At 72.1% G+C, this 51697-nt stretch carries 41 protein-coding genes, 1 tRNA gene and 1 pseudogene (1 of these 43 running past the window's edge); 23 read left to right on the top strand and 20 right to left on the bottom strand.

Annotated features, from left to right (window positions below; genetic code table 11):
• On the top strand, window positions 1-846 hold an 846-nt coding region (locus ACFFRH_RS22805), incomplete at its 5' end, for a dolichyl-phosphate-mannose--protein mannosyltransferase (RefSeq protein ID WP_386159370.1).
• Here ACFFRH_RS22805 and ACFFRH_RS22800 read toward each other — a convergent pair.
• On the bottom strand, window positions 794-2470 hold the full coding sequence (locus ACFFRH_RS22800) for a hypothetical protein (RefSeq protein ID WP_344743812.1): 1677 nt from the start codon (window positions 2468-2470) through the stop codon (window positions 794-796). The genes ACFFRH_RS22805 and ACFFRH_RS22800 overlap by 53 nt on opposite strands.
• 101 nt (window positions 2471-2571) lie before the next feature.
• Here ACFFRH_RS22800 and ACFFRH_RS22795 point away from each other — a divergent pair, with 101 nt between their 5' ends.
• The 3 genes from ACFFRH_RS22795 to ACFFRH_RS22785 all read left to right on the top strand — a co-directional run bounded on the left by ACFFRH_RS22795 (window position 2572) and on the right by ACFFRH_RS22785 (window position 7054).
• Window positions 2572-3843, top strand: a complete 1272-nt coding sequence (locus tag ACFFRH_RS22795) for a glycosyltransferase (protein WP_386159367.1) — start codon at window positions 2572-2574, stop codon at window positions 3841-3843.
• Window positions 3844-4129: 286 nt separating this feature from the next.
• Complete coding sequence (gene metG, locus ACFFRH_RS22790) at window positions 4130-5911, top strand: methionine--tRNA ligase (RefSeq protein WP_386159364.1); 1782 nt, start codon at window positions 4130-4132, stop codon at window positions 5909-5911.
• Between the two features lie 282 nt (window positions 5912-6193).
• Entirely contained in the window at window positions 6194-7054 is an 861-nt protein-coding gene (locus ACFFRH_RS22785) for a TatD family hydrolase (protein ID WP_344743814.1), read from the top strand.
• A 219-nt stretch (window positions 7055-7273) separates the two neighbouring features.
• On the opposite strand, the gene ACFFRH_RS22780 is transcribed toward ACFFRH_RS22785, so the two are convergent.
• Window positions 7274-8728 (bottom strand): FG-GAP-like repeat-containing protein, encoded by a 1455-nt coding sequence (locus ACFFRH_RS22780; RefSeq protein WP_344743815.1) that lies wholly within the window; start codon window positions 8726-8728, stop codon window positions 7274-7276.
• Window positions 8725-10854, bottom strand: a complete 2130-nt coding sequence (locus tag ACFFRH_RS22775; RefSeq protein ID WP_386159360.1) for a serine/threonine-protein kinase — start codon at window positions 10852-10854, stop codon at window positions 8725-8727. Before ACFFRH_RS22775 ends, ACFFRH_RS22780 begins: the two co-directional genes overlap by 4 nt.
• Before the next feature lie 225 nt (window positions 10855-11079).
• Between ACFFRH_RS22775 and rsmA the strand changes: the two genes are divergently transcribed.
• The 3 genes from rsmA to ACFFRH_RS22760 all read left to right on the top strand — a co-directional run bounded on the left by rsmA (window position 11080) and on the right by ACFFRH_RS22760 (window position 14858).
• Window positions 11080-11952, top strand: coding sequence for a 16S rRNA (adenine(1518)-N(6)/adenine(1519)-N(6))-dimethyltransferase RsmA (gene rsmA / locus ACFFRH_RS22770; RefSeq protein WP_344743817.1), 873 nt, complete (start codon window positions 11080-11082; stop codon window positions 11950-11952).
• Window positions 11953-12042: 90 nt separating this feature from the next.
• On the top strand, window positions 12043-12945 hold the full coding sequence (locus tag ACFFRH_RS22765; RefSeq protein WP_344743818.1) for a 4-(cytidine 5'-diphospho)-2-C-methyl-D-erythritol kinase: 903 nt from the start codon (window positions 12043-12045) through the stop codon (window positions 12943-12945).
• Between the two features lie 101 nt (window positions 12946-13046).
• Window positions 13047-14858: an ABC-F family ATP-binding cassette domain-containing protein gene (locus tag ACFFRH_RS22760; RefSeq protein ID WP_344743820.1), complete on the top strand. Its 1812-nt coding sequence runs from the start codon at window positions 13047-13049 to the stop codon at window positions 14856-14858.
• A gap of 102 nt (window positions 14859-14960) precedes the next feature.
• Here ACFFRH_RS22760 and ACFFRH_RS22755 read toward each other — a convergent pair whose 3' ends face one another.
• The gene (locus ACFFRH_RS22755) at window positions 14961-15449 is read right to left on the bottom strand and encodes a MarR family winged helix-turn-helix transcriptional regulator (RefSeq protein ID WP_344743859.1); all 489 of its coding nucleotides are present in this window, start codon (window positions 15447-15449) and stop codon (window positions 14961-14963) included.
• 284 nt (window positions 15450-15733) lie between these two features.
• Between ACFFRH_RS22755 and ACFFRH_RS22750 the strand changes: the two genes are divergently transcribed.
• Window positions 15734-16498, top strand: a complete 765-nt coding sequence (locus ACFFRH_RS22750; protein WP_386159356.1) for a trans-aconitate 2-methyltransferase — start codon at window positions 15734-15736, stop codon at window positions 16496-16498.
• 51 nt (window positions 16499-16549) lie between these two features.
• Here the strand turns inward: ACFFRH_RS22750 and ACFFRH_RS22745 are convergent, their stop codons facing one another.
• The 3 genes from ACFFRH_RS22745 to ACFFRH_RS22735 all read right to left on the bottom strand — a co-directional run bounded on the left by ACFFRH_RS22745 (window position 16550) and on the right by ACFFRH_RS22735 (window position 18971).
• The gene (locus ACFFRH_RS22745) at window positions 16550-17245 is read right to left on the bottom strand and encodes an alpha/beta hydrolase (protein ID WP_344743822.1); all 696 of its coding nucleotides are present in this window, start codon (window positions 17243-17245) and stop codon (window positions 16550-16552) included.
• A gap of 52 nt (window positions 17246-17297) precedes the next feature.
• Window positions 17298-17819: a pyridoxamine 5'-phosphate oxidase family protein gene (locus ACFFRH_RS22740; protein WP_344743823.1), complete on the bottom strand. Its 522-nt coding sequence runs from the start codon at window positions 17817-17819 to the stop codon at window positions 17298-17300.
• A gap of 114 nt (window positions 17820-17933) precedes the next feature.
• Window positions 17934-18971, bottom strand: a complete 1038-nt coding sequence (locus ACFFRH_RS22735; protein WP_344743824.1) for a sigma-70 family RNA polymerase sigma factor — start codon at window positions 18969-18971, stop codon at window positions 17934-17936.
• Window positions 18972-19481: 510 nt separating this feature from the next.
• On the opposite strand from ACFFRH_RS22735, the gene ACFFRH_RS22730 reads away from it, so the two are divergent.
• Window positions 19482-20711 carry an MFS transporter gene (locus ACFFRH_RS22730; protein WP_344743825.1) on the top strand — a complete coding sequence of 410 codons (1230 nt, stop codon included), beginning with the start codon at window positions 19482-19484 and terminating at the stop codon, window positions 20709-20711.
• A 325-nt stretch (window positions 20712-21036) separates the two neighbouring features.
• The gene (locus ACFFRH_RS22725; RefSeq protein ID WP_344743826.1) at window positions 21037-22515 is read left to right on the top strand and encodes a CYTH and CHAD domain-containing protein; all 1479 of its coding nucleotides are present in this window, start codon (window positions 21037-21039) and stop codon (window positions 22513-22515) included.
• A gap of 117 nt (window positions 22516-22632) precedes the next feature.
• On the opposite strand, the gene ACFFRH_RS22720 is transcribed toward ACFFRH_RS22725, so the two are convergent.
• From ACFFRH_RS22720 to ACFFRH_RS22705, 4 genes and pseudogenes are all read right to left on the bottom strand, one after another.
• On the bottom strand, window positions 22633-23511 hold the full coding sequence (locus ACFFRH_RS22720; protein WP_344743828.1) for an NUDIX hydrolase: 879 nt from the start codon (window positions 23509-23511) through the stop codon (window positions 22633-22635).
• Window positions 23504-25567 (bottom strand): RNA degradosome polyphosphate kinase, encoded by a 2064-nt coding sequence (locus ACFFRH_RS22715; protein WP_344743829.1) that lies wholly within the window; start codon window positions 25565-25567, stop codon window positions 23504-23506. The genes ACFFRH_RS22720 and ACFFRH_RS22715 overlap by 8 nt, the downstream gene beginning before the upstream one ends.
• Before the next feature lie 647 nt (window positions 25568-26214).
• Window positions 26215-26841: pseudogene (locus ACFFRH_RS44765) on the bottom strand (TetR/AcrR family transcriptional regulator); the annotation flags it as partial.
• A 40-nt stretch (window positions 26842-26881) separates the two neighbouring features.
• The gene (locus ACFFRH_RS22705; protein ID WP_344743830.1) at window positions 26882-27823 is read right to left on the bottom strand and encodes an acyl-CoA desaturase; all 942 of its coding nucleotides are present in this window, start codon (window positions 27821-27823) and stop codon (window positions 26882-26884) included.
• A 336-nt stretch (window positions 27824-28159) separates the two neighbouring features.
• Between ACFFRH_RS22705 and ACFFRH_RS22700 the strand changes: the two genes are divergently transcribed.
• The 5 genes from ACFFRH_RS22700 to pth all read left to right on the top strand — a co-directional run bounded on the left by ACFFRH_RS22700 (window position 28160) and on the right by pth (window position 32522).
• A tRNA-Gln gene (locus tag ACFFRH_RS22700) sits at window positions 28160-28231 on the top strand.
• A 166-nt stretch (window positions 28232-28397) separates the two neighbouring features.
• Window positions 28398-29849: a bifunctional UDP-N-acetylglucosamine diphosphorylase/glucosamine-1-phosphate N-acetyltransferase GlmU gene (gene glmU, locus ACFFRH_RS22695; RefSeq protein WP_386159345.1), complete on the top strand. Its 1452-nt coding sequence runs from the start codon at window positions 28398-28400 to the stop codon at window positions 29847-29849.
• Window positions 29850-29925: 76 nt separating this feature from the next.
• On the top strand, window positions 29926-30903 hold the full coding sequence (locus tag ACFFRH_RS22690; RefSeq protein WP_344743831.1) for a ribose-phosphate diphosphokinase: 978 nt from the start codon (window positions 29926-29928) through the stop codon (window positions 30901-30903).
• A 338-nt stretch (window positions 30904-31241) separates the two neighbouring features.
• Complete coding sequence (locus ACFFRH_RS22685) at window positions 31242-31853, top strand: 50S ribosomal protein L25/general stress protein Ctc (protein WP_344743832.1); 612 nt, start codon at window positions 31242-31244, stop codon at window positions 31851-31853.
• A gap of 63 nt (window positions 31854-31916) precedes the next feature.
• On the top strand, window positions 31917-32522 hold the full coding sequence (gene pth, locus ACFFRH_RS22680) for an aminoacyl-tRNA hydrolase (RefSeq protein ID WP_344743833.1): 606 nt from the start codon (window positions 31917-31919) through the stop codon (window positions 32520-32522).
• 107 nt (window positions 32523-32629) lie between these two features.
• Here the strand turns inward: pth and ACFFRH_RS22675 are convergent, their stop codons facing one another.
• The gene (locus ACFFRH_RS22675) at window positions 32630-33145 is read right to left on the bottom strand and encodes a 3'-5' exonuclease family protein (RefSeq protein WP_344743834.1); all 516 of its coding nucleotides are present in this window, start codon (window positions 33143-33145) and stop codon (window positions 32630-32632) included.
• A 222-nt stretch (window positions 33146-33367) separates the two neighbouring features.
• Here ACFFRH_RS22675 and ACFFRH_RS22670 point away from each other — a divergent pair, with 222 nt between their 5' ends.
• From ACFFRH_RS22670 to ACFFRH_RS22640, 7 genes are all read left to right on the top strand, one after another.
• Window positions 33368-34753: a sugar transferase gene (locus tag ACFFRH_RS22670; RefSeq protein WP_344743860.1), complete on the top strand. Its 1386-nt coding sequence runs from the start codon at window positions 33368-33370 to the stop codon at window positions 34751-34753.
• Window positions 34753-35520 (top strand): 3'(2'),5'-bisphosphate nucleotidase CysQ, encoded by a 768-nt coding sequence (locus ACFFRH_RS22665; RefSeq protein ID WP_344743835.1) that lies wholly within the window; start codon window positions 34753-34755, stop codon window positions 35518-35520. The genes ACFFRH_RS22670 and ACFFRH_RS22665 overlap by 1 nt, the downstream gene beginning before the upstream one ends.
• A 19-nt stretch (window positions 35521-35539) precedes the next feature.
• On the top strand, window positions 35540-36454 hold the full coding sequence (gene cysD, locus ACFFRH_RS22660; RefSeq protein ID WP_344743837.1) for a sulfate adenylyltransferase subunit CysD: 915 nt from the start codon (window positions 35540-35542) through the stop codon (window positions 36452-36454).
• Window positions 36455-36557: 103 nt separating this feature from the next.
• The gene (gene cysN, locus ACFFRH_RS22655; RefSeq protein ID WP_344743838.1) at window positions 36558-37820 is read left to right on the top strand and encodes a sulfate adenylyltransferase subunit CysN; all 1263 of its coding nucleotides are present in this window, start codon (window positions 36558-36560) and stop codon (window positions 37818-37820) included.
• A gap of 248 nt (window positions 37821-38068) precedes the next feature.
• Window positions 38069-39001, top strand: a complete 933-nt coding sequence (locus tag ACFFRH_RS22650; protein WP_386159338.1) for a sulfotransferase — start codon at window positions 38069-38071, stop codon at window positions 38999-39001.
• Window positions 38998-39939: a glycosyltransferase family 2 protein gene (locus tag ACFFRH_RS22645; protein WP_344743841.1), complete on the top strand. Its 942-nt coding sequence runs from the start codon at window positions 38998-39000 to the stop codon at window positions 39937-39939. Before ACFFRH_RS22650 ends, ACFFRH_RS22645 begins: the two co-directional genes overlap by 4 nt.
• On the top strand, window positions 39939-41237 hold the full coding sequence (locus ACFFRH_RS22640) for a WecB/TagA/CpsF family glycosyltransferase (RefSeq protein WP_386159335.1): 1299 nt from the start codon (window positions 39939-39941) through the stop codon (window positions 41235-41237). The genes ACFFRH_RS22645 and ACFFRH_RS22640 overlap by 1 nt, the downstream gene beginning before the upstream one ends.
• 69 nt (window positions 41238-41306) lie before the next feature.
• Here ACFFRH_RS22640 and ACFFRH_RS22635 read toward each other — a convergent pair whose 3' ends face one another.
• From ACFFRH_RS22635 to ACFFRH_RS22610, 6 genes are all read right to left on the bottom strand, one after another.
• A complete protein-coding gene (locus ACFFRH_RS22635) occupies window positions 41307-42278 on the bottom strand; it encodes a sulfotransferase (protein ID WP_344743843.1) in 972 nt (323 codons plus the stop codon).
• Between the two features lie 187 nt (window positions 42279-42465).
• A complete protein-coding gene (locus tag ACFFRH_RS22630) occupies window positions 42466-43782 on the bottom strand; it encodes a lipopolysaccharide biosynthesis protein (RefSeq protein ID WP_344743844.1) in 1317 nt (438 codons plus the stop codon).
• Window positions 43770-44627: a sulfotransferase family protein gene (locus tag ACFFRH_RS22625; RefSeq protein ID WP_344743845.1), complete on the bottom strand. Its 858-nt coding sequence runs from the start codon at window positions 44625-44627 to the stop codon at window positions 43770-43772. The genes ACFFRH_RS22630 and ACFFRH_RS22625 overlap by 13 nt, the downstream gene beginning before the upstream one ends.
• Window positions 44624-45739 carry a hypothetical protein gene (locus ACFFRH_RS22620; protein WP_386159330.1) on the bottom strand — a complete coding sequence of 372 codons (1116 nt, stop codon included), beginning with the start codon at window positions 45737-45739 and terminating at the stop codon, window positions 44624-44626. Before ACFFRH_RS22620 ends, ACFFRH_RS22625 begins: the two co-directional genes overlap by 4 nt.
• Complete coding sequence (locus ACFFRH_RS22615) at window positions 45736-47028, bottom strand: hypothetical protein (protein WP_344743852.1); 1293 nt, start codon at window positions 47026-47028, stop codon at window positions 45736-45738. The genes ACFFRH_RS22620 and ACFFRH_RS22615 overlap by 4 nt, the downstream gene beginning before the upstream one ends.
• Complete coding sequence (locus ACFFRH_RS22610; protein ID WP_386159327.1) at window positions 47025-48590, bottom strand: hypothetical protein; 1566 nt, start codon at window positions 48588-48590, stop codon at window positions 47025-47027. The genes ACFFRH_RS22615 and ACFFRH_RS22610 overlap by 4 nt, the downstream gene beginning before the upstream one ends.
• Window positions 48591-48912: 322 nt before the next feature.
• Here ACFFRH_RS22610 and ACFFRH_RS22605 point away from each other — a divergent pair, with 322 nt between their 5' ends.
• Window positions 48913-50019, top strand: a complete 1107-nt coding sequence (locus tag ACFFRH_RS22605; protein WP_386159324.1) for a glycoside hydrolase family 26 protein — start codon at window positions 48913-48915, stop codon at window positions 50017-50019.
• 228 nt (window positions 50020-50247) lie between these two features.
• On the opposite strand, the gene cysC is transcribed toward ACFFRH_RS22605, so the two are convergent.
• Together cysC and ACFFRH_RS22595 are read right to left on the bottom strand one after the other, a co-directional pair.
• Entirely contained in the window at window positions 50248-51477 is a 1230-nt protein-coding gene (gene cysC, locus ACFFRH_RS22600; protein ID WP_386159321.1) for an adenylyl-sulfate kinase, read from the bottom strand.
• Window positions 51478-51595: 118 nt separating this feature from the next.
• Window positions 51596-51697, bottom strand: partial view of a class I SAM-dependent methyltransferase gene (locus tag ACFFRH_RS22595; protein WP_386159318.1) — the 3' portion only. It continues 627 nt past the right edge of the window; 102 of the gene's 729 nt are visible here — the last part of the coding sequence; the start codon falls outside the window, past its right edge — the gene reads right to left on this strand; it ends in the stop codon at window positions 51596-51598.

The raw sequence follows: 51697 nt of genomic DNA, 5'->3' as shown, positions 1-51697 counted from the left end.
AAGTGGTCGGGGGTGTTCTTCCTCGTCGCCTTCGCGGTGATGTCCCTGGTCTGGGACGCCGGCGCCCGCCGCGCGATCGGCCTGCGCAGGCCGTACGTGGGGGCGCTGAACAGGGACCTGACCGGTGCCGTGCTGGCGATGGGACTGCTGCCCGCGGTCACCTACGTCGTCTCCTGGGCCGGATGGTTCGCCTCGCCGCTGGGCTGGGGCCGCAACTGGGCGCAGGCGACCTCGCAGGGCCCGGGGTTCTTCGTCTTCGACTCGCTCCGGTCGTGGCTCAGCTACCAGGTGCAGGTGCTCGGCTTCCACACCGGGCTGAGCAGCGGGCACACCTACCAGTCGGCCCCCTGGACCTGGCCCCTCCTGTCCCGTCCGGTGGCGTTCCACTACCCGGCGAACAAGACCGGATGCGGCGCCGACAGCTGCGCCGAGGCGGTGCTCGGGGTCGGCACCCCGGTCATCTGGTACGGGGGCCTCGCGGCCCTCATCGCCATGGTCGCCTGGTACGTCGCCACCCGCGACTGGCGCGCCGGGACCGTGCTCGTCGGTTACGCCGCCGGCTGGCTCCCCTGGTTCTACTACGCCCTCGCCGACAACCGGACCATGTATCTCTTCTACGCGATCACGATGCTCCCCTTCATGATCCTCGCGCTCACCCTGGCCGCCGGGCTGATCATCGGGCGGGCGGACGCCGCGCCCAACCGCAGGGCGGTGGGGGCCGCGGTCGTCGGGGCCTTCACGCTCCTCGCGCTGATCAACCTCGGATGGCTCTATCCGGTGCTGGTCGCCGAGCTCATCCCGCACTCCGAGTGGTGGGCGCGGATGCTGTTCCGGAGCTGGGTGTAGCGGGGCCGGGTCCGGCGAGATCGGGTGCGTCGGGAGCGGGCGGCGCGACGGGGCCGATCATGATCGGGCCGGTCGTGGCGTCGACGGGTTCGACGGGTACGGCATCACCGGGGGTGACGGCGGCGGGCGTGGCCGTGGCGGGCCTGGAGAACCCGTGGCGCAGCGAGATCGCCGCCGCCAGGCACGCCAGCGGCACCGCGGGCAGCAGGTAGCGGTAGTCGAACTCGGCCGTCGCCGCCGGGGCCAGGATGAGCCCGAACGAGGCCAGCCACGGCAGCAGCACCGGCCCGCCCAGCTTGCGCCAGCGCGCCGCGACCCCGGCCAGCCCGATCAGCAGCAGCACGCCGAGCACGATGCCGGGCAGCCGGACGACCCGCTGGTAGCCCTGCATGAAGGCGGCCCACGGGTCGCTGACGTCGGTGCCGATCACGCGCATCTTGCCCTGGATCGGCGCGGTCCGCAGGCCGGGGTCGTACTTGAGCGCGTCGGTGTCGGTGCTCCCCCGGTACGACGACCAGGCGGGCAGGACCTTGGTCTCCGGCAGGAACTCGTACTGCCGGTAGGTGTTGAAGTCGGGGAAGCGCGGCCGGCCCCAGTGGAAGGCGCGGAAGAAGTCACCGGCCACGAGGCTGAGATAGTCGAGCGGCTGGGACAGGATGGCCCGCTGGGCGAACGCCCCCGCCGTCTTGTTCGTCTCGGGGGTGAACGTGCTGCCCACCCCGAAGGCGTGGAAGCGCTGGCCGTTCTGCGCCCACCAGAGGTATTTCTGCCCGGAGAAGCCGCGCTGGCCCGGCGGCGCGCTGATGCACAGCAGCGCCAGCTCCAGCTCCTCCCGGGGGTCGATGTCCATCTTCCGGCAGTCGGCGAACAGCGCCGTCCGCATGTAGAGGATCGCCCCGTCGCTGTTGGTCATCGCGAAGTTGCCGTGCGCGGACGCGAACCAGGCCATGTAGCCGGTCACCGGGAGCGCGCACGCGACCACCATGGCCGCGATCGTCTTCCAGGCCGTGCGCTTCACCATCAGGTAGATCACGACCAGCACGAGGATCGGCAGGCCGATCGACCGGGTGAGCGCGGTGAGGGCGAGCAGCAGCCCGATCACCGCGCCGAGCCGCCAGGACATCCGCCGGTGCCAGAGCACCAGCGTGATCACGCCCACGACCAGCAGCATGAACATCGCGTCGGACATGATCAGGTGTTCGAGCTGGATCTGGTACGCGTCGAACAGCACCGGCAGCGCGGCCAGGGTCGCCCCCCAGCCGGGCAGCCCGAACCTGACGCGCAGCAGGGAGTAGATCAGCACCGCGACGCCCAGGCCCAGCAGGTGCTGGACGAAGACCACCAGGCCGAAACTGTGCAGCGGCCTCAGCAAAAGGAGCAGAAAGGAATAACCATTCGGTCGCAGGGCACTGGGCCGGTCGGGGTTCACCGCCCCCGAGACGTACTCGTAGGAATCGTTGAACCACTGGGCCGGGCCGTACCCGAGCATGGTGACCACACGCAGCAGGAAGGCCAGCGCGAGGGCGGCCACGAAGAGGCGATGCCGGTAGAGGAACGCCCGCAGGCGAGTGGCCCGGTCGGGCAAAGGCGCGTCCAGGCGAGGGCGGTCGGCGGCGGTCACCATGCATTACAGGATGCCAGCCGTTTCGGGGAGTTGACCCGGACAGGGGACTGTAGAGGGCATCATGGTGAGATTGAGTTGTGCAGTGAGTGAAGGGTTGAGACGTGGAACTGACCGTGGTCATGCCTTGCTTGAACGAGGCGGAGACCGTGGAGACCTGCGTACGCAAGGCGCTCGCCTGCATGCGGGAGCACGGGATCGACGGAGAAGTCCTGATCGCCGACAACGGCAGCACGGACGGCTCGCAGCAACTCGCGCGTGAGGCCGGAGCCCGGGTCGTGCACGTCGACGCCAAGGGATACGGCAACGCCCTGATGGGCGGCATCCGCGCGGCGCGCGGCCGCTACGTCATCATGGGCGACGCGGACGACTCCTACGACTTCACGGCGCTGCTGCCGTTCGTCGAGCAGCTCCGTGACGGCGCCGACCTGGTGATGGGCAACCGGTTCAAGGGCGGCATCGCGCCGGGCGCCATGCCCCCGCTCCACCGCTACCTGGGCAACCCGGTGCTCTCCTTCATCGGCCGCCTGTTCTTCCCCAGCGCGATCGGCGACTTCCACTGCGGCCTGCGCGGCTTCCGGCGCGACTCCATCCTCAAGCTCGGCCTGCAGACCGGCGGCATGGAGTTCGCGAGCGAGATGGTGGTCCGCTCGACCCTGTCCGGGCTGGACGTGCGCGAGGTGCCCACCACGCTGTCGCCCGACGGCCGCTCCCGCCCGCCGCACCTGCGCTCCTGGCGTGACGGCTGGCGCCACCTGCGCTTCCTGATGCTCTACAGCCCGCGCTGGCTGTTCTTCATCCCCGGCCTGGTCCTGATGACCCTCGGCCTGGTCGCGGGCGCCGCCCTCACCTTCGGCCCTGTCTACATCGGCAAGCTCGCCTTCGACGTCGACACCCTGGTCGGCGCCTCGGCCATGGTGGTGATCGGCTTCCAGGCGTCGCTGTTCGCCCTGTTCACCAAGGTGTACGCCGCCGAGGAGGGCTTCCTGCCGGAAGACAGGAGGGTGCGCAAGCTCGTCGACATCGTGAGCCTGGAGAAGGGCCTGATCGTCGGCGGCCTGCTCGCCCTGGGCGGCCTGGGCGGCCTGGTCGCCTCCCTGGTCCACTGGCAGACGCGCAGCTTCGGCCCGCTGATCCCCTCGGAGTCGCTGCGCATCGTCGTGCCCTCGGCCACCGCGCTGATCGTGAGCTTCCAGACGATCTTCGCCGCGCTGTTCATCAGCATCCTCGGCATCCGCCGTACCAAGGAGACGCCCATCGACGTGGCCGCCTCCGCCGCGGAGGAGGCCGCCGAGGCCGTCAGCCGCGCCGCGGCCGGCGACCCGGCAGACGTCCCCGCCGACGGTGCCACGCCGGCGGCCCCGAGGCTGCCGTAAGCGCCCCGCGACCCTGTGGCTGTCATGAGCGCGTCCTGATCACCACCGCGCCCTTGCGGCTGTCGTGAGCGCCTGATCACCACCGCGGCCCCGCGGTCGCCGTGAGCCGAGCCCGCGGGGTGGCGTCGAGCACCGCGGGGTGGCGCCGCGGCCGCCGTGAACGTCACGGCGGCCCCGTGGTCGCCGTGAGCGCCACGGCGGCTCCGGGAAGGTTCCCGGAAAGTCGAAGACCGCGGAGAGCCGTGACAGCACCAAGGCCCGAGGCCGCGTCCCTTAGGCTTGCACCATGTCCCAGCACATCCTGACCGCGGTCGCCTGGCCATACGCCAACGGCCCCCGCCACATCGGGCACGTCTCCGGATTCGGCGTGCCGTCCGACGTCTTCAGCCGCTACCAGCGGATGGCGGGCAACAAGGTCCTCATGGTGAGCGGGACCGACGAGCACGGCACCCCGATCCAGGTCCAGGCCGACAAGGAGGGCCTCACCGCCCGCGAGCTCGCCGACCGCTACAACAGAGTGATCGTCGAGGACCTCCAGGCACTGGGGCTCTCCTACGACCTGTTCACCCGGACCACCACGGAAAACCACTACGCGGTCACACAGGAGATCTTCAAGGGACTCCACGCCAACGGCTATATCTTCCCCCAGACCACGATGGGCGCCATCTCGCCCTCCACCGGCCGCACCCTGCCCGACCGCTACATCGAGGGCACCTGCCCGATCTGCGGTTACGAGAGCGCCCGTGGCGACCAGTGCGACAACTGCGGCAACCAGCTCGACCCGATCCAGCTGATCAACCCGGTGAGCAAGGTCAACGGTGAGACCCCGATCTTCGTGGAGACCGAGCACTTCATGCTCGACCTGCCCGCGTTCGCCGAGGTCCTGGCGTCGTGGCTGTCCTCCAAGGAGGGCGACTGGCGGCCCAACGTGCTGAAGTTCGCCCTCAACATGCTCGGTGACATGCACCCCCGGGCGATCAGCCGCGACCTCGACTGGGGCGTGCCGATCCCGCTGGAGGGCTGGAGCGACCAGGCCAACAAGCGGCTCTACGTCTGGTTCGACGCGGTCATCGGCTATCTCAGCGCCTCCATCGAGTGGGCCCGCCGCTCCGGCGACCCCGAGGCCTGGCGCCAGTGGTGGCAGGATCCCGAGGCCCTCGGCTACTACTTCATGGGCAAGGACAACATCGTCTTCCACGCGGAGATCTGGCCGGCGATGCTGCTCGGCTACAACGGCCAGGGGGCCCGTGACGGCGAGCCCGGCTCCCTCGGCGCGCTGAACCTGCCCTCCGAGGTCGTCTCCAGCGAGTTCCTGACCATGGAGGGGCGCAAGTTCTCCTCCTCCCGCTCGGTGGTCATCTACGTGCGCGACTTCCTGGAGCGCTACGACGCCGACGCGCTGCGCTACTACATCGCCGTGGCGGGCCCGGAGAACCAGGACACCGACTTCACCTGGTCGGAGTTCCTCAACCGCAACAACGGCGAGCTGGTGGCGGCCTGGGGCAACCTGGTGAACCGCTCGATCTCGATGGCCGCCAAGAACTTCGGGGTCATCCCCGAGGCGGGCGAGCTCAGCGACGCCGACCGCGCGATGCTGGAGCGCAGCCGCGCGGCCTTCCCGAAGGTCGCCGCCGAGTTCCAGCACTGCCGCTTCAAGAACGCGACGAACGAGGCGTTCGAGGTCATCCGCGAGGCCAACCGCTACCTGGCCGAGCAGGAGCCCTGGAAGATCAAGGACGACCCCGCGCGGGTGAAGACCATCCTGCACGTCGCCCTGCAGGTCGTGGACGACGCCAAGACGCTGCTCACCCCGGTCCTGCCCAACTCCTCCAACAAGATCTACGCGATGCTCGGCGGCACCGGCGTCTGGTCGGGCATGCCGGAGATCCAGGAGGTCACCGACGACGACGGCAGGACGTACCCGATCATCACCGGCTCCTACGACGGCGCCGCGCGCTGGGAGTCGTCCCCGATCCGGGTGGGTTCCCCGCTCGCCCCGCCGACCCCGCTGTTCGTGAAGCTCGACCCGAAGATCGTCGAGGAGGAGCTGGCCCGCCTGGGCGAGTAGGACCGGCCTTCCGCGATCCGCGCGGCCCGGATTCAGGGCTCCGCACGGCCCGTGCCCGGGTTCTCCCGTGCCCCGGGAGGCGCGATCCGTGTCCGGGGATCCGCACGGCCCGTGCTCGGTCCCTCTCGTGCCCTGCGAGGCGCGATCCGTGTCCGGGGATCCGCACGGGCCGTGCTCGGGTTCTCCCGTGCCCCGGGAGGCGCGATCCGTGTCCAGGGCTTTCGCGGCCCGCGCCCGGCCACCGGGCGCGGGCCGCACCGGCTTCTCGGTAGGTTGGACGCCGTGAGCACGCCGAAGCTTCCCGACGCACCCAGGCCCCTGCCGGCAGAGGTGTTCGACAGCCACTGCCACCTGGACATCATGGTGGGCAACCGCCAGGCGTCCTCGGGGGATCCGGTCGCCCAGGCCGCGCAGGCGGCCCGGACGAGCGTCGAGGGCATCCTCGACGAGGCTCGTGCCGTCGGGGTGACGCGGCTCGTCACGATCGGCTACGACCTGCCGTCCTCGCGCTGGAACGCCGAGACGGCCGCCCTGCACGCGGACGTCTACGCCGGGGTGGCCATCCACCCCAACGAGGCGCACGCCTCGACGCCGGAGACCCTCGCCGAGATCGAGCGGCTCGCCCGCCTGCCGCACGTCAGGGCGGTGGGGGAGACCGGTCTCGACTACTACCGCGACTGGGCGTCGAAGGACGACCAGCACGCCAGCTTCCGCGCGCACATCGAGATCGCCAAGCGGACCGGCAAGGCCCTGGTGATCCACGACCGCGAGGCCCACGACGACGTGCTGCGCGTGCTGGCCGAGGAGGGCGCCCCCGAGGTCGTGGTGTTCCACAGCTTCTCCGGTGACGCCGAGATGGCGAAGCGGTGTGTCGCCGCCGGATATTTCATGTCGTTCTCCGGCCCGGTCACCTACAAGAACGCCGCCTACCTCCGCGAGGCCGCGCGGGTCGCGCCGAGGGAGCTGATCCTCGTCGAGACCGACGCCCCCTACCTGCCGCCCACCCCCCACCGGGGCAAACCCAACGCCCCGTACCTCATCCCGCTCACGCTGCGCTGCCTCGCCGAGGTCAAGGCGGCCGACCTCACCGACCTCGCCACCGCCATCAGCGCCAACGGGGAGACCGTCTTCGGCTCCTGGTGACGGGGCCGGGGTCCGAGTCCCGCGCACGGTGCGGCCGGACCTCACACGCTCCCTGCCCGTGGCGAGCCCGGACCCGTGCGATCCCGTTCGACGGCGAGTCCGAACCCGTGCGATCCCACCCGACGGCGGGACCCGAGGCCGGGAGTCCCGGCTCGCGGCGGGGCCGGGCCGGGAGTCCCGGCCCGGCCCGGGACGGAACCGGAGCCGGAGCCGGGAGGCTCAGCCCACGGCGGCGCCGAAGTCGGCGGAGGCGGCGCCTTCGAGGGCGGGGACCTTCCCGGTGCCCGGTGAGAGCGGGATGCCCTGGGAGTCGTTGCGGCCCAGCAGGACGACCGCTCCGGCGCCTCCCCTGTCGGGCGCCCCGACGACCAGCCGGTTGCCGCTGAACCCGACCGACCAGCCGAAGTGGTCACCCGCCTCGCTCTGGGAGACCAGCGTGCTCGTCGCCTGCGCGCCTATCGTGATCAGTCGTACGCCGCCCTGCCCGCCGGTGCCGTCGAAGGGCACGCCCACGGCGAGCCTGACCTCTCCCGCGCCCTCGCCGGTGAAGGCCAGCGAGAATCCGTAGCCCTCGCCCTCGGCCCCTTCGGCGCCCTGGTGGAGGGTGGTGAGAGGGTTGATCTCCCGGTCGCCGGAGGACTGGAACAGCTGGACGAGGCCGGAGTCCTTCACCTCGCCGCCGTCACCGAGGGGGGCGCTCACCGCGAGGTAACCGATGCCGTCCTGCTCTGTGTAGGCCATCGCGTAGCCGAACCGGTCACCCGCCTCCGACCTGGCCACCTCACGAAGGTCCCACTTCCTGCTCGCGTACTCGTCCTTGGGTTCGCGCACGTCGTAGATCACCGCGATCGACCCCGAGTCGGGCTTGCCCGCGTTGACCTGGCGGCCCACCCCGTCGTCGTTCTCGTACGGCACCCCGACCGCGAGATCCGGCTCGTCCGAGCCGCCACCGAGCCTGCCGATCGCCAGCGACCAGCCGAACATGTCGCCGACCTCGCCGTTGCCCGTCACGCCCTCGGTCTCCTGGGAGATCCGCCGCCCCGTGCCGGGCGTCGGGGTGCCGAAGAGGTAGACGGCGCCGGAGTCGGCCGTGCCGTCGGCGTCCTCGTGCGGGGCTCCGACCGCCACCAGCGTCCCGCCGGAGGCCAGGGACCAGCCGAAGTGGGCGTCGGCCTCCGGCTCGGGGGCGGCCAGACGGGCCGTCCTGCCCCCGGGGCCGCCGTACACCACGTAGACCGCGCCCGCGTCCGCGAGACCCGCCACGTCCGCGTACGGGGCGCCGACGAGCAGGTCCGCGCAGCCGTCGCCGTCGACCTTGGCCAGCCGGACCGACCACCCGAAGGCGTCGCCCGCCTTCGCCTCGGGGACGGTCACGGCCTTCCCCTTCTCTCCCCGGCCGAACAGCACGTGGACGGCTCCCGAGCCGGTCAGCCCGCCGGGGTTGGCGAAGGGGTCGCCGACCGCGAAGTCCTCCAGGCCGTCGCCGTCGAAGTCGCTCACGCCCGCCCCGGCGCAGTCGGCGGGGAAGGCGGACGAGGCGGTGCCGGTCGAGGCTCCGGCCGCGACGCCGGATGTGGCCGCGAGGGGGCCGGCGGGCGCGGTGAGCGCCTCGGCGGCCCCGGTGGAGGTGAGCGCGATCGCGGCGGTCGCGGCGACGGAGAGCAGCAGCCTCATGACAGCCTCACCTCGATGTTCCTGCCTCCCTGGATCAGCACACCGGTCAGCTTGACGGGCTTGCGGGCCGGGGGCAGGTCGAAGACGAGGACGGCCTCCACCTTCGTGCCCGGCGGGAGGGCGGGGGGCAGGGCCGTCGACACCCGCTCGGGGGTGTGTGCCGAGCCGCGGTCGTCGGTCAGGGTGATGGCGGCGGTGTCACCGAGCCGGACCTGCTCCCCGCCGGTGTTGATCAGCGTCAACGGGACCGCGCAGAACCGGCCCTTCGCCGGGGTGGCGTTCCCGTAGGAGGTGAGCCCGCAGGCCGGGGTGCGCGGGACGATCAGCTGGGGGTCCTCGATGAAGGAGCCGGTCGTGATCTTGCGGCCCACGTCGCCGGCGCCGGTACCGGCGAGGTCGCCGGTCCGCCCGGCGACGCCGGGGGTGGCCGTCCCCGCCCGGCCCTGGTCGTTCGCGTTCCCGCCGGGGATGTTCATCAGGACGACGACCGTGACGGCGAGTGCCGCGAGCACGGCCAGCCCGGCGAACAGCCAGCGCCGCCGGGGCGCCGAGCCCTTCGCGTCCGGCGTGTTCGATCCCGGCGGGACCTGGAAGCCGGTCGGGGGGAGCGTGGGCGCCTGACCCGGCGCCTGGCCCTGTATCCGGCGCTGTACCTGGCCCTGCCCTTGTGGCCCCTGTGGCCCTTGTGCCTGGCCTCGTCCCTGCCCCGGGTCAGGGCCCGGTGCGAGGCCCGCCGCCTGGCCGGACGGCGGGGCGTGGAAGGGGTTCGTGAACGGGCGCGACGGCGAGGTCGTGGGCTCGGCCCGCATGGGGTACGGGAGCGGATTCGGCGACGGGGTCCACTCCGGTGCCGTCGGAGAACCCGGCGCCCCCGGAGAACCCGACGGCCCGGACGGCGAGGCTGGGGAGACCGGGGAGACCGGGGAGACCGGTGCCGTGCGGGACCCGGAGGCCGGAGGTGTCGTGGACGCGCCGGACGGTTCGGACGGCGAGGCCCCCGAAGCTCCCGAGGCCCCCGAGGGCGCCGTGGTCTCCGGGGGCGCGGACGCGAGGGTCGCCCCGGGGGCGGACGAGGCCGGTACGGAGGGCGAGTCCGCCGGGTCCCAGTCGGGAACCGATCCGGGGATGGGCGTCGGCGCCGTGGCCGGGTCGGTGAACCCCGCCTCCAGGTTCAGCGCGCTGAGGGTCTGGGTGGAGTCGGGCTCCACGTTGGCGGGCGGCTCCCACGACTCGTTCAGCATGTCCGTGGCGATCAGCGTGGGCGGGTCGGCCCGCGCGGGAGCCGGAGCGGCCGGGGCCGCGATCCCGCCGCCGACCAGGGCGATCAGCAGGTCCTGGGCGCTGGGCCGCTGGTAGGGGTCCATCTCGGTCGCGCGGCGGACCAGGTCGTTCAGCGGGGCGGGGAGCGCGCCCAGGTCGGGCGGGGTGGTGAGCAGCCGGGTGGCCATGGTCATCATGTCGCCGCGCCCGTAGGGGTGGCGGCCGTTGCCCGCGTACGCGACCATGCAGCCCCAGGCGAAGACGTCGGCGGCCGGGGTGATCTCCAGGCCGCGCACCTGCTCGGGGGCCCACCAGCCGGGGCTGCCGAGCACCTCGCCCGAGCGGGTGAAGCTGTGCGTGGAGTCGAGGGCCCTGGCGATGCCGAAGTCGATCACGCGGGGTCCCGACATGGACAGGATCACGTTGGCGGGCTTGAGGTCCCGGTGCACCAGCCCGGCGACGTGGATCGCGGCCAGCGCCGCCGCCACCCCCAGGGCCACGCCGTGCAGGGTGCCCTGCTCCAGGGCGCCGTGCTCGATGATCTGGCGGGACAGCGGCGTGCCCGGGATGTACTCGGTGACCATGTACGGCCGGCCGTCGTCGTCGTTGCCGTTGTCCAGCACCTGCGCGGTGCAGAACGAGGCCACCCGCCGGGCGTTCTCGACCTCGGTGTGGAACCTCGCCGCGAAGCCCTCCTCGATCGCGAACTCCGCCTTCACCACCTTGAGCGCGACCGGCCTCCCCGTCGGGGCCAGCGCGAGGTAGACGGTTCCCATCCCGCCCTCTCCGAGACGTCCGAGCAGACGATAACTCCCGATCTGCTCGGGGTCGGCGGGTCGCAGCCCCTCGACACCGGGCTGGTTCACGTCCTCTTCACCGGGAAGATTCCCTTTCTCACCGTCGGGCCCCCGTACGGCAACGTTATCCACAACGGAACCCCTCGCGCTTCATCGAGCGTCTTTGCATCGTCTTCGGTGCGGGAAACTGGTCGGATGGCATGGGAGAGCGACCTTGGGTGATCGAGACAAACGAGTCGAAGACCACGGCGGACCGGTGGATGCCGGGTTTCAGCCGCCGTGCGGAGAACCAGCATGAGCCTTCTTGGTCCGGCAGAAATACGTATTTTGGCGAACAAGCTCAATATTCGTCCCACGAAAAAGCTCGGCCAGAACTTCGTGATCGACGCGGGCACGGTCCGCAAGATCGTGCGGGTGGCCGGGCTCGAGCCCGGCGACGTCGTCATCGAGGTCGGCCCCGGGCTGGGGTCGCTCACGCTGGCCCTGCTTCCCGAGGTCCGCGGCGTGATCGCCGTGGAGATCGACCCCGTCCTCGCCGCCCAGCTCCCGCTGACCGTCGGTGAGCACGCCCCCGAGTTCGCCGACCGTCTCACCGTGGTGCTCGCCGACGCCATGCGCGTGCTGCCCGCGGACCTGCCGGAGGAGAGGCCGACCGCGCTGGTCGCCAACCTCCCCTACAACGTGTCCGTGCCGGTGGTGCTGCACCTGCTGGAGACGCAGCCGTCGCTGAGCAAGGTTCTGATCATGGTGCAGGCCGAGGTCGCCGACCGGCTGGCCGCCGCCCCCGGCTCCAAGGTGTACGGCATCCCCTCGGTCAAGGCCGCCTGGTACGCCGACGTCCGCCGGGCCGGTCCCGTCGGCCGCACGGTCTTCTGGCCGGTTCCCAACGTCGACTCCGGGCTGGTCGCGATGGTCCGGCGGGAACCGCCCACGACCGTGGCCACCCGTGAGGAGGTCTTCGCGGTGGTGGACGCCGCCTTCGCCCAGCGCCGCAAGACCCTCCGCGCCGCCCTGGCCTCCTGGGCGGGTACGGCCCCCGCGGCCGAGCGGGCGCTGCGGGCCGCGGGCGTCGACCCCTCCGAGCGCGGCGAGCAGCTCACCGTCGAGGACTTCGCGCGGATCGCCGAGCACCGCGAGACGGAAAGCACGGCGGGAAGCGGTGTGTAGCGTGATTCGCCGGGTGGTTCGCGTGCGCGGTGGAGGGATCCCGTTACGATCTGACGTCGTGACCAGTGAGCGAGCCCCGATGGGGGACGCATGAACTCCGTGACCGTCCGCGTGCCCGCGAAGGTCAACCTGCAGCTCGCCGTCGGGCCGCTGCGGGACGACGGCTACCACGATCTCGTCAACGTCTTCCACGCCGTCTCGATCTTCGACGAGGTCACGGCCACCGCGGAGACCGGGATGAGCGTCCGGGTGGAGGGCGAGTCCGCCGACCAGGTGCCGGGGGACCGCGACAACCTCGCGATCAAGGCCGCCCTCGCGCTGGCCGGGCACGCGGGCCGCTCGTACGGCGTGCACCTGTTCATCCGCAAGTCGATCCCGGTGGCGGGCGGCATGGCGGGCGGCAGCGCCGACGCCGCCGCGGCCCTGGTCGCCTGCAACGAGCTGTGGGGCCTCGGCCTGCCGCTGGAGGACCTGATGGAGATCGCCGCCGACCTCGGCAGCGACGTCCCGTTCGCGCTGCTCGGCGGTACGGCCGTCGGCACCGGCAGGGGCGAGCGGCTCACCCCGCTGGACGTCGCGGGCACCTTCCACTGGGTGTTCGCGCTCGCCGACGGCGGCCTGTCCACGGCCACGGTGTACGCCGAGTGCGACCGCCTCCGCCAGGCGACCGGCGAGCGGGTCGCCTGGCCCCAGGCCGCCGAGCCGCTGCTGGCCGCGCTCCGCGAGGGGAACGCGGAGATCCTCGGCACCGAGCTCCGCAACGATCTACAGCCCGCCGCCGTGATGCTGCGCGGTTCCCTGGCCCGCACCCTGGACGCCGGTCGCGAGCACGGCGCCCTCGGCTCGCTGGTCTCCGGCTCCGGGCCCACCTGCGCCTTCCTCGCCCGCTCCGAGGCCCACGCGGGCGAGCTGGCCGCCTCCCTGAAGGACGCCGGGGTGGCGCGCGACGTCATCACCGCGCACGGCCCCGTCCCCGGCCCCGTGATCGTTTAGCCGTTCCCGCCCCGCTCCCGACGGTCCGCGTGACCGGGGCCGGGCCGGGGCGTTTCCGGGTGGGGGGCGCGCCGGCCGGGAGCGGATACGCTTGTGTTGCGATGAATCTGGTCAATCTTGAGTCGGTCTCCCACTCCTACGGTCCCAAGCCCCTGCTCCGCGACGTCTCCCTCGGCATCGAGGTGGGCGACCGCATCGGCGTGGTCGGCCGCAACGGCGGCGGCAAGACCACCCTCATCTCGGTGCTGGCGGGCGACCTCAAGCCGAACTCCGGACGGGTCACCCACAACCGAGGGCTCCAGGTGGGCTCGCTGTCACAGGGCGACGACCTCGATCCGGCGCTGGCGGTGCGCGACATCGTCCTCGGTGACAGGTCCGAGCACGAGTGGGCGGGCGACGCGGGCATCCGCGAGATCCTCGCCAGCCTGCTCGGCGACATCGACCTGACGGCACTCGCCGGGAGCCTGTCGGGCGGTGAGCGGCGCCGTACGGCCCTGGCCAAGCTGCTCATCGACGAGCACGACCTGATCATCCTGGACGAGCCCACCAACCACCTCGACATCGAGGCCATCGACTGGCTCGCCAGGCACCTGGCGGGCCGCAGGACCGCGCTGGTGGTCGTGACCCACGACCGGTGGTTCCTGGACGCGGTCTCCACCAGGACGTGGGAGGTCGTGGACGGCGCGGTCGAGCGCTACGAGGGCGGGTACGCCGCGTACGTGCTGGCCAAGGCCGAGCGCGCCCGGGTCGCCGCCTCCACCGAGGCCCGCCGCCAGAACCTGATGCGCAAGGAGATCGCCTGGCTCCGCCGGGGCCCGCCCGCGCGCACGTCCAAGCCCAAGTTCCGCATCGACGCCGCCCAGGCGCTCATCGCCGACGAGCCGCCCGCGAGGGAGAGCGTCGAGCTGGTCAAGTTCGCCGCCGCCCGGCTGGGCCGCACGGTCTACGACCTGGAGGACGTCACCCTGCACGCCGGGGGCCCCGGCCAGGGCCCGATGGTCCTCGACCACTCGACCTGGCAGTTCGGTCCCGGCGACCGGGTCGGCCTGATCGGCGTGAACGGGTCGGGCAAGTCCTCGCTGCTCCGCCTGCTCGCCGGTACGGTGCACCCCGACTCGGGCAGGCTCGTACGCGGCAAGACGGTCCGCCTGGCGCACCTGTCGCAGGAGCTGGGCGAGCTCGACCCGGAGCGCCGGGTGCTGGAGACCGTCGAGGAGGTCCGCAAGTTCATCCAGGTCGGCAAGAAGGAGTGGACGGCCTCCCAGCTGCTGGAGCGTCTCGGCTTCAAGGGCGACGCGCAGTGGAAGGTCGTCGGCGACCTGTCCGGTGGCGAGCGGCGCCGCCTGCAGCTGCTCCGCCTGCTCATGGACGACCCCAACGTGCTGCTGCTCGACGAGCCGACCAACGACCTCGACATCGAGACGCTCAACGAGCTGGAGGACCTGCTCGACGGCTGGCCGGGCACGCTGATCCTGGTCAGCCACGACCGCTACTTCCTGGAGCGGGTCACCGACAGGACCGTCGCCCTGCTCGGCGACCGCAAGCTGTCGATGCTCCCCGGCGGGGTGGACGAATACCTCGCCCGGCGCGCCTCGGGGGCGGCCCTGTCCGCGCGGGCGGCGTCCGGAGCGGTGTCCGGTACGGCCTCGGCGACCTCGTCCACCGGCGCGAAGGAGACGGTCCCCGGCCTGTCCGCGAAGGACGAGCGTGACCTCCGCAAGGAGCTCTCCCGGCTGGAGCGCCAGCTCGACAAGCTGAGCGGCCGGGAGGCGAAGCTGCACGCGTCGATGGCCGACGCCGCCGCCGACTACGAGCGGCTGGCCTCACTCGACGCGCAGCTGAAGGAGATCCTCGCGGAGAAGGAGTCGATCGAGGGCGAGTGGCTGGAGCTCGCCGACCGCCTGGGCGAATAGGGGCGAACGGGTCTGAGTCCGTCCCGAAGGCGAGGAAGGCTCAGGGTTCGTCCCGAAGCGAGCAAGGCGCAGGTTTGGATCTTCCTCGGAGGGTATGGAGGGTCAGCGCACTCCGGTTTCGGTGGCGTCGAAAGGGACGAGCAGCGTGCGCAGCAGGCCCGCGAGGGCCTGCTGTTCGCGTTTTCCCAGGCCCGACAGGAGATCGCGCTCGCGGCGCAGCAGGTCGGCGAAGGCGCCGTCCACGCGCGTCCGTCCGGCGTCGGTCAGGGAGACCAGGACGCCGCGCCGGTCCTCGGGGTCGGGACGCCGCCTCACCAGCCCGGCCGCGGCCAGCCGGTCGATCCGGTTGGTCATCGTCCCCGAGGTCACCAGCGTCGCGCGGAGCAGGGCTCCCGGGCTCATCTCGTACGGATCCCCGGCCCGGCGCAGGGCGGTGAGCACGTCGAACTCCCAGGTCTCCAGGCCGTGCTCGGCGAAGGAGGCCCGTCGGGCCCGGTCGAGGTGGCGGGCGAGCCGGGAGACCCGGCTGAGCACCTGGAGCGGCTCCACGTCGAGGTCGGGGCGTTCCTGGCGCCAGGCGGCGACCAGCAGGTCGACCTCGTCGCTGCCGGGGTCGCTGCCGGGTTCACCGCCGAGATCACCGCCGAGATCACCGCCGGAGGCCCCGCCGAGATCCCTACCGAGATCACCCCTGGGGTCACCACCGAGGTCATCGCCGGGGTCACCGCCGAGTTCCCTGGCGGGCGCGTCGGCCGCGACGGTCTCGTCCTTCGCGACGGACGGACGCCCGGAGCCGTGGTCCGCGTGGTGCAGGGTCATGGCACGAGTCTATCTGTCTTGACATCGAGATATCTTGCCGGATATCACTTGTCTTGATGTCAAGAGATATGTGGGATCCCCTGATCTACGGCCGCTACGCCGACGAGCGCTCGCGGCCATTCTTCGATCTTGTTTCCAGGATAGCCGCGGAGCGCCCCGGTCACGTGATTGACGCGGGCTGCGGCACCGGCGAGCTCACCGCCGCGCTCGCCGGGCGGTGGCCCGGCGCCCGCGTCCACGGGTTCGACTCCTCGCCCGCCATGATCGAGAAAGCTCCCTCGGGCGGCCCGCTGAGCTTCTCCGTCGACGACGTCACGCGGTGGCGCCCCGAGCACCCGGTCGACGTGATCGTCTCCAACGCCGTCCTGCAGTGGGTGCCCGAGCACCGCGAGCTGCTGCCGCGCTGGGTGGAGGCCCTCGCCCCCGGCGGCTGGCTCGCCTTCCAGGTCCCGGGCAACTTCGACGCCCCCAGCCACGCCCTGGTCCGCGAGCTGTGCCGGACGACGTGGCGCGACCGGCTCGGCGATCTCGTCCGCCCCTCACCGGTCGACGACCCGGCCGGATACCTCGGCCTGCTCACCGGCCTGGGCTGCCAGGTGGACGCTTGGGAGACCACCTACCTGCACGTCCTTCCCGGCGACGACGCCGTGCTCGCCTGGATCACCGGCACCGCCCTGCGCCCCGTGCTCGACCGCCTGGATCCCGCCGAGGCCACCGCCTTCCTCGCCGACTGCGCCGCGCTGCTCCGCGAGGCCTACCCGCGCGGGCCGCATGGCACGGTCTTCCCCTTCCGCAGGGTCTTCGCGGTTGCCCGGAAATGACCCGCGGCTCCGAGGCCGGCCCCCGCCGGGGGGGCCGGACGCGCGACGGATTCAGGTCCTGGTGTGCCCGTCCGTGACAGCCCGGTAGGCCTCCAGCCGGTCGGCCAGCTCCCCGGGGCGGCTGAGGGCGACGCTGTGGCCTCCGCCGATCTCGTCGGGGACGGTTCCCAGTCGCTCCCCTACGACGCGGCGCATGAACTCGGCGGGGAAGAAGCGGTCGTCGCGGCACAGCAGGAATCTCGTCGGCACGGAGGGCCAGGCGTCGAGCGGCCACGGCTCGGCGAACGGGGTGGCGGACTGCCCGCGGCCTCTCCTCATCGCCTCCGCCGCGAGCTCGGGCGGGACATCGTGGAGGAACAGGGCGGTGTCGTCGTCCGGCGCCCGGCCGTCGCGTTCGTCCTGCTCGCGCCTCGCCGCCTCCCAGCCGGTGTTGGCCCACCAGGCGCCGGGCGGTTCGCCCGGTGACGGGACCATCGCCGTCAGCAGCACCAGGAGCCCGACCGGCACCCGCTCGCACACCAGCGGCGCGGTGAACCCGCCGAAGGACTGGGCGACCACGACGAGGTCGCCACGGTCACCGATGGCGTCGACCACCGCGTCGGCGTACTCGGAGAGCCCGGCCGAGTCGTCGTCGCACGGCAGGTCGGGCGTGACCACGTCATGGCCGCGCGTCCGGAGCTCGGCGGCCAGAAGATGCCAGTACCAGGAGTCGGACGCGGCACCGGGAATCAGTACGTAGGTGGTCATGTCCGGCGGTCCTTCCGAGGGGGGAGCGGTGGTCGGACGCCCGGACCGGCCGTCACAGCCGGCCCCGGCGCTCGAAGTCCTCCGCGCCGGCGCCTCCGGGCAACCGGGTCGTGAAGTCGAGGACCCCGACCCAGGCCGGACGGACGGCGATGCGGGCCATCCTCGTACCGGGATGATCCACCGCCGCCACGTTGGCGGCGCCCTGCTCGGCCCCGGCGTAACGGTGCTGGGCGAGCGCGTACTCCGGCACGATCCCGTCGACGTCGGTGACCGACGCCCGGCCGCGGACGAGGAGCACCTCGGGCGGGGTGGACGCGGCGTCGATGGTGATGGCGACGTCGGGCCTCGCCCGCAGGGCGGCGATCTTACGCGCTCCGGCGAACGTGGACATGACGACCTCGGCGCCCGTCCAGTGGAACAACATCGGAAACACGCGCGGGGTGCCGTCCGCCGCCACGTACGCCAGCCGCGCCAGTTCCCTCGAGGCGAGCAGGCGCCGCGCCACCTCGCTGTCCAGCAGGCGGACATCGCCCTGCGGCAGCGCCATCACGTCTTCGCGACCGTCGATCACCATCAGGCTCGCTCCTCGTCGTTTCGACCACGCCTGTCGAGGTCGTACGTGTTAGGACGGTGAGGCGCCGGAAAAGGGGTCACCGCTGCGGCGGCCGGGCGCGGGATCGGCCGGCGGTCAGGACAACGTCGACGGCAGCCCGAACGCGGGAAACAGACGCGGCTCGAAGACGGTGATCTCGACGATCCTCCCGCCCCCGATCCGCAGCACGTTGAGCGCCTGGGGCCGGTACACGGAGTTTCCCGGTAGCCGGACGTACCCCGCCATCGCCGGCTGCCGGTTCGCCCGGGTGGGCACGCTCCGCCACTCTCCCCGGTACAGCGGCGAATCCGGCCCGAAGGCGTGTGCGGCGAAGGACTCGACCGCCTCGCGACCGGAGAACCAGAACGGGTGCGGAGGCATCGTCATCCGCACGTCCTCACTCAGCAGCTCCGCGAGAGCGGCCGTGTCGGCCCGCTCGTGGGCGTCCATGAAGCGTCGCAGCAACTCCCGCTCCCGCGCGGTCGGAGCCGCCGACGGTGACCATTCCAGCCGATGTTCCGGAATGTGCGTCCTCAGGGTCGATCGCGCCCGCTTCAGGGCGCTCTTGACCGAGTCGACACTTGTTCCGAGCAGCGCGGCGGTCTCCCCGGCGGGCCAGCCGAGCACGTCTCGCAGGATCAGTGCCGCCCGCTGCCCCGGGGGCAGATGCTGGAGAGCGGCGAGGAACGCCAGCTCGATGGTCTCCTTGCCCACCACGGCGGCGTCCGGCTCCGTGTCGCCGGACGCCGCCGGCTCCAGCAGCCGGTCCGGATACGGCTGCAACCACCGGATCTCGGCCGGTGGCGACACCACGTATGGATCCTGTGCCTGTCGGGGCTCACGCGGCCGCGGATGGCGCGGGTGCCGGTCGAGGAAGTCGAGACACGCGTTCGTCGCGATCCGGTAGAGCCACGCACGGTAGGTGGAGCGGCCCTGGAAGGTCTCGCGTCCGCGCCACGCCCGCAGGAACGTCTCCTGCACCAGGTCCTCCGACTCCTCGAACGAGCCGAGCATCCGGTAGCAGTGCACCTGGAGTTCCCGCCGGTGGCGCTCGACGAGCTCGGTGAACGCCGGCTCGTCGCCCGCCCGCGCAGCGGCGACGAGCGCGCCGTCCCCGGCTCCGTCCTCGCCCAACGACCCACCTCCCGAGTATTTCCGCGACACGCTCTCCCCGTTAGGACGGACGAGCGGTGCGGAAAGTGTCAGCTCGGGCCCGGGCGACGGTCCAGGGCGGCGCGATACCAACCAGATTCTCGCCGGAGCCGGAGCCGGAGCCGGAGCCTGGGGCGGGTCGGAGCCGGAGGCGGGGCCGGGTCACGCCCATCGGGGTGGTCGAGCCTCTCTCCGGCACCGGCCGTCTCGCGAACCCGGTCCACGCCTTCGGCGGTCCACGAGCCGTGCGGTGGCGGCGCGGGTGGCGTCGGGGGAGGGGGCCGTCGCGGTCGGAGGCGTTCGCCCAGCGTTGCCGAAAAGCGGCTTGATCCGGTGGCGATCGGTGTGATTCGGTATGATCCGGGCGGTACGCGGGCCGCCTGTGGGGTGCCGGGGGAGCCGTGCGGGCACGCGCCCGGTCGCGGTGGCCCGGCGATCCATTGGACGGGTGTCAGGGGGCCGGTGGAAGGGACAGCGGGATCCGGACCGGGAGTGCCGCGCCCTCTGTGGCGAGATCGTTCCTTCGGCGTCTTCTGGGGCGCGCAGACCCTCTCCGTGGCCGGTGACTCGTTCGCCCTCATCGCCGTTCCCCTGCTCATCCTGAACGTGACGGGGTCCGTCGCGCAGATGGGCCTGCTGACCGGTGTCTCGGGTGCCGCCTCGGTCGTCGCCGGAGTGTTCGCCGGGATCCTCGTCGACCGGTTCGACCGGCGCACCCTGCTCATCGTCTGCGACCTCGCCAGGCTCGTCCTGTACGCGCTGATCCCGCTGGCCTGGATGACGGGACCGCGGATCTGGCTGCTCTACGTGGTGTTGCCGCTGGCCGAGGCCGTCGGCATGGTCTTCCAGGTCACCTACGTGACCGCGGTGCGCAACCTCGTCGGCGACGGACGCGTCACCGACGCCAACGGCAAGCTCTACGCGACCGCCGCCGCGGCGGGGATCCTCGGCCCGATGCTGGCCGGGGTGGTGGCGGGCAGGTTCGGCCTGACCGCGGCGATCGGCATCAACGCCGTGAGCTTCGCGGTGTCCGCGATCGGGGTCTACCTGATCCGCATCCCCCGCGACACCACCGGGCCCGCCGCGTCCGCCGTACGGGAGCGGCCGTGGCGCGAGATCCTGGCCGGGGCGGTGTTCCTGTGGCGCCATCCGGTGCTGCGCGTGCTGACCGTCCTGCTGTCGTTCTTCGTCTTCCTGACGCTCGGGCTGACCGACCTCGTGATCTACCGGCTCAAGAACGATCTGGGGCAGCCGGACTCCGCCGTCGGGGTGGTCCTCGGCATCGCCGCGGTCGGCACGGTGATCGGCTCCCTCCTGGTGGCGCGCCTGCGGGCGCGGGTGGGGTTCGGCCCCGCGTGGATCGGCGCGCAGGCCCTGGCCGGGCTCGCGATCGTCGGTGCCGGGTTCGCGGGTTCCGTCTGGGGGGTGGCCGTCATCGTGGCCCTCTACCTCGGCTGCGTGAGCGTCGCGGGGATCTGTTCCATGTCCCTGCGCCAGCAGGTGACCCCGGACCATCTGCTGGGGCGGGTCACGTCCGCGTTCTGGACCATCCACTTCTCCATGGGCCCCGTCGGCGCCGCCGCCCTCACCTGGGGCGCGGCCCGCTACGGCGCCACCCCGGTCTTCGTCTTCGCGGGCGTCTGCTGCCTGCTGATCGCGGTGGCCGCCCTCTTCACCCCCGTACGCCTGCGGCATCCGGAGAACTTGACCCCCGCTCCGTGACCCGACCGCGCCGGGAGACGGTCCCTCCGTGACCAGGCCGCTCCCGGAGACGGCCGTACCGCCTCCGTGGCCCGACCACGTGGTGAGGCGGTCACGTCGCCCCGTGGCCCGATCGAGCGTGGAGGCGGCCGTGGGTGGGCGGTGCCCGTCCGGCCGATCGGGCCCGGACACCCTCGTGACCCGCCGCCCAGCCGGGCGGGCGACAGGTGACGCAGCCGTCCCCGCGGCCTCGGAGGCGATCGGCCGGGGTTCCTGGACGGATAACAGGGCATCAATAAATACTGCGAAGTCATGGTAGATATCTGGGCAAATCTAGGGATGACCTGTGGGAATAGAGATTGAGGACAAGTTCGACGTGCCGGTGGACTACCAGGTGCCGGATCTCACGGGCCTTCCCGGCTCTGCGGAGGTCGTGGGTCCGAAGACCCACCAGCTGGTCGCCCTCTACTTCGACACGCCCGATCTGAGGCTCGCCGCGCGGGGGATCACCCTGCGGCGGCGCAGGGGCGGCACCGATCCGGGCTGGCACCTCAAGCTTCCCAAGGCCAAGGGCGTCCGGCAGGAGATCACCCACCCCCTGACCCGGAGCGCCAAGATCGTCCCCGCTGAGCTGGCGGACCTGGTGCTCGCCTACACCCGGGGCGCCCCGCTCGGGCCCATCGCCGAGCTGGACACCCGCCGCGCCGTCACCACCCTGGTCAACGGCGCGGGAGTCGGGCTGGTCGAGATCGCCGACGACCGGGTCAAAGGCACCGTCTTCGGCGACGAGCCCCACGTCGAGCGCTGGCGCGAGGTGGAGGCGGAGCTGCTCCAGGGCGACGAGAAGCTGCTGAGGAAGGTCGGCAGGCGGCTGGGCAAGGCCGGGGCCACCCCCGCGGACTCGGCCAGCAAGCTCGCGCGCCTGCTCGGCGGCGCCGGAGCGGTCTCGGAGCACCCGAGCGCCGAGACCGCTCCCGGGTCGGCGGGCGAGGTCGTCGTCGGCTACCTCACCTCCCAGGCCGGCGCGCTGCTCGCGCAGGACCCCAGGGTCAGGAAGGCGGAGGAGGACGCCGTCCACCAGATGCGTGTCGCCGCCCGGCGGCTCCGCAGCGCGCTGAAGTCGTTCAGGACGGTCGTCGAGGGGACCGAGAACCTCCAGAAGGAACTCAAGTGGCTCGGCGCGGTCCTCGGCGAGGCGCGTGACCTGGAGGTCGTCCGCGAGCGGTTCGCGCGCAGGCTCGACGGCCTCGACGACGAGCTGATCGTGGGCCCGGTCAGGGCACGCCTCAGCTCCGACCTGCTGGACGACGAGCACGAGGCCCTCGACCGCATCAGGGACACTCTCGGCGGGGAGCGCTACTTCGCCCTGCTCGACGCCCTCGACGACCTGACCGGCACCCCGGTGCTCACCAAGGCCGCCAAGAAGCCCGCCGACACCCTGGACGTCGTCGCCGCCAAGAGCTGGCGCCGGGTCACCAGGGCCTACGACACCGCCCAGGCCATCGAGAACGAGTCCGAGCGCGAGGTCGCCATGCACGACGTGCGCAAGGCGGCCAAGCGGGCCCGCTACACCGCCGAGGTACTCGGCATGAGGAAACTGGCCAAGCGGGCGGAGGACGTGCAGGAGGTGCTGGGCATCCACATGGACGGCGTCGTCGCGCAGGAACGGCTCGCGGCCGAGGCCGCGAACGCCCGCCTGGCCGGGGAGGACACGTTCACCTACGGCGTGCTGACCGGCGTGGAACGGGCCGGGGCCGCGCGCGCGTGGGAGGAGTTCCCCCGGGTCTGGGCGGAGACCACGACCGCCGTCGCGAAGCTCCTCTGACCTCTCCGGCCGTCTCGTGGCGGGTCTCACCGTGGGACGGTCCTCGGAGGGGCCGGGCGGTTCGCGGCCCCGGCTCAGAGCCCGGAGGAAAGGCGGGGACCGCGGCCCCCGCGAAGGTCAGACGCCGTAGCCGTCCACGGCCACGACGTCGCCGCCCGCGTGGTGCAGCACCAGGAACGCGCCCTTGGCCGGCCGCGTGCCGCTCGCCCGCGCGTCGAGCCCGGTGATCAGCTCGGGCAGGACCTTGCCGTGGCTGCAGAGCGCCACGGGCCGGTTCGAGGCCATCGCCTCCGTGGCCAGGCGCAGGGAGGCCCGCGCGTCGTAGCCGCTCTCCGACAGGACGGGGTCGAGCCGGATCGGCAGACCGGCCCGCTCGGCGTACGGCTCCAGGGTCTGCACGCACCGCCTGCTGGGCGAGCTGACCAGCTCCGTGAGGCGGAAGGCGCCCAGCACGTCCGCCAGCACCTCCGACTGTTCGCGCCCGTGCCCGTCGAGCGGCCGATCGTCGTCGTCACCCTTCCACGCCTGCCGGTCGCCCGCCAGGCCGTGCCGTACCAGGACGAGCGGGGTGGTCGCCGGTGAGACCTCGCCGAGCGCGTGGAGCAACCCGGTGTCCCACTCGTAGGTCAGGCGCCGCGCGGCCTCGTCCACCGGCAGCCAGACCACGCCGTCGACCTCGTCGGTGTCGGTGCGAGGGCCCTCCGCGACCAGCCTGGCCAGCCAGTAGTCGACGCGCTTGGGCCGCCCGCCCTTCAGGTAGTGGCTCGACGGCAGCGACCGGCCGAACTCCGCGGTGATCCCCGTCTCCTCGGCCAGCTCGCGCAGCGCGCCCGCGAGGGGGTGCTCGCCGCGCTTCAGCTTCCCCTTGGGGAAGGACCAGTCGTCGTACTTGGGCCGGTGGACGAGGGCGACCTCCGGCGCGGCCGGGGAGCCGCGCCAGACGACCACCCCGGCCGCGTGGATCGTGTCGTCCCGGCCGGTGTCGCGCTCAGTCATCGATCGTTCTCCACCGGCGGGTGCCGATCAGGTAGGTCTGCAGGTCGTCGCCGGGGTGGCGGGTCCACGTCCCGTCGGAGTTGAGCCACCAGGTCGCGGTGTCGTCCGACATGGCCCGGTCCAGCAGGTCGCTGAGGTAGTTGCGCTGCTGCTGGCTGGAGACCTTGACCAGCGCCTCCACCCGGCGTTCGATGTTGCGGCGCATCATGTCGCCGCTGCCGATCCAGATCTCCGGGCGCCGGCCGTGGCCGAACTCGTAGATCCGCGAGTGTTCGAGGAAGCGGCCCAGCACGCTCCGCACCCTGATGTTCTCCGACATCTCGGGGATGCCGGGACGGAGTGTGCAGACCCCCCGCACCCACAGGTCCACCGGTACGCCGGCCCGCGACGCCCGGTAGAGGGCGTCGATGATGGGCTCGTCGACCAGGGAGTTCGTCTTCATCCTGATCCTGGCGGGGCGGCCGGCCTCCTGGTGGGAGATCTCCCGCTCGATCCTGGCCAGCAGCCCGCCGCGCAGGGAGTGCGGGGCGACCAGCAGCCGCCGGTAGGCCGAGTGGTTGGAGTAGCCGGTCAGATGGATGAACAGGTCCGTGACGTCCTCGCCGACCAGCCGGTCGGCGGTGAGCAGGCCGAGGTCCTCGTACAGCCTGGCGGTCTTGGGGTTGTAGTTCCCCGTGCCGATGTGGCAGTAGCTGCGCAGCTCGCCCGAGGACTCCTGGCGCACGACCAGGGCGAGCTTGCAGTGGGTCTTCAGCCCCACGACGCCGTAGACCACGTGACATCCGGCCCGTTCCAGCTTGCGCGCCCAGGTGATGTTGGCGTGCTCGTCGAACCTGGCCTTGATCTCCACCACCACGACGACCTGCTTGCCCGCCTCGGCGGCGTCGATCAGCGCGTCCACGATGGGCGAGTCACCGCTGGTGCGGTAGAGCGTCTGCTTGATGGCGAGGACGGCCGGGTCGGCCGCGGCCTGCTCGATGAACCGCTGCACGCTCGTGGAGAACGAGTCGTACGGGTGGTGCAGCAGCACGTCCCGCTCGCGCAGCACCGCGAAGATGTCGTCCTCGACGTGCACGACCTCCGCGGGCACGAACGGGCGGAAGCTCAGCTCGCCCCGGTCCAGGTCGGCGATCGCGTGCAGCCCGGTCAGGTCCAGCGGCCCCGGCAGCCGGTAGATCTCGTGCTCGGCCACCCCCAGCTCGTCCACCAGCAGGTCGAGCACCTCGGGCGTGATGGTGTCCTCGACCTCCAGCCGGACCGGGGGGCCGAAGCGGCGCTTGAGCAGCTCACGCTCCAGCGCCTGCATGAGGTTCTCGGTGACGTCCTCGTCCACGTCGAGGTCCTCGTTGCGGGTCACCCGGAAGACGTGGTGCTCGACGACCTCCATCCCCTTGAACAGCTGCCCGAGGTGGGCGGCGATCACGTCCTCCAGCGGGACGAAGCGGTTCACGGACGCCGTGACGAAGCGGGGGAGCTGGCTGGGCACCTTGACCCTGGCGAAGACCGTGTTGCCCGTCGAGGGGTTGCGGACGGTGACGGCCAGGTTCAGGGACAGGCCCGAGATGTACGGGAACGGGTGGGCGGGGTCGACGGCGAGCGGCGTCAGCACCGGCCTGATCCGCTCCCTGAAGAGCTTGCGCATCTCGCCGCGCTCGTCGCGACCCAGGTCCTCCCAGCGCACGATCTCGATGCCCTCGGCCCCCAGCTGCGGGCAGATCCGCTCGTAGAAGCAGGCCGACTGCCGCTGCGCGAGGTCGTTGGCGATCGCCGCGATCCTGGCCAGTTCCTCACGGGGCTTCAGCCCGCTCTTCGTGCGGAGCAGCAGTCCGGTGGCCATCCGCCGTTTCAGCCCGGCCACCCGGACGCGGAAGAACTCGTCGAGGTTGCTGGCGAAGATGGCCAGGAACCGCACCCGTTCCAGCAGGGGCAGGGACGAGTCCTCCGCCAACTCCAGAACTCGCTGGTTGAACTGGAGCCAGCTCTCCTCTCGGTTGAGGAAGCGCTCCTGGGGTAGAGGAAGCCCGTCGGGGGTGGGACGAACGAGTTCAGCGGACATATGACCAGAATGCCCGCTTTGGTTGAACGGAACGTTAATTTAGTCTCAACGAGTGCTGTTGCTTATTCACTTGACTCAAGCTTTCCCTGCTCTTCGTCGGCGAGTTGGGCATACTTGAGGGCGTCGCGCTCGGCGGCCTTGGCCTCCTTGAGACGGGCCTTCTCCTGCTCCCTCAGCAACCGCTGCTGCTCCCGATACTCCCGCTCGCGCGCCTTGTCCAGCTCCCGCTGCTCGCGGAGCCGCGCCTTCTCCAGCTCCCTGGCCAGCTTCTCGGCCTCGCGCTCCTCGCGCTGCCGCAGCTTCTCCCGCTCCTTGAGCTCGCGCTCGCGCAGCTTCTCCTGGTTCCTCAGCTCCCGCTCACGCGCCTTCTCCAGCTCCCGGATCTCCTTCTCCGTCGGGGGCGGCGGTAACTCGGGGCGCGGGGGCGGGTGCGATCCAGCCGGGGGCGGCGGCGACCCCGTCTCCGCGGTGGGTAACTCCGCCCCCGTCTCCGCGGTGGGTGAAGCGGTGGGTAACTCCGCCCCCGCGGGGGGCGACTCCGCCTCCGCCCCCGTTTCCGCGGTGCCGCGTGCTCTCGGTCCGGGGGAGCCGGAAGAGGGAGCCTCGGCCGGGCGCTGCGGTGGATGGGCGAGCCGGTGCTCCAGGCCGCGCGAGGCGGCGGTGAGCCGGGGGTTGGGGTCCAGGCCGGTCAGGCCGTTCCAGGCCAGGTTGACCAGGTGGGCGGCGACCTCCTCGCGGGGCGGCCTGCGCACGTCCAGCCACCACTGGCCGGTCAGCGCCACCATGCCGACCAGCATCTGGGCGTACATGGGAGCCAGCTTGGGGTCGTAGCCGCGCTCGACGAACTCGTCGACCATGACGTCCTCGACCTGGCTCGCGATGTCGTTGATCAGGCTGGCGAACGTGCCGGTCCCCGAGGCGGCGTGCGAGTCGCGGACGAGGATGCGGAAACCCTCGCTGTTCTCCTCCACGTAGGCCAGCAGGGCCAGGGCCGCCCGCTCCAGTTTGATCAGCGAGTGCGAGGCGGACAGAGCCTCGGTCACCAGGCTCAGCAGCTTCTGCATTTCCCGGTCGATGACGACCGCGTAGACGCCCTCCTTGCCGCCGAAGTGCTCGTAGACCACCGGTTTGGAGACGTTGGCGGTCGCCGCGATCTCCTCCACCGAGGTGCCGTCGAACCCTTTCTCCGCGAAAAGGGTCCTGCTGATCTGGATCAGCTGTTCCCGGCGTTCCTTACCTGACATGCGCCGTCGGGGTTCGCTCACGGTTCTCATAATGGCGCTCCCCCGGTGTCGGACGGCACCCGAACCCGGGTCAGGCGGCGATGCGCTTGGCGGCGAGGCGCTCGGGCGTCGGCCAGCGGACGTCGTAGGCCCATCCGGCCTTCTCGAACCAGCGGATGACACCCGCGCTGAGGTCGATCTGTCCCTTCAGCGCGCCGTGCCGGGCGCAGGTGGGGTCGGAGTGGTGCAGGTTGTGCCAGGACTCGCCGAAGGAGGGGATGGCCAGCCACCACACGTTGCGCGACTTGTCGCGCGACTCGAAGGCCTCCTCGCCGAAGACGTGGCAGATGGAGTTGATCGACCAGGTCACGTGGTGCAGCAGGCCGATCCGGACCAGCGTGCCCCAGAAGAAGCCGGTCGCCATGCCCCACCACGACCAGGTCAGCAGACCGCCCAGCACGGCGGGCATCACCATCGTGGTGATCGCCAGCACCGGGAAGAGCTTGTGCAGCTTGATGATGTCCGGGTCCTTGACCAGGTCGGGCGCGTACTTCTCCCGGTTGGCCCGGTCGGCCTCGAACAGCCAGCCCATGTGCGCCCAGAGCAGGCCCTTGGACACCGCCACGAAGCCCGTGCCGAAGCGCCACGGCGAGTGCGGGTCGCCCTCCTTGTCGGAGAACTTGTGGTGCTTGCGATGGGTGGCGACCCAGTCGAGCACCGACATCTCCATGGAGAGGCTGCCCGCGATGCCCAGCGCGATCTTCAGCGGGCGCTTGGCCTTGAACGAGCCGTGGGTGAAGTGGCGGTGCAGGCCGACGGTGACGCCCAGCCCGGTGACCACGTAGAAGACACCCGCGATGACGACGTCGGACCAGCCGAGTCCCCATCCCCAGGCGAATGGGACGGCCGCCACCAGGGCGATCAGTGGAGCGCCGACCACCACCCCGAAGGTGATGATCTCGGGCAGGGTCTTCCGCTCGGGGTCGACGTCGGGTTTGGGGCCCTGAGCAGGGCGTTCTTCGATGAGGGTCATGCGATACCTCGCGGTGGCTCGGAATAGGCCAAGGACTCATATGCGGCTACGCCACCGTAACCTACGCCATCGTAAGTTAGGAACACCTAAGAACCGAATGTCGGGAACATGACTCTTCGGGATTGACGCCGTAGCGGGTCCATCACTTGTTCTACCCCCGGCTGACCTGCTAAACGAGGGCCTCGCGCGCGCCCGGCCGCGCGGGCGGGTGCCGCGGGTGCGCGGGCGCCGGGACGGACCACCGAATCGGGTGCCAAATCGAGGCGCGTTCGACGGCGCGGGCTCTGTATCGTAGGGGTGCCGGGCGCGCGGGCACCGTCCCGACGGCCTGGTCGATCCGGCATTGGGTAATTGGCAGCCCGCAAGGTTTTGGTCCTTGTTGTCCAGGTTCGAGTCCTGGTGCCGGAGCAATCCCTTGTGTCTGTTTTATTCACTCGGCTGGTCGGCTGAGTGGGTTCCCGAGGGGGAAGGTATCCTCACGTTGTCGAGCAGGTGACGATGCCGCGCCCTGGGGGTGGCCATCCGTCACCGCGCTTCGCCATGTCTCAGCCGCGACGCCGAGGGAGCCTCGTCCGTGAGTGTGCCGCGCCCGGCAGCCGTCATCGTCCTCGCCGCAGGCGAGGGCACCCGGATGAAGTCGAGAACACCGAAGATCCTCCATGAGCTGTGCGGCCGAACCCTGGTCGACCACATGCTCGTCGCCGCGAGGGGTCTCGACCCCGAACGGCTCATTGTCGTCATCGGTCACGAACGGGAGCGGGTCCAGGCGCACCTGGCCGGGACCGACCCCGACGCGCAGACCGTCGTCCAGGCCGAGCAGAAGGGCACCGGCCACGCCGTCAGGACCGCCCTGGAGGCGTCCGGCACCATCGGCGGCACCGTCCTGGTGACCTACGGCGACACGCCGCTGCTGCGCACCGAGACCCTCGCGGCCCTGCTCGAACGGCACGGCGAGGACGGCAACGCCGTCACCGTGCTCACGGCCGAGGTCCCCGATCCCCACGGCTACGGCCGGATCGTCCGCGATGACTCGGGCGCGGTCCTGGAGATCGTCGAGGAGAAGGACGCCGACCCCGCCCAGCGGGCGATCAAGGAGATGAACTCCGGCGTCTACGCCTTCGACGGCCTCCTGCTCGCCGACGCGGTCAAGCGGGTGTCCGCCTCCAACGCCCAGGGCGAGGAGTACCTCACCGACGTCCTCGCGATCCTGCGGGAGGACGGCCACCGGGTCGGCGCGCACATCGCGGCCGACTACGTGGAGGTGGAGGGCGTCAACGACCGCGTGCAGCTGGCCTTCGCCCGCAAGGTGCTCAACGCGCGCCTGCTGGAGGCCCACATGCGGGCCGGGGTGACCGTGATCGACCCGGCCGCCACATGGGTCGACGTCGACGTCATCCTCGAACCGGACGTGGTGATCCACCCGGGCACCCAGCTGCACGGCTGCACGACGGTCGCCGAGGGCGCCGAGATCGGCCCCGCCAGCACCCTGACCGACACGATCGTCGGCGAGAGGGCGCTGGTGCGCAACGCCGTCTGTGTCGACGCCGTGATCGGCCCCGAGGCCCTGGTCGGGCCGTACGCCTACCTGCGCCCCGGCACGGTCCTGGCGCGCAAGGCCAAGGCGGGCACGTACGTTGAGATGAAGAACGCGCAGGTCGGAGAGGGCGCGAAGGTGCCACACCTGAGCTACGTGGGCGACGCCACGATCGGCGCGGGCGCCAACATCGGCGCTTCGGCGATCTTCGTCAACTACGACGGGGTCAACAAGCACCACACGACGGTGGGCGAGAGCGCCTTCGTCGGGTGCGACACCATGCTCGTCGCGCCGGTCACCATCGGCGACGGCGCGTACACGGCCGCGGGCTCGGTCATCGACACGGACGTCCCCCCCGGTGCCATCGGGGTGGCTCGCGCGCGGCAGCGCAACATCGAAGGGTGGGTCGCGCGCAGGCGCGCGGGCACCAGATCGGCCGAGGCGGCGTTACGAGCCGCCGAGGCCGGGAAACAGCAGGGGAGCCAGACGTGAGTGAGCGAAGCGAGCGGCCCGGCGGGCACGGCAGCGTCGCGTGGCCATCGGTGTGCTGTCAGGCGAGGAGGACGGCATGAGCGGCATCAAGAAGACCGGTGAGAAGAACCTGATGTTCTTCTCCGGGCGCGCGCACCCGGAGTTGGCGGACGAGGTGGCGAGCCACCTCGGGGTCGACGCGGCGCCGACCACGCTGCGCGACTTCGCCAACGGGGAGATCTACGCCCGCTACCAGGAGTCGGTCCGCGGCTGTGACGCGTTCGTCATGCAGAGCCACACCTGGCCGATCAACCAGTGGATCATGGAACAGCTGATCATGGTGGACGCCCTCAAGCGCGCCTCCGCCAAGCGGATCACCGTGATCATGCCGTTCTACGGCTACGCCCGCCAGGACAAGAAGGGCCGGGGCCGCGAGCCCATCACCGCCCGCCTGATGGCCGACATGTTCAAGACGGCCGGGGCCGACCGGCTGATGTCGATCGACCTGCACACCTCACAGATCCAGGGCTTCTTCGACGGCCCGGTGGACCACCTGTTCGCCATGCCCGTCCTGGTCAACTACCTCAAGGACAAGCTCGACCTCGCCACGACCACGGTCGTCTCGCCCGACACCGGCCGGGTGCGGCTCTCCGAGCGCTGGGCCGACACGCTGGGCACCCCGCTGGCCTTCATCCACAAGCGCCGCGACCTCGACGTGGCCAACCAGGTGAAGGTGAGCGAGGTCGTCGGCCGGGTCAGGGGCCGGACCTGCGTGCTGATCGACGACATGATCGACACCGCGGGGACCATCTGCAAGGCGGCCGACGCGCTGTACGAGCAGGGCGCCACCAACGTGGTCGTGGCCGCCACCCACGCGGTGTTCTCCGACCCCGCGGTCGACCGGCTGAAGAACTCCCGGATCTCCGAGGTCATCGTCACCAACACGGTGCCGCTCCCCGAGGACAAGCGGTTCGACAAGCTCACCGTGCTGTCGATCGCCCCCCTGATCGCCCGAGCGATCAACGAGGTCTTCAGCGACGGCTCGGTGACCAGCCTCTTCGAGGGCGACAGCTGACGTCCCGCCCCGCCCCCGGACCCGTCGCCGACGTGTTCCGGGGAGCGGGGCACGTTTTTCCACCCGAGTTCTCACGTCTCCACCTGGGTCCTCCCGCGCCTCCACCCGAGTTCTCTCGTCTCCCATCCGAGTTCTCTCGCGGCCTCTCCGGGGGACGGGCCGCGGGCCTTTCCCGGGGACGGCCGGGCCCCTTCAGGGGAGCGGCCGGAGCCGCGGCGCGTCGACGCCACCGTTGACACGGTAGGGTTGTGGGATTGCGTGCGTTCGTAACGCCTTCCGCTAGGGCGGGTGAGGGGGAACGCACCTCTCCGATTCCCAAGATCCCTAGGAGATCAGCCATGTCCGAAGTGGTCATCACCACCGAACTGCGTGACAAGTTCGGCAAGGGCGCCGCCCGCAAGATCCGTCGTGAGAACAAGGTCCCCGTCGTCCTCTACGGGCACGGCACCGACCCCCAGCACCTGTCCCTGCCGGGTCACGACCTGCTGCTCGCCCTGCGTACGCCGAACGTGCTGATCCGCCTTGAGGGCGCCGTGGCCGAGCTGGCCCTGCCCAAGGGTGTCCAGCGTGACCCGATCAGGGGCTTCCTGGAGCACGTCGACCTCATCCTCGTCCGCCGTGGCGAGAAGGTCACCGTCGACATCCCCGTCACCGTGGTGGGCGAGGTCGCCGACGGCATCCTCGACCAGCAGCTCGTCTCCGTCTCCGTCGAGACCGAGGCCACCCACATCCCCGAGGGCGTCGAGGTCGACGTCGAGGGCCTGGAGGTCGGCACCCAGATCACCGCCTCCGACCTGAAGCTGCCCAAGGGCACGACGCTCGCCGCCGACCCCGAGGCGCTGGTCCTGATCGTCGCCCCGACCCCGGTCGCCGAGCCGGAGGGCGAGGCCGCCGAGACGGCCCCGGCCGCCCCGGCCGCCGAGGGCGAGAGCTCCGAGAGCGCCGAGTAGTTTTCTCTGCTAGATCTGTCAGGGCGGCCCGGGACCGGGCCGCCCTGACGCGCGTGTGAAGGGATGCCGATCGTGGACCGCTGGTTGGTCGTGGGCCTGGGGAACCCCGGGCCGGAGTACGCCGGGAACCGGCACAACGCGGGGTTCATGGTCCTGGACGAGCTCGCCGCGCGGGCCGGGGGACGGTTCAAGGCGCACAGGTCGCGCGCGGAGGTGCTGGAGGGCCGCCTGGCGGGCGTCCCCGCCGTGCTGGCCAAGCCGCTCTCCTTCATGAACCTCTCCGGCGGGCCGGTCAAGGCCCTGGCCGACTTCTACAAGGTCGACCCGGCCCGCGTGGTCGTGGTCCACGACGAGCTGGACATCCCGTACGGCGCGCTGAGGGCGAAGCTGGGAGGCGGCGACAACGGCCACAACGGGCTGAAGTCGATCACCAAGTCGCTGGCGACCAAGGACTACCTGAGGGTGCGGTTCGGCATCGGCCGCCCGCCCGGCCGGATGGACGCCGCGGCCTACGTCCTGCGCGACTTCGCCACCGCCGAGCGCAAGGACCTCGCGTTCCTGGTCGACCGCGCCTCCGACGTGGTGGAGTCGCTGATCAGGGTCGGGCTGGAGCCGACCCAGAACGCCTTCCACGCCGGCGACCTGAACATCTCGGGCCCGCCCAGGTAACCGGCTTCCGCCCGGGTGGCCGGTCCCGCCAAGTGACCGGGTGCTGCCTGGGCGCCCCGCCCGCCCGGGGGGCCGGGGCCCTCCCGCCCGCTCGGACGCCCGCCCGTTCAGGGGCGCGGCGGGTCGAACGCCATCAGGTTCTGCAGCAGCTCCGCCTGCTCGATCGCGTCGTCCAGCGCGTTGTGGGTGTGCGGCCGCGGGGACCGCAGGTGCGCGGGCATCTGCCGCTTGGTCGCCCAGCCGATCGGCACGCCCGCCTTGGCCGCGTACAGCGTCTTGAGGTCGATGCAGCGCGAGTGCCCGAACGGCGAGACGCCGGTGAAGCGCATGAAGTACCAGTAGATCCACATCCAGTCGTAGGAGAGCGGGTAGGCCGCCAGCACCGGTGAGCTGTTCCCGCACACCTCGCGGACCCACACGGCGGCCTCCCGCATCGCCTCGGCCGGGTCGCGGCCCTCGCGGAGCAGCGTCTCCCGGTCCAGGCCGCTCACGGCGAGCGCCTCGGGGACGTGGTCGTCGCTGATCGGCCGCAGCTCCACGTAGTGCGTGTGCGCCTGCGGATCCACCGGTTCGAAGACCTTCCCGGTCATCCGCCCGGCCACCGTCATACCAAAGCTGACCATTGAATACGGTCCCGGAACGGGACCATCGGCCTCGACATCCACAGAGATGTACGTTTCGGTCTTCAACCTTCGAGCCTCTCCCACCGCCGCTATCATTCCGTAACTGTCTGTCCGTGAACGGTTACGCAGGGGGAGCGCGTGCGCGACGTGACCGCGGTCCAGGCCGCGCAGGAGACAGGGGAGGCGCGGCGAACCGGGTCCGTTCCGGCCGCGCGCCGGCGCATGCCGGGCTGGGTGCGGGAGCACCGCGCGGCGGCCGTCGCCGCCGACACCGCCTGCGCCGCCCTCGCCGGGGCCCTCGCGCTGTTCGTTCGATTCGGGGAGGTTACCGCCTACGTCTTCCCGTACGTCGTACTGAGCGCGGCCCTGCCCGTCGTCTGGGTCTGCGTGGTCGCGCTGAACCGGGCCTACGAGCCCCGGCTGATCGGCCTGGGCTCGGAGGAGTTCCAGCGGATCCTGCAGTGCGGCTTCATGCTCACCGCCGCCCTCGCGGTCTGCGCCTACCTCACCAAGGTCGAGGTGGCCCGGGGCTACGTGGTCCTGGCGCTCCCGCTGACGACGCTGCTCACCCTCCTCGCGCGCTACGCCCTGCGCCGTTCCCTGCACCGCAGGCGGGCGCGGGGCGGGTGCATGCGGCGGGTGGTGGCCGTGGGCCACCGCGCGACGATCGCCGAGCTGGTCCGCAGGTTCCGCCGGGAGCGCTACCACGGGATGGAGGTCGTCGCGGCGTGCGCCCCGCACGACGGGACGGGCGACGTGGAGGGCGTGCCGGTGCTGGGCGACCTCTCCGACGTCGCGCTCGTGGCCGGGCAGGTCTCGGCCGACACCGTGGCCGTGCTCGCCTGCCCGGAGATGGACGGGGTGGCGCTGCGGCGGCTGGCCTGGCGGCTGGAGAAGACCGACACGGACCTGATCGTGGCCCCCGCGCTGATGGAGGTGGCCGGGCCGCGGATCACCATCCGCCCGGCGGCCGGCCTGCCGCTGCTGCACGTGGACCACCCCGAGATCTCCGGCCTGCGCCAGGTGCTCAAGAACCTGTTCGACCGGGCGGGCGCCGGGCTGCTGCTGGCGGCGCTGCTGCCGCTGCTGGCGGGGGTGGCGGTGGCCGTGCGCGCCTCGGGGCCGGGTCCCGCCCTCTTCCGGCAGACGAGGGTGGGGCGCGACGGCGCCGAGTTCACGATCTACAAGTTCCGGACGATGCGCGTCGACGCCGAGCGCCGGAGGATCGCCCTGGTCGGCGACGGGCACGGCGTGCTCTTCAAGATCCGCGACGATCCGCGGGTGACCCCGCTGGGCGCCTGGCTGCGCCGCCACTCGCTGGACGAGCTGCCCCAGCTGATCAACGTGCTCCTGGGCCACATGTCCCTGGTGGGACCCCGGCCGCCACTGCCGGAGGAGGTCGCCAGGTACGGTGACGACGTCCGCCGCCGATTACTCGTTAAACCGGGCATGACCGGCCTCTGGCAGGTAAGTGGTCGTTCAGACCTCTCTTGGGAGGAATCCGTACGGTTGGACCTGCGTTACGTGGAGAGCTGGTCCCTCATGCTGGACCTGCAGATCCTGTGGAAGACTTGGTCGGCTGTCGCGCGAGGAGCTGGAGCATACTGATGACCGTTCGCGACGATCACACACTCGCCGCGGAGCTGGCGACGACGGCCGGCGAGAAGCTGGCGGCCCTGCGGGCGGAGCGGGGCTTCGGCGACCCGTCCGAGCTTCGCAAGGAGGGCGACGCCGCCTCCCACGTGTTCCTGATGGAGGCCCTGTCCCGGTTGCGTCCGGATGACAGCGTGCTGTCCGAGGAGGCGACCAGCGAGGAGCGCCTCGACCCGCGCAGGCTGCGCGCCGAGCGGGTCTGGATCGTCGACCCGCTGGACGGCACCCGCGAGTTCGCCGAGGAGGGCCGCTCCGACTGGGCGGTCCACGTGGCGCTCTGGGAGCACGGCACGCTGACGGCCGGAGCCGTCGCGCTGCCCGCCCAGGGCCGTACGCTCTCCACCCTCGAACCTCCCGTGCCGCCCGTGCCCGAGGCGGGCGCCAGGCCGCGGATCGCGGTCAGCAGGACCCGCCCGCCGGAGTTCGTCCAGAACCTCGCCCGCCTCGCCGGCGCCGACCTGGTGCCGATCGGCTCGGCGGGCGCCAAGATCTCCGCCGTGCTCACCGGCGAGGTCGAGGCCTACGTCCACGCCGGGGGTCAGTACGAGTGGGACTCCGCCGCGCCCGTGGCGGTCGCCCTCGCCTCCGGGGTCCACGCGAGCCGCATCGACGGCTCGCCGCTGGTCTACAACCAGCCCGACCCCTCGCTGCCGGATATTCTTGTATCCCTACCGGGACTGGCGCCAACGTTGCTCGCTGGAATCCGGGATCTGCACCGCTAATCCCCGCTAGGAGAGTCTGATGCTTCAGCGCGACTACACCACGTCGCAGCTCGACGTCCTCGAGGCAGAGGCTGTTCACATCATGCGCGAGGTCGCGGCGGAGTTCGAGCGCCCCTGTCTGCTCTTCTCGGGGGGCAAGGACTCCATCGTCATGCTCCGTATCGCGGAGAAGGCGTTCTGGCCGGCGCCGATTCCCTTCCCTCTGATGCACGTCGACACCGGGCACAACTTCACCGAGGTGATCGAGTTCCGCGACCGCCGCGCAGGGGAGCTGGGCGCCCGCCTGGTCGTCGCGAGCGTCCAGGACTCCATCGACGCCGGGCGCGTCACCGAGGAGACCGGCCGCAGGGCGTCGCGCAACCGGCTGCAGACCACGACGCTGCTGGACGCGATCGAGGAGAACGAGTACGACGCGGTGTTCGGCGGCGCCCGCCGCGACGAGGAGAAGGCCCGCGCCAAGGAGCGCGTGTTCTCCTTCCGCGACGAGTTCGGCCAGTGGGACCCCAAGAACCAGCGCCCCGAGCTGTGGAACCTCTACAACGCCAGGATCCGCAAGGGCGAGCACATCCGGGTGTTCCCGCTGTCCAACTGGACCGAGCTCGACATCTGGGACTACATCCGGCGCGAGGGGATCGAGATTCCGTCGATCTACTTCGCCCACACCCGCAAGGTGTTCGAGCGCGACGGCATGCTGCTCGCCGACAGCGAGTTCATCACCCGTGACGACGACGAGTCACTGCTGGACATGACGGTCCGCTACCGGACGGTCGGCGACGTGACCTGCACCGGCGCCGTCCAGTCGAGTGCCGCGACGGTCGAGGCGATCATCGAGGAGATCGCGGTGACCCGGATCACCGAGCGCGGCGCCACCCGCGCCGACGACCGCGCCTCGGAGGCCTCCATGGAGGACCGCAAGCGGGAGGGATACTTCTAGTGAGCGTCCGTCTCCCCGGCTCCCCGTGCCACCCGGCCCCGCGCGAGCCCCTTCCCACGCGGTCCCGCCGCGCACGCCGTACGACCTCTGGAGAGCAGCGCTGATGGACATCCTTCGCTTCGCCACGGCGGGAAGTGTCGACGACGGAAAGTCGACGCTCATCGGGCGGCTGCTCTTCGACTCCAAGGCGATCTTCGAGGACCAGCTGGAGGCCGTCGAGCGCACCTCCCGCGACCGCGGCACCGAGTACACCGACCTGTCGCTCCTCACCGACGGCCTGCGGGCCGAGCGGGAGCAGGGCATCACGATCGACGTGGCCTACCGCTACTTCGCCACTCCAAAACGCAAGTTCATCATCGCCGACACCCCCGGCCACATCCAGTACACCCGCAACATGGTCACCGGCGCCTCCACCGCCGACCTGGCGATCGTCCTGATCGACGCCCGCAAGGGGGTGCTGGAGCAGTCGCGGCGGCACGCGTTCCTCACCACGCTGCTGCGGGTGCCGCACCTGGTGCTCGCCGTCAACAAGATGGACCTGGTCGACTACTCCCAGGAGCGGTTCGAGGAGATCCGCGAGGAGTTCACCGCGTTCGCCTCCAAGCTGAACGCGCCGGACCTCACGTTCATCCCGATGTCGGCGCTGCACGGCGACAACGTGGTGTCCCGCTCGGAGAACACGCCCTGGTACAACGGGTCCTCCCTGCTCCACCACCTGGAACACGTGCACATCGCCTCCGACCGCAACCTGGTCGACGTGCGCTTTCCCGTGCAGTACGTCATCCGCCCGCAGCGGGCCACCGATCCCTCCCTGCACGACTACCGCGGCTACGCGGGCCAGGTCGCCGGAGGGGTGCTGAAGCCGGGTGACGAGGTCGTGCACCTCCCGTCGGGCCTGGCCACGCGCATCGCGTCGATCGACACCTTCGACGGGCCGGTCGACGAGGCGTTCCCGCCGATGTCGGTCACCCTGCGGCTGGAGGACGACATCGACATCTCGCGCGGCGACATGATCTGCCGCCCGAACAACCAGCCGCAGGTCTCCCAGGAACTGGAGGCGATGATCTGCTGGATGGCGGACGCCACCAAGCTGGCCCCGCGCACCAAGCTGACCATCAAGCACACCACCCGCACGGCCCGCGCCCTGGTCAAGGACCTGCACTACCGGCTGGACGTCAACACCCTGCACCGCGACGAGACGGCCCAGTCGCTCAGCCTCAACGAGATCGGGCGGGTCTCGCTCCGCGTCACCCAGCCCCTGTTCGTGGACGACTACGCCCGCAACCGCCTCACCGGCGGGTTCATTCTGGTGGACGAGTCCACCAACAACACGGTCGGCGCCGGGATGATCGTCGACGCCCGGTAGGCACGCCCTGCCTGACCGCCCGCGGCCGTCGTGGCCCTCCTCTCACGTGAGAGACAGGGCCACGACGGCCGCGGGCGGTCGCCGTTTCCGGCGCCTCTCTGTTCAGGAGACGGGCGGCGTTACACCCGCTGGGTAGATCCTTTGTCCGTTCTCTGACTCCTCCGTTACGCTCCGCGCTAGCCTCGGCACGTTCCGTATCCGTCGGGTAAGGATTCGTGCCTGTGTCTGATAGTCCGTCACCTGCTCGGGTGGTATTTCTGGGCGGCCTCGGCCGCAGCGGGACCACGCTGCTGGAGCGCCTGCTGGGGGAGGTCCCCGGCATCGCGCCGCTCGGCGAGGTCGTCCACCTCTGGGCCAGGAGCGTGCTCGCGGACGAGTCCTGCGGTTGCGGCGAGCCCTTCGGGGCGTGCCCCTTCTGGGAGAAGGTCGGCGAGCGCGCGTTCGGCGGCTGGTCCGACGGCCTGGCCCACCGGATGATCGCGCTCAGGTCCCGTGTCGACCGCACCCGGCGCATCCCGACCCTGGCCAGGCTGCTGGCCGAGGAGCGGGCGGGCACCGGCAGGTGGCCGACGCCCGGCACCGCCGAGCTGGACGAGTACGCCGCGGTCTACCGTGACCTGTACAACGCGGCGGGCGAGGTCGCCGACTGCCCGGTCGTGATCGACTCCAGCAAGCACGCCTCGCTCGCCTTCTGCCTCGCGGCGGCCGGGGTCGACGTCCAGGTCGTCCACGTGGTCCGCGACCCCCGCGCCGTCGCGCACTCCTGGCGCAGGAGGGTCGCGCGCCCCGAGGACGGGCGCCCGATGACCCACTGGTCGCCCTCCCGCACCTCGCTGCACTGGCTGAGCGAGAACCTCGGCCTCGAACTCCTCGCCCGCAGGGGCGTCCCGGTCACCCGGATCCGTTACGAGGACCTGCTCGACGCCCCCGCCGACACGCTGAGGCGCGTGGTCGCCAGGATCGGCCTCCCGTGCCGCCTCGACTTCCTCTCGGGCGGCTGGGCGGAGCTCTCGACGGCGCACACGGCCTCGGGCAACCCCGTGCGCTTCACGATCGGCCGTACGGAGCTGACCAGGGACGACAGCTGGCGCGCCGTCGCGTCGTCCCGGCAGTCGCGCCTGGTCACCGCGCTGACCTGGCCCCTCATGATCAAGTATGGCTATCACAGGAGACTCGCGTGAACGCATCGGTGGGTGTCGTCATCCCCACCCGGGGACACCGGCCCGACCAGCTGCGCGCGGCCATGCTCGCCGTGCTCGGCCAGGACCACCCCGGCCCCGTCGAGGTCGTCGTCGTCGTGGACGGAGGTGATCCGGCCTGGGTCGCCGATCAGGTGGCCGACCTCCTGGCCAGCCGGGCACTCGCGCCCGGCCTGCGCGACGCTCCCTCACGCGGCGTGCGGGTGATGGCCAACCGGCTCACCCCGGGTCTGCCCGGTGCCCGCAACACCGGCATCGCGGCGCTCGGTACCGACATGGTCGCCTTCTGCGACGACGACGACCAGTGGCTGCCCGGCAAGGTCAGGGCCCAGGTCGCCGCCCTGGAGGCGGAGCCGGACGCGCGCTTCTGCAGCTGTGCCATCGAGGTCGAGTACGGATCGCGCCGCATCCCCCGGCTGGCCGGGACCAGCCGCGTCACCTACCGCCACCTGGTGCGCTCGCGGATGGTGATGGTGCACTCCTCGACCTTCCTGTTCCGGCGCGGCGGGCTCTGGGCGGACGAGAGCGCCCCCAAGGGCCAGAACGAGGACTGGGACCTGGCGCTGCGCGCCGCCGCCCAGCACCCCATCGTGCACGTCGACCGGCCTCTGGTCCGGGTGCGCTGGGGCGGCTCCTCGTACGTGGCCCGTTGGGCCGACCGGATCGCCGGGCTGCAGTGGATGCTCGCCCGGCACCCTGATCTGGCCGTGGATCCGCGCGGCGCGGCGCGGGTCTACGGTCAGCTCGCCTTCCACCACGCGGCCCTCGGCCAGCGGCGGGAGGCGGGCCGCTGGGCCTGGCGGGCGTTCACCGCCCGCCACGGTGAGCCCCGCGCGCCCATCGCGCTCGCGGTGGCGGCGGGCCTGGTCTCCGCGAGGACCATGCTCAGCGTCCTGAACCACCGAGGGCACGGCATCTGATGGCGCCCATCACCGAGCAGCCTCGGGTGACCCTCCGCCACGGTGCCTGGATCGTGCCGTCCACGCCGGACCGGGCCGTCGAGCGCCCGCAGGCACTCGCGCCCTACGGCCCGCCGGTCGCCTCGCTCCTGACGGGACACGCCGTCAAGCGCCCGCCGGTGTCCCCCCGCCACGGTCTGGTGCTCGCCCCGTCCGCGGCGGGGCAGGCCGTCGAGCGCCCGCACACGACCGTTCGCCACGGCCTGCCGGTCGTTCCGCTCCCACCGGGGCGGGCCGCCGAGCCCCCGCAGGTGGTCACGCGCCGCGATTCGCCGGTCATGTCGTCCCCGGTGACGCGGCCCGTGGCCCCGGCCGCCCGTGACGTCGCGGCGCCGATCCGGCCTCTCACCGACCACCGGTCCGCGACCACCGGTCACGATCCGGTGCCCGGCCTGCCCGCCGTCGCAGGGCGGGCCGGAACGCCGGTCGCCAGGCGGGGGGCGACCTCGGGCGTCCCCCGCCGCAGGCCCCGGCCCGACAAGGCCACCCGCAGGCGCCTGCGCAGGCGCGTGCACGTGGCGGGGGTCGCGATCGACCCGATGACCGAGAGCGAGGTCGTCGACCACGTGGTCGCCGCCCTGAAACGCGGAGAGGGCGGCCACCTCGTCACCCCGAACGTCGACATCAGCCGGACCGTCGCCCGAGACCCCCGGGCCCGCCGGTTCGTCGAGCGCGCCGACCTCGCGGTGGCGGACGGCATGCCGCTGGTGTGGGCGGCGAGACTGCTCGGCACCCCCCTCCCGGGCAGGGTCACCGGCGCGGACCTGATCTGGTCCCTGTCGGAGGCCGCCGCCTTCTACCGCCATCCCGTGTACCTGCTGGGCGGCCCCCCTGGCACGGCCGCGCGGGCGGCCCGCGAGCTGGTGAATCGCCATCCGAAGCTGGTGATCGCCGGGGTCGGCGCCCCGCCGTACGGGTTCGAGGACGATCCCGAGAGTTACGCCCGGGTGCGCGACGATGTGATCGCCGCCGCTCCCCGGCTGGTCTTCGTCGGGCTCGGCTTCCCCCGGCAGGAGCGGCTCATCACCTCGCTCCGCCGGGACCTGCCGGGCACCTGGTTCGTCGGCTGCGGTTCGGCGATCGCCTTCGCCGCGGGCACCGTCCGGCGGGCGCCGGCGTGGATGCGCCGCGGCGGCCTGGAGTGGGTCTTCCGGCTGACGCGGGAGCCGGGCAGGCTCGCCCGCCGTTACCTGGTCGACGACCTGCCGTACGCGCTCCGGCTCCTCACGGTCTCCCTCGTACGCGGTCTCTTCTCCTGAGGCCGTCGAGGCCGTGAAGGCGGTGAAGGTGCCGGCACCCGGCCCTTCGCCGCACTTCGTGATCGGCCGTCAGCGTTTCGCGGAGGCCAGTTCCCGCACCCGGAGGGCCTCCTCGGGGCTCAGCCGGGCACCGGCCTCGGCGAGGGCGCGGCGCGAGTCCATTGGCCGGTAGGCCGTGCGGGACAGGCCGCTCCAGGCGAAGCCACCGGAGCCGGTGCCCGAGGTGACCGTGCCTTGGGTGACCGTGCCCGAAGTGGCCGTGTCTGGAGCGGCCGTGCCCGGAACGGACGTGCACGCGCGGCGGACGCGCTCCTCCGCGCGGGCCGACCAGGTCAGGCCGGCCCACTCGTACAGGCGGCGAAAGCCCGCCAGGGGGTAGCGGGCCAGGTCCTCGTAGCGGGCCAGCATGATTCCCGGGTGCCGGTCGGCCAGGTCGGCGGCGGTGATCCCGGCCGCCCGCCACAGGGCCACGGCCTTGGCGACGCGGTCCTGGGAGCCGATCAGCGGGCGCAACGCCTCCAGGTGGGGCTGGTCCCGCACCAGCAGCGGCTGTTCGAGCAGCTCGTGGAAGTAGACCGTCCAGCCGAGCCGCTGCCAGCTGCCGACGAACGCCACCGGATCGCGCAGCAGAATGATCACCCGGCAGCCCAGCCGGTCGGCGAACCATCCGGCGGAGAACAGCGCGAACGGGTCGTCCAGCAGCGCCCGGCGCCCGCCCAGCCGCCCCAGCGTGAACGCGGTGCCGTAGCGGACCATCCTCGCCAGGTCGTACGGTGACCGGTTGCGGCGCAGCTCGGCCCAGAACCCGTAGCGCAGCGCGACCGTCCGGGCGAAGGCGGGCAGCCACGCCCGCTCGTTGTCGGGGCAGATGTACTGGAAGCGGTGGCCGACCACGGCGTCGAGGACGCCCGGGGAGCGGCCCGGCGGGTGTTCGGGGTTGAGCGGCTCGTTGACGTAGACCAGCTCCCCGCTCGCCGCGAGCATCCTGCCCGTCCAGCTCGTCCCGGTCCTGGGCAGCCCGGTGACCAGCACGGGCGTCACGGCCCGCACCGCCCGTCCAGGGCCCCGGCACGGCCGGACGGCGTGTGGTCGTGGCGCCCGGCACGGCCGGACGGCGTGTGGTCGTGGCGCCCGGGACGGTCAGGCCGCGTGTGGTCGTGGCGTCCGGGCTGGCCTGGGCGTGCGGGCGCGGTGGTCGCCGGGAGTTCGGGGCGGCCGGGTCGCGTGGTCACGGTGCCCGCCGGAGGTTCAGGGCGGCCAGGCTGTGCGTGCCGAAGGGCCGCAGGCCGTACAGGCGGTGGATGCGCCAGAGCGGCAGCAGGTTCTTGACCACCGTGCCGCCCGCCCAGCCGAGGGCGGCCCCGAGCGAGCCCGCCGAGGGGATCAGCAGCAGGTCCAGCGTGACCGCCGTCGCGACGGCGGCGACCAGGTTGGCCAGGCTGGAGCCGGTGTGCCCGGCGGAGGTGAGCACCACGTCGGCCATCCCGCACGCCGTGGCGAGCATCATCGTGGCGGCCAGTACGAACGCCACCGGCGCGCCGCCGGTGTAGCCGTCCCCGAAGACGGCGCCGAGCAGCCAGGGCGCGAGCGCGGCGTACCCCAGCCAGATCGGCCAGGTCAGCAGGACCAGCCAGAGGGTGGCCGACTGGTACAGCTCCCGGGCGCGCGGCAGGTCGCCCCCGGCGAGGGCCCGCACCAGTCTCGGCTGCGTGGCCTGCGCCAGTCCCTGACCGGCCAGCTGGCCCACGATCTTGAAGCGGGTGGCGGCGGTGTAGACGGCCGCCTCGGCGGGCCCGGCCAGCAGCGCCACGATCACGACGTCCAGCCGCTGGAACACCGCCTGGATCCCGGCCGCCAGCGACCGGGGCCAGGTGTGGCGCCACAGGTCACGCGCGGTGCCCGGCATGCGGGGGGAGCGGGGCAGCCGCCGGCGCAACCAGATCGAGGCCAGCAGCAGCACCGGCAGGTACGGCAGCGCCCACGCCGCGGCGAGCAGCGGCACCGAGTCGCGGCCCGCGAGCACCACCGCCCCGACCAGGAGCGACTGGGCCACCGGCTGGAGCACCCCGTCCAGCAGCACGGTCGGCCGCATCGAGCCGAACCCGCGGGTCGCGCTCACCACGACGCCCGAGCACGCCACCGCGGGCAGCGCCACCGCCAGCACCCGCAGCACCGGGTCGGAGGTGGTGAGGACGACCGCCGCGCCGGCCGCCAGCGAGAGCGCGGCGACCGGGACGAGCGCGGCGCGGACGTAGCCGGAGGTGTGACGGTGGTCGAGGGACCGGGACCTGGCGATGAAGTGGACGAGCCCGTTCCCGGCGTCCAGCCGCAGGACCGCGGCGACCGCGAGGCACAGGGCGGTCCCCGAGAAGAAGAGGCCGGCCGTCTCCTGCCCCACCCCCCTGGTGACCACCACGGCCGTCAGGAACTGCGCGGCGGCCCCCGCTCCCGCTCCCGCCAGCCCCGCCACCCCGCCCCGCGCGGCCCCCGTCAAGCCCGACAGGGTCGCCAGGGTCGCCAGGCGGGTGGTGGTCAGCGACGCCACGACGGCTCCGCGCCCAGCCAAGAGGTCAGCAGGGTGTCCTGCTCCGCGAAGTAGGCCGTCAACTCGCGGCGGAGTTTGCGGGACATGGGGCCCGGCCTGGTCCGGGTGTTGTGCCGCTCGAACACCGGGTCGCCGAGGTGCGGCAGCCCGAGGAACGCCAGCACGCGGTCGTAGACGAGATCGGGCTCGGCGAAGAACCGGCCGCTGTCGAGGACGAGCAGCCGGTCGCGGCCGACCAGCGGTTCGAGGCGGGCGAGCTGCTCGGCGTAACGGCCCCTGGCGAGGTAGGCGTGGTGGCGGTGGGCCAGGTTCGTCGAGTGCGGCGAGGCGATCAGGGCCTCCTCGGCCCCGGCCAGCCGCTCCTCCTCCAGCCGCACGGCCCTGGCGAAGGACCGTTCCGTCTCGAAGCCCCTGGCCAGCTCGTGCGCGTGCGCGGAGAAGGCCCGCTCGACGGGGTCGCGGACCAGCACGATGAGCCTGGCGCCCGGCAGGTCGCGGGCGATCCTGGGACCGGCCAGCGGGTGGAACAGGTAGTAGGGCGACGACTCGAACGCCTGGGGGCGGCTGCCGTACCTGCGGGCGAGCCGGGAGGCCGACATCCGCAGCGGGAAGTGCGCGCGGTACCAGGACAGGCCCCGGTCGTACGCGGTGTCGAAGTAGTGGACGCCCTTGCGCAGGACGGGCTTCATGACGAGCGGGTGCTGGGACAGGACGCGGTACAGGGAGGTGGTGCCGCAGCGCTGCGCGCCGATGACGAGGAAGGAGGGCAGCACCCGGCTTCCCGAGGTGAGGCGGCCTATCACCCCCGACGCCGCGTGGACCGAACGCTTCAGCGCGGGCTTCACAACAGGATCTCCAGGGAGTCGGCGAGAGGGGTGAGCCAGAGCTCCGGCGGGCCGAGGGGCGTGTGGCCGTCGGCCGCGTGGCGGTCGGCGAGGGCGATCAGGTAGTGGAGCGCGGTCAGCCGGGCCTCGGCGGCCGACAGCCCGAACGGGGCGAGGATCCGCAGGGACCGCGCCACGCACGCCTTGGCCGCGGTGGCCGGATCGTCACGGCGCAGGGCTCGCTGGAAGAAGTGGTGGACGGCGTCGAAGCCCAGCGGGACCCCGGTGCCGAACCGCTCCCAGTCCCAGACCAGCAGCCGCCCGTCGGGGCCGCGCGAGATGTTCCACGGCGTCAGGTCCCCGTGCCAGGAGAACCCCTGCCCTCCTGGGCCCCGGCTCGCGTCTCCGGGGAGCGGGTCCACTGAGGGCGGGCCTCCAAGGGCCTGCCCGGTACGGGCGGGGTCTCCGGGGGTCTGCCAGGTACGGGCGTCTGAGGGGGCCTGCCCGGTGCGAACAGGAGTTTCGGGAAGCGGATCTCCCGGAGCCGGGTGTCCCCGGGCCGGGTCGCCGAGCGGAGCGCGCTCCGGGGCACGGCCCCCGGGAATGCGGGCGATCTCGGCGATCGCGTCGGTGAGGACGGCTCCGGGTATCCGTCCCCGCCGTACCGGAAGCGGGGTCAGCGCCAGCACGGACAGGCCGCGCCAGGACCCGTGGTGCAGCACGGCGGGCGGGACGACGGTCTTCAGCGGCACACCGGCGAGCAGGCCGAGCGTGCGCGCCTCGTGGGCGACGAGCTCCCGGGTCAGGTCGGTGTCGCCGATCTTCACGAAGGCGATCGGCCCGTCGGCGGCGCGCGCCTCCAGGATCGGCTTGCGGTTGGCCCGCCGGGCGGGCCGCACGCGCAGCGTGACGCGGACCGGAGTGCCGAACACCTCGCTCAGGTGGCTCTCGATGCCGTCCCGGCCCGAGGGCACGGTGACCCGCCCGCCGGGGTGCCACCACGCGCGGGGGACCAGCCTGCGGGGGAGCAGGCGGTGCGGGAGCAGGGTGTACGGGCTCGGGTCGCCGGGGCCGGGGAACAGCAGGTCGAGGGTCTCGTCCAGGTAGCGCAGGCGGGCGCGGGCGTCGTTCATGCGGCCGTGCTCGCCATCGAGTTCCTCCAGAGCAGCGCGAACGAGACGAGGTACAGGCTGAGCGGGGTGACCAGCCCGTCGTAGACGAACATGTAGAGGAGGGTGAGGATCATCACGAGGACCCCCGCCAGGCCGATCGGGCTCCGGTCACGCCAGTGGCGGCGGACGGCCCCCGCGAAGAACGCCACGTAGAGGGCGGCCCCCGTGAAACCCTGCGTGATCATCAGGTGCCAGAGCTGGCCGTCCCCGCCCAGCGGAGGGTGGCCGCAGGTGGGGCACCACCCGCTCTTGCCGGTGGTGATCGTCCGGTGGTTGCCCGTGGCGTTGCGGGTGTTGCCGTACCCGACGAGCGGCGCGGTGCCCGTCGCGGCGAGGGTCGCCGAGACGGTGAAGGCGCGGATGTCGTTGCTGTGCGGGCTGTCGAGCCGCTGGGCCACCATCGCCTGCAGCGGGCTGAGGGCGAACGCCAGCGCCCCCGCGGTCAGGACCGCGCACGTCGCGACGCGGGCCCGCGTGCCCAGGCGCAGCAGGACGTACGCGGCGGCGACACCGAGCCCGATCCACAGGCCGCGGTTGAGCGAGTAGACGACGGGGATCGCGGCCAGCGCGACCAGCGGGATCACCGCCAGGCGCCTGCGCGGCCCGCCGTACACCCACCAGCCGACCACGAACCAGATGAGCAGCACCGAGAGGTTGCCGCCCCAGGCGTTCGCCCACTCGAACGGCGCCTCGGGGCGCGGCGAGGCGTGGCCGAGGACCCTCTGCACCTGGGCGGCGGTGGGGTGGATGAGGTTGTGGACGAAGGGATTGCCGCTGATCCAGCCGGGGAGGAGCATCTCGACCGGCGAGGTGAACTCGGCGCGCGGGGCGAACACGCCCAGCAGGCCGCCCGCGACGGTCGTGAGGAACAGCGCGCCGAGCATCCGCACCAGGGTGAGCTGCGGCAGCTCCTCCCGCGTCAGGTTGCCCAGATAGAGCACCATGATCAACAGTGCGACGTAGAGGCACAGGCGCATCAGGTAGCCGATCAGCCGTCCGGCGCCGAACTCGCCGTAGGTGCCGGGCGGCATCTCGCCGAGCATGAGCGCGCTGATCAGGTAACCCGCGAGGAGCAGCAGCCAGAGGCCGAAGCCGCGCGGTGCCCTGATCGGCCGTCTCCGCCACAGGACCAGCGCCATCGCCGGAGCCACCACGATCACCGACAGGCCCCCGAAGCCGAGCGCCCACCAGACCGGGTATCCCACCAGGAGCGCGGCGATCGGCCAGACGGCCGGACGCGGACCCCTCACGACCTGCGCCCCCTCCGCCCGACCGCCGCCTGCCCGCCGACTGGAACGTTCCCGTACGTGCTGGGCGCGAGCAGCGCCTCCGACGCTCCAGCCGATCCGCCCGCCCCGCTCGCTCCGTCCGCCCCGCTCACTCCGCGTGCTCCGTGCGCCCCGCGTGGCCCGTCGCCACCCGTGCTGCTCGCGCCATTCGTCCTGCTCATCCCGCTGATTCCACCCATCCCGTGCGTTCCCGGCCGGGCGGATGCCTCCGGGCTCTCGCCGGGGGACTCGGGGGCGGCCGTACCGCTCGCCGTGCCGCCGGCCAGGCCGGCGAGTGGCCGCCCGCCTCTCCTCGGCAGGCTCTCGGGGTCTCGTGCCCCGCCGGACCGCGGCGCGGGCGAGACACGCGGGGCCGGTGAGACGTGGGGAGCCTGCGAGGAGTGCGGGGCCTGCGGGACGTGGGGAACCTGCGGTGTCTGCGAGACACGCGGGACCCGCGGAACCCGCGTGGAGGCGGCGGAGGCGCCAGGGGGAGCGGAGGGGAACGACGGCACCGAAGGCATCGACGGCACCGATGGGACCGACGGGATCTCGTCTCCGACGACGAACGCGCCGACCACGGGGACCCCGCGTTCGTTCAGGGCCCGTACGGCGTCCTTCACCTCGCGTGAGGAGGTGCCGGGGACGGAGACCACGAGCACCGCGCCCGCCAGGTCGGGCGTCTCCCCGCCGTTGACGGCGTCGAGGCCGGTCAGGCGCCTGACGTCGGCGGCGGTCCGCAGGGCGGTGTCGAGGCGGTCGCGGAGCCAGGCGGCCCCGACGCCGCAGAGCAGCCCCGCCATGAGGCCGCTGCCCAGATAGAGGGGCGGGCGGGGGGTGGTGGGCTCGGCCGGTGCCACCGGCTGGCTGATCACGGAGCCGGGGGTGACGGCGACGGTCTTGACGGCGTCGTATCTGGCGGTGAGGCTCTGGACCTGGCGGGCGAGGACGCTCTGCCGCTGGAGGGCGAGGGCCCGCTCGGTGGTCCCCCTGCCGAGGCCGGGAAGCTCGGTGGCGAGCTTGGTGAGACCCGCGTTGGCCTGTCTCAGCTTGAGCAGCACGACCTTGAGCTGGGCCGTGAGCATCTGGGTGGCGGACTCGCGGCGCTGGGCCAGGTAGGCGAGGGCGTACGCGCCCGCGCCCGAGGCCGCGGCCTTCGGATCGGCGGCGGCGCAGGAGATCTCCAGAACCGAGGTGTTGGGCGGCACCGAGACCTCCGCGGCACAGGGGAGGCCGCCGAACAGCCGGCGGGCCTTCGCCGCGACCACCGCGGAGCGGGCCACCTGGGCCTCGGTGTCGAGGTTGAGCGGTTCGCGCTGGCGGGCGGTGACCTGGTTGGTCTGCTCCTGCGAGCCGGTCGCGGTCACCAGGACCTGCCCGGAGGCGGTGTAGGAGGCCGGGGTGAGCCACAGCAGGGCGAGGCCGCAACCGGCTCCGGCGAGGAACAGGGAGAGGACGATCGGCCATCGGCGGCGGAGAAGCGACGCGTAGTCCGCCAGATCCTCGCCTCCACGGCGGACGGGAGCGTCCGGTGACGGGCTCATGTGTCGCGTATGCCTCTCCGGCGAACAGGCGCTGGGAACCCTAGGAACTATAGGTCGGGTTTCCATTTCCCCGAACCAATACACAAGATTTTCTTCGCGTTGCTCCCGCTAATCACGGGGAGATAACGGTCATTTATCCGACATTTCCTGTCGTTCGCTCCGGGGCTACGGCACGGACCGGCAAAGTCCTGGACGAGGCGCGTCCGGGCGATGGGAAGGTGTTCCCCCGTGATGGTCGAGGGCCGTCCACGAAATGTGTACGCGCGACAGTTGTGAGGAACCGGTGCATCGGAAAAATGACACTATGGACGTAATTCCGCGTGTGGTCAGAATCGCCGGTTCCGGCCTCGTGCTGGCGCTGGGGCTGGGCACCCTCGCACTGGTGATCGTGGGGCTGAGCGGGGGCGGCCGGATCTCGAACGCCGCGGGCGCCGGGAAAACCCCCGAGGCACTGGGGGTCACAGGCGCGCCGGACCCGTCCGCCGGGCCGTCCCGGGCGGCCTGCGAGGTCAGCGCCAGGCTCGTCCCCTCCTGCGGGGCCTGGTGGGGCATCGCGCCGGAGATCTTCACGGGGAGGCCCCCCGGGCGGGCCCTGGAGAGGGCGGAGAAGCGTATGGGCCGACCGGCCGACATCATGCACGTCTACCACCGGGGCGACGAGCTCTTCCCGACCCCCGCGGAGCGCGCCATCGCCCGCGACCCGGACGGCCGCAGGCTCCTGCTGGTCAACTGGAAGCCGTCCCTCGACCACACCTGGGAGCAGATCGCCCGCGGGGCGCTGGACGCGCGGATCGACCGGCTGGCCGCCCACATCGTGCACACCTTCCCCGAGAAGTTCTTCCTCACGATCCACCACGAGCCGGAGAACGACGTGCGGGAGGCCCGCGGCAGGGGGATGACGGCGGCCGACTACGCCGCCATGTTCCGGCACGTGGTGACGCGCCTGCGGCACGGGGGCGTGACCAACGCGGTGACGGTGATGACCTACATGGGCGCGCCCAACTGGGCGTCCGAGCCCTGGTTCGAGAAGCTCTATCCCGGTGACGACGTGGTCGACTGGGTGGCGATGGACCCCTACGTCGACCACAGGGTCCACAGCTTCGACGGGCTGGTCAACAAGACCCGTCCCGAGTTCCCCCGGTGGTCCGGGTTCTACCGGTGGATGCGGGACCGCTTCCCGGACAAGCCCGTCATGCTCGCCGAGTGGGGCGTCTTCGAGCGGCACGACAGGCCCGGGTTCAAGGAGTCGTTCTTCGCCTCGGTACGCCGGGAGATCGGCGAGTATCCGCAGATCAAGGCCCTGATCTACTTCGACTCGCCGCGCGCCCCCCGGGGCGACACCCGGTTCGACACCACGCCCGGCGGCCGGAGGGCCTTCGGCGAGCTCGCCCGCGACGCGCGCCTCAACGCCGCCGTCCCCGCCGGGTGACCCCCGCCGCACCACCGGCCACGATCACGGCCACGATCACGGCTCACGGCTCACGATCACCGGGCCTCACCGCGGGCGCGAATGGGCCGCCGGACCCAGGTCCTCGGGCTCAGACCGTCGGATCCAAGCTCCTCGGACCCGGGCGGCGGAATCCGGGTCCCCGGCCCCGGCCCGTCGGGCTCAGGTCCTCGTATCCGGACCGCCGGACCCGGGCCGTTCTGACCCGGGTCAGCGGATCCAGCCCCCCTGGATCAGCGGGTCGAGCACCTGGTGCACCGCCCGGTCCACGCTGATGCCGGTGGTGTCGATCTCCAGGTCGGCGTCGTCCGGCTCCTCGTACGGGTCGGAGATGCCGGTGAACTCGGGGATGAGCCCCGCGCGGGCCTTGGCGTAGAGCCCCTTGCGGTCGCGGCGCTCGCACTCCTCCAGGGGGGTGGACACGTGGACCAGCAGGAAGTCGGCCCCGACGGCCTCGACCATCTCCCGTACCTCCTCGCGGGTGGCCGCGTAGGGCGCGATGGGCGCGCAGATCGCCAGCCCGCCGTGCCTGGCGGCCTCGGCGGCGACGAAGCCGATGCGGCGGATGTTGAGGTCGCGGTCCTCCTTGGAGAAGGTCAGCCCCGCCGAGAGCAGGTGGCGGACCACGTCGCCGTCGAGGTAGGTCACCGTGCGGCTGCCGCGCTCCAGCAGCGCGTCGCGCAGCCCCCGGGCGACGGTCGACTTGCCGGAGCCGGACAGGCCGGTGAAGAAGACCACCAGCCCCCGCCGGTGCGGGGGGCCGGGGAGCGTCACGGGCTCGGGGCCCGCCAGGTGCTCGGTCGCGCCGTAGGCCTCGGCCACGCGCTCGCGCAGCTCCAGGTCGATGGCGGGCTCCCTGGGCGCCAGCGGCACCACCGCCACGAGCGTGCCCTCGGGCAGCCCGTCGCGGGCCTTGAGCGCGGCGCGGACCACCGCGGGGCCGCCCTCGCCGTACGCCAGGGGGAGCAGCAGGATCGACGCCTCCAGCTCCTGCGCGGTCGCGATGATCTCGCCGAGGTCGCCCAGCGGCCCGCGCATGGTGACGGCCAGGACCGACTCACGCCCGCCCAGCTCCTCGCGGACCTGCGCCGGGGTGCGGCGCAGCCGGGCGAACGGCCCGTGCTCGGGGGCGTCCAGGGGCTCGACGGGACCGGCGACGAAGCCGTTCTCGCGCCCGGTCACGGTCAGCACGGCCAGCGCCGCGCCCTCGGGGTCGCGCAGGGTGATCCGGTCGCCGGGGGCGGCGGGGTGGTCGTCCGGCAGGGTGAGGGTGACCGGCGCGGGCCACGGCGTGCCGTCGGCGAGCGTGCCGCGCTCGTCGACGGTGTGCGCGTCCGCCGAGCTCAGGAAGCCAGTCAGCGGTCTGAAGGCGCCGGAGAGCAGCAGCTCGAGGTCGGCCAGCTCGCGGGCGTCGGGGGTCCACTCGAAAGGCGCCGTCATCTGCTCCACCATCGTGATCGTCGGAGGTTCCTGCCGCGCCCGCTCACGATGGGCCCCTGTCCGGCGAGCCTGGGATCCACCGGTGCGGTGAATCCCGGGTGCTCCGGTCCGGTGGATCTCAGATCAACCGGGCGAAGTGGCTCTGGGGCTTGCGGATCACCATGGTTATCTCGTCGTGAGACGCGGGCCGGCTTCCCCTGGAGAGGGCCTCCACCACCGA

It is taken from the genome of Streptosporangium vulgare (assembly GCF_042428775.1).
GTDB classification, from domain to species: Bacteria; Actinomycetota; Actinomycetes; order Streptosporangiales; family Streptosporangiaceae; genus Streptosporangium; species Streptosporangium vulgare.
Note: the sequence above shows the minus strand (reverse complement) of the source record. Positions and strands in the feature narration are given on the sequence as shown.

Excerpts from the sequence above, each read along its gene's own strand:
- metG (WP_386159364.1), top strand. The coding sequence starts at position 4,130 with ATGTCCCAGCACATCCTGACCGCGGTCGCCTGGCCATACGCCAACGGC.
- cysD (WP_344743837.1), top strand. The coding sequence starts at position 35,540 with ATGCTTCAGCGCGACTACACCACGTCGCAGCTCGACGTCCTCGAGGCA.
- ACFFRH_RS22760 (WP_344743820.1), top strand. The coding sequence starts at position 13,047 with ATGAATCTGGTCAATCTTGAGTCGGTCTCCCACTCCTACGGTCCCAAG.
- rsmA (WP_344743817.1), top strand. The coding sequence starts at position 11,080 with ATGAGCCTTCTTGGTCCGGCAGAAATACGTATTTTGGCGAACAAGCTC.
- cysC (WP_386159321.1), bottom strand. The coding sequence starts at position 51,477 with ATGACGGCGCCTTTCGAGTGGACCCCCGACGCCCGCGAGCTGGCCGAC.
- ACFFRH_RS22690 (WP_344743831.1), top strand. The coding sequence starts at position 29,926 with ATGAGCGGCATCAAGAAGACCGGTGAGAAGAACCTGATGTTCTTCTCC.
- ACFFRH_RS22715 (WP_344743829.1), bottom strand. The coding sequence starts at position 25,567 with ATGTCCGCTGAACTCGTTCGTCCCACCCCCGACGGGCTTCCTCTACCC.
- ACFFRH_RS22685 (WP_344743832.1), top strand. The coding sequence starts at position 31,242 with ATGTCCGAAGTGGTCATCACCACCGAACTGCGTGACAAGTTCGGCAAG.
- ACFFRH_RS22800 (WP_344743812.1), bottom strand. The coding sequence starts at position 2,470 with ATGGTGACCGCCGCCGACCGCCCTCGCCTGGACGCGCCTTTGCCCGAC.
- ACFFRH_RS22610 (WP_386159327.1), bottom strand. The coding sequence starts at position 48,590 with ATGAGCCCGTCACCGGACGCTCCCGTCCGCCGTGGAGGCGAGGATCTG.
- pth (WP_344743833.1), top strand. The coding sequence starts at position 31,917 with ATGCCGATCGTGGACCGCTGGTTGGTCGTGGGCCTGGGGAACCCCGGG.
- ACFFRH_RS22720 (WP_344743828.1), bottom strand. The coding sequence starts at position 23,511 with ATGACTGAGCGCGACACCGGCCGGGACGACACGATCCACGCGGCCGGG.
- ACFFRH_RS22765 (WP_344743818.1), top strand. The coding sequence starts at position 12,043 with ATGAACTCCGTGACCGTCCGCGTGCCCGCGAAGGTCAACCTGCAGCTC.
- ACFFRH_RS22780 (WP_344743815.1), bottom strand. The coding sequence starts at position 8,728 with ATGAGGCTGCTGCTCTCCGTCGCCGCGACCGCCGCGATCGCGCTCACC.
- ACFFRH_RS22705 (WP_344743830.1), bottom strand. The coding sequence starts at position 27,823 with ATGACCCTCATCGAAGAACGCCCTGCTCAGGGCCCCAAACCCGACGTC.
- ACFFRH_RS22670 (WP_344743860.1), top strand. The coding sequence starts at position 33,368 with ATGCCGGGCTGGGTGCGGGAGCACCGCGCGGCGGCCGTCGCCGCCGAC.
- ACFFRH_RS22620 (WP_386159330.1), bottom strand. The coding sequence starts at position 45,739 with ATGAACGACGCCCGCGCCCGCCTGCGCTACCTGGACGAGACCCTCGAC.
- ACFFRH_RS22750 (WP_386159356.1), top strand. The coding sequence starts at position 15,734 with ATGTCAAGAGATATGTGGGATCCCCTGATCTACGGCCGCTACGCCGAC.
- ACFFRH_RS22740 (WP_344743823.1), bottom strand. The coding sequence starts at position 17,819 with ATGGTGATCGACGGTCGCGAAGACGTGATGGCGCTGCCGCAGGGCGAT.
- ACFFRH_RS22640 (WP_386159335.1), top strand. The coding sequence starts at position 39,939 with ATGGCGCCCATCACCGAGCAGCCTCGGGTGACCCTCCGCCACGGTGCC.
- ACFFRH_RS22665 (WP_344743835.1), top strand. The coding sequence starts at position 34,753 with ATGACCGTTCGCGACGATCACACACTCGCCGCGGAGCTGGCGACGACG.
- ACFFRH_RS22745 (WP_344743822.1), bottom strand. The coding sequence starts at position 17,245 with ATGACCACCTACGTACTGATTCCCGGTGCCGCGTCCGACTCCTGGTAC.
- cysN (WP_344743838.1), top strand. The coding sequence starts at position 36,558 with ATGGACATCCTTCGCTTCGCCACGGCGGGAAGTGTCGACGACGGAAAG.
- ACFFRH_RS22675 (WP_344743834.1), bottom strand. The coding sequence starts at position 33,145 with ATGGTCAGCTTTGGTATGACGGTGGCCGGGCGGATGACCGGGAAGGTC.